Source organism: Leisingera coralii, from assembly GCF_049056525.1.
Classification (GTDB): Bacteria; Pseudomonadota; Alphaproteobacteria; order Rhodobacterales; family Rhodobacteraceae; genus Leisingera; species Leisingera coralii.
Genome location: NZ_JBHUPT010000006.1, coordinates 1 through 53642, shown reverse-complemented (window position 1 = coordinate 53642; position 53642 = coordinate 1). Strand labels below are relative to the sequence as shown.

Genomic DNA, 53642 nt, shown 5'->3' with positions numbered 1-53642 from the left:
CTCGACCCCGCCGGAGCGGATCAGGCATTCGACCTCAGGATCGCTGTAGATCGCCTCGGTACGGAAGTCGCCGCCGAACTGGGTCTCCGGGTAGAACTTGAACACAGGCGTGTAGAGCTCGCCGCGGTAGCTCACCAGGATCGGCTTGTCGTTGGCGATGAACTCGGCAAACAGCGACAGCGTGAACAGCACGGTAAAGATGATCAGCGACCAGAAGGCGCGCTTGTTCTTGCGGAAATTGTTCCAGCGGCGCTGGTTCAGGGGGGAGAGTGCCATGGCTCAGCCCTCCCGCTTTTCAAAGTCGATGCGCGGATCGACCAACACGTACATCAGGTCGGAAATGATGCCGACCACCAGGCTCATCAGGCCGAAGATGAACAGTGTGCCGAAGATCACCGGGTAATCGCGCGCCACCGCCGCCTCGAACCCCAGCCGGCCGAGGCCGTCGAGCGAGAAGATTGTCTCGATGATCAGCGAGCCGGAAAAGAAGATGCCGATGAAGACCGACGGGAAGCCCGCGATCACGATCAGCATCGCGTTGCGGAACACATGGCCATAGAGCACCCGGTTCTCGCTGAGGCCCTTGGCGCGGGCGGTCATCACGTAATGCTTCTTGATCTCGTCCAGGAAGGAGTTCTTGGTCAGCAGCGTCAGCGTCGCAAAGGCGCCAATGGTCGAGGCCAGCACCGGCAGCGCGATGTGCCAGAAGTAATCGCCGATCTTGCCCAAAAGGCTCAGCTGTTCCCAATTGTCCGAGGTCAGCCCGCGCAGCGGGAAGATCTGCCAGTAGGAGCCGCCGGCAAACAGCACCAGCAGCATGATGGCAAACAGGAAGGACGGGATCGCATAGGCCGCGATGATCACGCCGCTGGTCCAGGTATCGAACCGCGACCCATCCCCCAGCGCCTTGCGGATGCCCATCGGGATCGAGATCAGATAGGCGATCACCGTCGACCACAGGCCCAGCGAGATCGACACCGGCATCTTCTCCAGCACCAGGTCGGTCACCTCGATCTTGCGGAAATAGCTCTCACCGAAATCGAATTGCACATAGTTCCACAGCATCGTCAGGAACCGCTCCAAGGGCGGCTTGTCGAGGCCGAACTGCTGTTCCAGCTCCTTGATCAGCTCCGGCGGCAGGCCCTGGCGGCCGGCATAGTTCTCATTGGCGCTGATCGCCTCGGTGCCGGTGTCGCCGCCGCCGCCGGCAAAGCCCTCGAACACGTCGCCGCCGCCTTCCAGCTGGGCAATGATCTGTTCCACGGGGCCGCCCGGCACAAACTGCACCAGGGCAAAGTTCACCAGCAGGATCCCGAACAGCGTCGGGATCACCAGAAGCAGGCGTCGGAGGATATAGGCTGCCATGTGCTTGTCTTACCGCAGTGCGCCGGCCGATTTGAGCTCTGCCTCGCGGGCGGCATCGATCCACCACAGATCCAGCATCCCCGTGTTATACGGCGGCAGGTTTTCCGGATGGCGGTACATGTCCCAATAGGCAATCCAGTTCACGTCCAGATACCAGGTCGGCACCATGAAGCGCTTGGCGCGCAGCACCCGGTCCAGCGCGCGGGCATTGGCCCGCAGCTCTTCCTGGGTCTTGGCGTTGACGATATTGCCGATCAGCGCATCCACCGCCGGATCGGCCAGGCCTGCCGGATTGAACACGGAATACTCATGCGCCTCGGAGCCGAAATACTGGTAGAGGCCGGTCGAAGGCTCCAGCGACATCGGATAGGCGGAGGAGATCATGTCGAACTCCTTTTCCCGGCGGCGGCTGGTGTACTGGGCGTAATCGACCCGGTTCAGCACCGCATCCACACCCATGGTGCGCAGGTTGCTGATATAGGGCTGCACGATGCGCTCGATGGTCGGGCTGTCGGCGAGGAACTCCACCTTCAGCACCTTGCCTTCGGCATTGCGGCGCACCCCGTCATCGCCGACGGTCCAGCCCGCCTCTTCCAGCAGCTTCATCGCCCGGCGCAGGTTCTTGCGGTCGCCCGGCCGCGACGCCTTGGAGCTGTGCGCCATCACCGGTTCCGAGGTCAGGATTGACGGGTCGATCTGATCGCCGAGCGCCTCCAGCACCTCCTTCTCGCGGCCCTCCGGCAGGCCCTTCGCCGCAAGCGGAGAATCCTGCCAGAAGGACGAGCGGTGGCGGAACAGCCCGTATTGCAGGCTTTCGTTCGTCCATTCGAAATTGAACGCCAGCTGCAGCGCCTCCCGCACACGGATGTCCTGGAACTTGGGCTTCAAGAGGTTCATCACAAAACCATTCGCGGCGGGCACATTGCCGTCCGGGATCTCGCCCTTGATCACCTGGCCCTTTTCCACCGCTGCAAAGTCATAGGCCGTGGCCCAGCTCTTGGAGTTGTTCTCGGGCCGCAGGGTATAGACGCCCGCCTTGAAGCCTTCCATCGCGGCTATTGCATCGCCGAAATACTCGACCCGGATGCGGTCATAGTTGTGGCGGCCGGCGTTCACGTTCAGGTCTGCGCCCCAATAGTTGGGGTTCAGCTTGTAGGTGATGCGCTGGTTCACCTCGGCGCTTTCCAGCATGTAGGGGCCGGAGCCGATGCCGGGATCCAGCCGCGGCTCATCAATACGGCGGTTCTCCGGGTCGGCCTCGAACCAGGCCTTGGAGAACACCGGCGTGCCGCCCACTTGGGTGATCATCGCCCGGCGCGGGAAGTCCGGGCTGAAATGGAACTTCACCCGGTGCAGGCCCAGCGCCTCAGCCTTGGGGATGCGTTTGCGCACCGCCTCGGCATAGGATTTCAGGCCCTGGTCCAGCAGGATGTTGTGGGAGAACACGACATCGTCCGCGGTGACCGGGCTACCGTCGGAAAACGTCGCCTCCGGCCGCAGGTTGAAGATCACCCAGTCCTGGCTTTCGGGGTATTCCAGGCTCTCGGCGATCAGCCCGTAGTAGGAGCCGGGCTCGTCATAGGATTCCACCAGCAGGCTTTCGAAATGATCCGAGGACAGCGCCCCTGCCCGCCCCTTGCGGGTGAAGGGGTTCATGCTGTCGAAGGTGCCGACAGCAGAGATCGACAGTTCGCCGCCCTTGGGCGCGTCAGGATTAACGTAATCGAAATGGGCAAAGCCCTCCGGGTATTTCAGCTCGCCGAACTCGGCAAAGCCGTGGCTCTTGAGGATGGTCTCTTCCGCCCTGGCCAGAGTGGCCGCCGCCAGTGCCAGGATCAGCCCCAGAGCCAGCATCGGGGCCAGCGCCGCCGCGGCCTGCAGCGGGTTCACCCTGTCTTTCGCGCGCACGCGTGCCGCAGCTCGAGCGGTATTCATCTGCCATGACCTCCTTTGCCCGGAACTTCGGCCCGGATTTCCGCTCTCAAGCTAATGTCCGGGGGTGGTAACATTCAAGTTGAGATTGGGTGATCGGGCGCCTGTTCTGGGCATAAAGCAGCCGAAACAATAGCCTGCGCGCAGCTGCGCTTGCGCGAAATAAAATTACCTGCCAGCCTCACAACATAATTGCGTTAAAAAATGAGGGAGTCTGCCGATGCTGAAGTCAATGAAATTCGCCGCTCTTGCGGTTGCCGGGGCCGCCGCGCTCAGCGCCTGTGCCCAGCAGGAAGAGGAAGTGGTCTACAGCAGCCCCGAAGAGGCGTATTGCGTGCAGACCGGCGGCCAGTACGTGCTGCGCAGCGGCAAGGCCGGCACCATCGGCGTCTGCATCCTGCCGGACGGCCAGGAGCGCGACGCGCTGGCCTATTACCGGGAAAACAACCCGGCCTGAGCAGGCCCGCTCACCCATACGCGAAAAAAGCCGCTGCGGATCCGCAGCGGCTTCTTTCTTTGGATAGCTGAGACAGCGGTCCGGATCAGTCGTCCAGGCTGTCCAGATAGGCGATGAGGTTCACCCGGTCGCTCTGCTTTTTCAGGCCGGAGAACGACATGGTGGTGCCGGAGGCATAGGCCGAGGGCTTCGCCAGGAAGGCGTCCAGCTCTTCCGGGGTCCAGGCCTTGCCGGCCAGGCCGGTCAGCGCACCGGAATAGCCAAAGCCCGAAGCGGCGGCGATGTCGCGGCCGACAACACCGTACAGGTACGGGCCGGTGGCATTGGCGCCATCTTCCAGCTTGTGGCAGGCGGAGCATTTCTTGAACACCTTGGCGCCCTTGGCGGCGTCGGCGGAGGCCATCAGCTCTTCGAAGCTGACTTCCGGCTCATCGCTGCCGGCATCTTCGTCGGTGGCAACTTCGATCACATAGGAAGCCTCACCGTGGCTGTCCATGTGATACAGTACTTCTGCGCCCCATTTGCCCAGAAGGAATACCAGGAACGCGCCGCAAACGCCTGCGGTCGCTTTGGTGAGGGTCATCGTGTCAAACATGATCGCGAGTCCATTTAGCTGTCTGACGGGGTGTCTAAGGCTTCCCCTCCCAAGTGGCAAGGTATAGACAGCGCGACGAAACGCCCAAATATTGAAGTTTTGCACGGGGAACACACCCATGAGCCGCAAAATCGCCATTCAGGGGGAGCTTGGCTCCTACAGCCACGAGGCCTGCCGCATCGCCCGCCCCGGCATGGAGGTGCTGCCCTGCCGCACGTTCGAGGACATTCTGGAGGCGGTGCGCACCGGCGAGGCGGAGCAGGCGATGCTGCCGGTGGAGAACTCTACCTACGGGCGGGTGGCCGACAGCCACCGGCTCTTGCCGCACAGCGGGCTGCACATCGTCGACGAAGCCTTTGTGCGGGTGCATATCAACCTGCTGGCGGTGCCGGGAGCAAAACTGGAAGACATCCGCGAGGCGCATTCGCATCTGGTGCTGCTGCCGCAGTGCGGGACCTTCCTGCGCGAGCACGGCATCCGCGGCCGGGTCAGCCCCGACAATGCCCGCGCCGCCCGCGATGTGGCCGAAGCCGGCGACATTCACTCCGCCGCGCTGGCCAGCGAACTGGCAGGCGAGATCTACGGGCTGGAGGTGCTGGCCCGCCATATCGAGGACAACGGCGACAACACCACCCGCTTCCTGATCATGGCGCAAGAGCCGGATTACACCCGCCGCGGCGCTCACAACATGATCACCAGCTTCGTGTTCCAGGTGCGCAACATCCCGGCGGCGCTCTACAAGGCGATGGGCGGCTTTGCCACCAATGGCATCAACATGACCAAGCTGGAAAGCTACATGGTGGACGGCTCCTTCACCGCCACCCAGTTCTATGCCGATATCGAGGGCCACCCCGACGACCCGCACGTGCAGCTGGCGATGGACGAGCTGAACTATTTCACCACCAATGTGGAAATCCTCGGCGTTTATCCGGCGGACAACGGCCGGTTCTAGGCCAGCCGGAATCCGGCGCGAATTCCGGCCAGGAAAAATCGATTTTTCCTGGCCGTTTTCATCGCATGAAAACGGCACCCTGCATCAAGCTGTTCGGGGAAAAGTGAGAGGCTGGACATCGACCCAAGCGGGGCTCGTTGTGGCTGCTTCCTTCCGGACCTGACCAGGTTGGCGAGGCGCTTGCCCGCGCCAACCTCTCGAATCCCGATATAAGCGCCGCTGCCGGGATTGGCAAGGGCCGCTCCCGGCCTGCTTTCAGAGGTTCACAGCTGCAGCTCGAGCTGCCAGAACCCGCTGCTGGTGAACCCGCAAGGTGTCACCAGCCCGGCGGGCAGCTCGTCCAGATAGGCGGCCGCCCCCGGCCCGGTCACAGCCACCGCGCTGGAGCCGGGCATCGGCGCCAGCTGCCAGGGGTACGGCGCCGCCGCCAGCGGGTCCGCAGGCAGCTGCCCGGCGATATAATCGCGCACCGCCTGGCGGATCCGCATCGGCGCCAGCGGCAGCTCCTCGGCCTCGCGCAGCATCCTGAAGCTGCCGCCGCCGCTGACCCGGTAGCTGTTGGCGGCAACCGCAAAGCGCTGCTCCGGCACCACCGTGCGGCCGTTCCAGCACAGATCCAGGATCCGGCGCGCCGACGGGTTGATGCACGTTCCGGCGGCGGAATAGCGCGGCGGCTGCGACAGATCGATCTGATAGCTCAGCCCGAAAATCACGTCGAAATGATGCCCCGCCCGCTGCGGGTCGGCCAGCCGGGTGCCGGAACTGCCCGGCTCGACCCGGTTGAACAGCCCGGCCGACATCTCCAGCCACTCCCGCAGCTGCGCGCCGGTGACCGTGACCACCCGCAGCTCATTGGCAAAGACCTGCAGATCGGCGATATTGCGGGCGCACAGCTCCCCGGCCGGGATGTCGGTAAAGGAATGCGGGCCGGAGCGGCCGCCGAATTTGCACGGTGCCGCCGCGGACAGCAGCGGCAGGCCTTCCGCGGAGGTGCCTTGCAGCAGCGGCCGCACCGCAGCCGCCTGGGCGCAGGCAACCAGCGCCAGCCCCCGGTCGGGCGCAAAGAAGGTGAAATAGGAATGCATCGCCACTGGGCTGTAGCCCGCAGGCTGCCGCATCCGCTCCAGGGTGCGGGCGTGATCAGCGGCCAGCGCCCGGGTGAAGCCGGCCTCCTCCTCCACCAGCGGCACAGCTTCGCCGGAGTGCCCCGGCTGTGCTACCGGCTGCAGGCTGGCAGTGCCGCCGGCGGGCTGCCAGCCCGCGCTGGTATGCTCCAGCTCCAGGCTGATCACCCCCAGATGCGAGCCATGCGCCCCCGGCATCACCACCGGCTTGGCAAAAGGATAGTCCGGGTCAGGCAGCGTCAGATGGGTGTGGCCGCCCACCACCGCGTCAATCCCGGGCAGCGCCGCCAGCTGCTCCAGCGCGTTCTCGCTGCTGTCCGAACCGGTTCTGGCAGCGATCCCGGTGTGCGCCAGCGCCAGCACCACATCGCAGCCCTGTTCCCTCAGCCTCCGGGCCTGGGCTTCGGCAGTTTCCACGATGCCCCCGGCCTCCAGCTCCACCTCCAGCGCGTGGCCGCACCAGATCAGCGTTTGCGGCGGCAGTACCGACAGCAGGCCGATCCGCACCGGCGGCAGGCCGGGGCAGCCCGGAATCTGCCGCTCCAGCACCGCGGTTCCCGCAAAAGGCAGGTCAATCTCCGGCTCTGCAGCGGTCAGGCTGGAGCACAGCACCGGGCACGGCACGTCCCTGAGCACCCCTGCCAGCGCCGCAAGGCCAAAGTCGAAATCGTGATTGCCCAGGCCAACCGCATCATATTCCAGCACCTGAAAGGCACGCGCCAGCGGATGCGGCCCCTCAGCGCCGGGCACGATATCGCCCAGCGGCGAGCCCTGAAAGCCATCGCCGTTATCGACCAGAATGCAGGCCGCGCCTTGCTCCGCCGCAGCAGCACGCTCCCGGCCGATCAGGCTGGCCACCCGCGACAGGCCGATGGCCGGAACCGGACGGTCGGCATAGTAATCATGGCTCAGCAGGTTGCAGTGCAGGTCCGTAGTGGCCAGCACGCGCAGCACCCCGGCGGGCCGGGCCTCCGGAGCCCCCGCCCCGCCTGTCATGTCCGAATTTCTGCTGACACCGCCTGCCCGCCGCTCCTCTCGCACCATTCGGCGCCATTCTTGATTTGCGGCTATTTGAGTCAGCGTATTAACGATTTGCAATAACTCGTTTCCGCGGCCCGTTAACTTTTTCCTGCCGCCCCATCCGCTCCGGCATGGTTGCGTCATGTTCCGTTGCAAAATACCCCTGCGGCTGCAGGGCAGGTGTGGCGGCGCAGCGACAGGCAAGCGCAGATCGCAGCGGAATGCTGGCAACCCCTGCGGCACACTGTCATGGATTGCCGCAGTCCGTCCGGCAAGCCCGGCAAACCGCCGCCAGTCAAAGGAGAGCCGCCATGAAACGCGCAGAACATGTGACTTTCGGCGGCGGCGGACTGGAACGCGCCGCGCATCTGCGCACCGACGCGTCAGCGCTGGACGCGGCCTGGAACAACCCGCAGGCCCAGGTGCTGCTGATGTGGCGCGGCAAGCCGCTGACCCGGCGCGAAGCTGAAGGCGGCCTGCCCTGCGGCCTGGCCTGGACCGCACCTGACCACCCGCTGGCCGCCAGCCGCCGGGACACGGCGCTGTTCCTTGGGCTGGAGCCTGGCAGCGCGCCCTGCTTTGCCTGCGATATCAGCGATTGGCAGCCCGAAAGCCTGGACCAGGAGGCTCTGAGCAGCTTTGCCGATGCCAGCGAGCAGCGGCACCCGGACCTGCCGGATAGCCATGTCTTTGCCGAGCTGCGCCGGGTGATGACCCGCCTTACGCCGCTGGAGGCCGAGCTGGCCACCACCGCCAAGGCGATGCTGGCCTGGCACCGCAGCCACCGGTTCTGCGCCTGCTGCGGCGCGCCCAGCGACATGGCGCAGGCGGGCTGGCAGCGGATCTGCCCGGCCTGCAAGGCGCCGCATTTCCCGCGCACCGACCCGGTCGTGATCATGCTGATCACCCACGGCGATTCGGTTCTGATGGGCCGCTCGCCCGGCTGGCCCGAGGGGATGTATTCGCTGCTTGCAGGGTTTGTCGAACCCGGCGAGACGCTTGAGGCCGCAGTGCGCCGGGAGGTGCTGGAGGAAACCGGCGTCAGGGTCGGCCCTGTCAGCTACCTCTCCTCGCAGCCCTGGGCCTTTCCGATGTCGCTGATGTTCGGCTGCGCAGGCGAGGCGCTGAGCCGCGAGATCACCATCGACCCGAATGAGATCGAAGACGCGCTGTGGGTCAGCCGCCAGGAGATGATGACTGTCTTTGCAGGCGATCACCCGGTGCTGAAGCCCTCGCGGGAGGGGGCAATCGCCCATTTCCTGCTTAAAAACTGGCTTGCGGACACGCTGGACTAAATCGCATATTGCCGCAAACCGAACCGCAGCCAGGCGGCGCAGCTGAGGCAGGCAGACATGAAGATTCAAAGCAAAGAAGATATCGAAGCCCCGATTGCCGAGGTGTTCGGCGTCATCTCCGATTTTGAGCTGCTGGAGCGCTCCGCCCTGCGCCGCGGCGTCGAGCTGCAGCGGACCGGCAACCTCACCGATCCGGAGAGCGGCCTGGCCTGGGATCTGAAGTTCAGCTTCCGCGGCAAGCCGCGCGACATCCGGCTGACGCTGGCGTCTTATACCCCGGTGACCGGGCTGGCGCTGACCGGCAGCGGCAGCGGCATTGACGGCCGGATGGAGGTGGAGCTGCTGGCGCTGTCGCCGCAGCGGACCCGGATGTCTGTAGAGCTGAAGCTGACGCCCTCCAGCCTGACCGGTCGTCTGCTGGTGCAATCCCTGAAACTGGCACGCAGCAACCTGACCCGCCGCTTCAAGCTCCGCCTGGCCGAATTCGCCAAGAACACCGAAGACCGGCTGAAACGCCCCGCCTGAGCCGCTGCCGCCGCCCGGACTGAAGGCCTAGGCCTGCGGCAGCAGATGCGGCCACAGGGCGGCATTGCTGCGGGCAAACGCCCCCAGGTGGCCGACAGACTTGAGCCCCAGCTCCCGCGGCGCCAGAACTGTCCGGCGCTGCTCTGCGCCGCCAAAGACCTCGCCCAGCCGCCAGACGGCCGGCGGCGGCACAACGTCATCATCCGCCAGCGCAAACAGATCCACCGGGATGCCGGTCTCTGCCCAGCGCGGCTGCGGCAGGCCCTGCCCTGTCTCCGGCAGATAGCTGCCCCGGGTGGTGCACCAGCGCCGCCATTGCCAGTAGACCCCTGCCGGCAAATCGGCCCCGAACCCCACCGCACGCCCGGGCAGATAGCCCAGAACACGGGCCGCCAGCGGCACATGGCCGAACCAGAAAGCCAGCGCCAGCGCGCGGTAGGGCCAGGGATGATCGTGGTGATGCACCAAGCCGCCCGCAACCACGATCATGCGGGCGACGTCCTCAAGATCGTCCTGCAGGGGCATCAGCATCGCACCCAGCGAATGGCCGATCACCCACAACGGCACGCCCGCATAGTGCCGCCGCATTTCGGCCCGGGCAGCGGGCTGATCCGCCAGCGCCCAATCGGCCATCGTCACCTTGGACCGGCGCGGATGCTCCCGCGCCGAGTCTCCGAAATCCGTGTAGTCATAGGTCAGGCAGGCGATCTGCTGCTCCGCCGCCAGCCAGCGCGCGAAATGCCGGTAAAAACGCTGCGGCACCCCGGTTGCGCCGTTCAGCACCACCGCCGCCCGGGCAGGCCCGTCCGGGTGGTACAGCCGCCCTGCCAGCTCCCCCGTCCCGGAAACAAAGCACAGCTCCTGTTCCCGGAAACCGGCGGTATGTTCTGCGTGTCTGTCCAGCATGACTGCCTCCTAGACCAATCGGTCCAATTCATGACTGGACCATTTGGTCTAATGCTGTCAAGCTGCCGCCATGAATGACGTGACGACAGCCAGCCCGCCTCCCGGCAGCCCGGCCCCGACCCGGGAGCGGCTGATCCGCGCTGCCGCCGGCCTGTTCCGGGACAAGGGCTACGCCGGCACCGGCCTGGCAGAGCTGCTGGCCGCCGCCGAAGCGCCGAAAGGATCGCTCTACCACCATTTTCCCAACGGCAAATCCGACCTCGCGCTGGCGGCGGCCACCTGGGCCTCGGACCAGATGCTGGCGCTGATCGACGCCGCCTTCGACCCGGCCCCCAGCTTCCAGGCCGGCGCCAAGACGGTCTGCTACAAGCTCGCGAAACTCTTCGACAAGCAAGGCAAGTGGAGCGGCTGCCCGGTCTCTGCAACCCTGTTTGCCGGGCCGGAAAACGACGCCTTCCGCCAGCACGCCGCGGATCTGTTCGAAAGCTGGATCGCGGCCACCGCCCGCCACGCCCGGCGCCTGGGCCTGCCAAAGGACGAGGCCCGCGCGGCCGCGGAGAACTTCTATATCCTGCTGCAGGGCGGCTGGCAGCTGGCGCGGGTGCGGCGCGACTCCGACGTGATCCGCGCCCTGCACACCCAGATGCAGCTGCAGAAAACCGATTGACGACTCAGGGAACCAACCGCTACCGCTTGTGGTGATGGTTCCCGCGCCACAGAATCTTGTGTCCGGGATGAAAAGGGAACACGGTGCGGCCCCGCCCCAGGCAAGGCCAAGTCCGCGACTGCCCCCGCAACTGTAAGCGGCGAGCGACCCCGATAGAGCCACTGGCCCCCTAAGAGGCCGGGAAGGATCGGGAAAGCATCGACCCGCAAGTCAGGAGACCTGCCATCGAACGTGTAACTCGAACCCGGGCGGGGTGTCCGGACAGGGTCTGATGGCTGCGGCGGAGGCACTCCGTCTTTCATCCGGTCTCTTGTCCCCCAAACCCCCGCACCACGCGCGGAGGGCGCAGACATGATGTGGACAGACCAGACGCATTTCTATGCGGCAACGGATTGCAAATACCTGGGCAAACCCTGCCCGGCGGCGGAGCGGATGATCGCCAAGCTGGCCGAGGCAATGACCAAGGCCAAACCGCTCACTCAGGACGATTTCGAAATCACCGGCACCACCGCGCTGGACGGCTGCCCGCGCAACTGCCCGGCGCAGTTCGTGGCCAGCCACGACCGGATCCGGCTGTTCTGCGGTGTCGCCGGGGACGCCCCGCGCGAGGGCCTGGACCGCTTTGCCGACGCGATCCTCAGCCGCGACGGCACCGGCTTTGCCGCCTCCCGCCTGGACGCCCGCCCCTGCGCGCTGATGGAGGCGCTGCCGAAAACGGAAAAGGCGCGGCAGGCAGAACAGATGATGGCGCTGTGAACTGAGTTTTCAGGCTCTCCTTTCGGACACAGAGGGCAGCGCCCGCCCCGGTGGGGGCGGGACGGGCGCTGCCCGGCCTTCCGGCCGGGCGTAAGATTGAATAAGAATAAGGCCTAACCTGCCGCCAGCCCCGCGCAGGCCCAATGCATCTGCGCTTCGGTCTCCACTGCGCAGGGCCGCACCGCGCGCAGCCGCGCCAGCGCCTGCGCCGGTTCCTCGCCGCATTCGATCATCAGCCGCAGCACCGCCATGCCGGAGCGCCCGCAGCCGCCCCGGCAATGCACCAGCACCCGGCCGCCGCCTGCCAGCGCCTGCCGCGCCGACCGGCTGGCCGCGGCCCATTTCGCCGCCACCCCGGGCTGCGGCGTGCTGAAATCCGGCACCGGCAGATGCAGCCAGCGGCTCGCCATGCTTTGAATGTCGATCCCCAGCCGCGGCACCCCGGCCGCGGCATGCTCCGCCTCCGTGGTCATCGAGATCACCAGCCCCGGTTTCCACTGATAGATCTGGATCAGGTCGCTGCGGTAATCGCCTTCGCCGCCGGGCAGCCGGCACAGCGCCAGAATGCCGCCGCCCGCAGACAGCGCGTGGATGGTCAGCCCAGCCTGCGCCGCCTTGTCCTGCGCCGCTGGTTCAGAGGTTTCATCAGATCGCATACCGCCTCCCTAGCCGTTGCGTTCCTGCGTTTCCCCCGCACGTCCCCTTGCCCGCAGCCTAGCCGCTAACCGCACAATGCCAAAGCGCTTTTGCAGCCCCGCGAATGCTGCCTTCTGCGGTGGACGAACGGGCTGCGCTTCAATACCCTGCGCGCAACGCGGGCGCCCCGCACACCGAATCCGGCACGAGACACCATGAACGACATCCCCAGCGGCACCACCGGCGGCACCGGCCAATCCCAATACCAGGTTCTGGCCCGCAAATACCGGCCCGAAACCTTTGCCGATCTGGTGGGCCAGGACGCGATGGTGCGGACGCTGAAAAACGCCTTTGCCGCCGACCGCATCGCCCAGGCCTTCATCATGACCGGCATCCGCGGCACCGGCAAAACCACCACCGCCCGGATCATCGCCAAGGGCATGAACTGCATCGGCGAGGACGGCCAGGGCGGCCCCACCACCGATCCCTGCGGCAAATGCGAGCATTGCGTGGCGATCATGGAAGGCCGCCATGTCGACGTGATGGAGATGGACGCCGCCTCGCGCACGGGCGTCAACGACATCCGCGAGATCATCGACTCGGTCCAGTACCGCGCCGCCTCGGCGCGCTACAAGATCTACATCATCGACGAGGTCCACATGCTGTCGACCTCCGCCTTCAACGCGCTGCTGAAGACGCTGGAGGAACCGCCCGCGCATGTGAAGTTCATCTTCGCCACCACCGAGATCCGCAAGGTGCCGGTGACGGTTCTGTCCCGCTGCCAGCGCTTCGACCTGCGCCGGATCGAGCCGGAGGTGATGATCGCCCTCTTGCGCAAGATCGCCACCGCCGAAGGCGCAGAGATTGCAGACGACGCGCTGGCCCTCATTACCCGCGCGGCTGAGGGCTCTGCCCGGGATGCGACTTCGCTCTTGGACCAGGCAATCTCCCACGGCGCCGGAGAGACCACCGCCGATCAGGTTCGCGCCATGCTGGGCCTCGCCGACCGCGGCCGGGTTCTGGACCTGATGGACATGATCCTGCGCGGCGATGCGGCGGCAGCCCTTACCGAACTCAGCGCACAATATGCCGAGGGCGCCGACCCGCTGGCAGTGCTGCGCGACCTTGCGGAGATCACCCACTGGGTCTCAGTGGTGAAGATCACCCCCGACGCGGCCGAAGACCCCACCGTCAGCCCGGATGAACGCGCCCGCGGCCAGCAGATGGCGGAAAACCTGCCGATGCGGGTCCTCACCCGGATGTGGCAGATGCTGCTGAAGGCGCTGGAGGAAGTCGCCGCCGCCCCGAACGCGATGATGGCCGCCGAAATGGCGGTGATCCGCATCACCCATGTGGCCGACCTGCCCTCGCCCGAGGAACTGATCCGCAAGCTGCAGGACACCCCGCCCCCGCCGCCTCCGGGTCCTGGCAGCGGCGTGCCGATGCAGGGCCTGGGCGCCCCGGCCCTCGGCGGGTCTGGCGGCGGCAATGGCCAAGGTGGCTATGGCGGCCCAGACGGCCCCGCCGGCGGCGCGCCGGTGGCCCATGGCGGCAACGGCACCGTGACGGCTCTGGCGCCGCAGGTCAGCTCCGCGCTGGCCCGCTACCCGACGTTCGAGCATGTGGTCGAACTGATCCGCACCAACCGCGACGTGAAACTTCTGGTCGAGGTTGAAACCGGCGTGCGCCTGGTCTCCTACCAGCCAGGCCGGATCGAGTTCACCCCCGCCGCCCAGGCACCCAAGGATCTCGCCGCCCGGCTCGGCTCGGCGCTGCAGACCTGGACTGGCGCCCGCTGGGTGGTCTCCATCGCACCGGATGGCGACGCGCCCACCATTGCCGAGGTCCGCGACGCCGCCGAAAACGCCCTGCGCGAGAAGGCCACCGCGCATCCGCTGGTGCAGGCGGTGCTGGAAAAATTCCCCAAGGCCAGGATCAAGCGCATCCGCACACCCGAGGAACTGGCCGCCGAAGTCGCCGCCGAGGCTCTGCCCGAGGTGGAAGACGAATGGGATCCGTTCGAGGACGGGTGACGAATTCACGCAGGGCAGCGCGTGACCTTGGGTGGGCGCGATAGCGCCTTCCCAGGGGGAAGGTCAGGCGCTGCCTGGCCTATCAGCCGGGCGAAAGGGCGCTAAAGTCCAGCAGCAAGGCAAACCTCCCCCTTGTTTCACGCCCCCGCGGCCCGTATCTGTGGCCCAAACCGGAATCTCAGGAGAACACAGATGCTCAAAGGCCTCGGCGGTCTTGGCGACATGGCCAAGATGATGAAATCGGCACAGGAACTGCAGACCAAGATGGCGCAGATGCAGGAAGACCTGCACAACGTCATGGTGACGGGTGAGGCCGGCGCCGGCCTGGTCAAGGCGACCGCCTCGGCCAAGGGCGACCTCAAGGCCCTGGACATCGACCCGTCGATCTTCAACGGCGACGACAAGGAAGTGGTCGAGGACCTGATCCTGGCCGCGATCAAGGACGCCCAGGCCAAGGCCGCGGAAAAGGCGCAGGAAGAGATGACCAAGCTGACCGAAAGCATGGGCCTGCCCAAGGACATCAAGCTGCCGTTCTAAGCGGCTGCACGCTCCAATCCTTGAAAGGCGGCCCGTTTGGAGCCGCCTTTTTCCTTGCCCGCCTCAGCCCGTCTCCAGCCGGAATTTCAGGAAACGCCGCCCCTCGTATTGCACCTCACCAGTCTGAACCGCTCCCAGGCGCGTCAACGGACGCAGATGGCAGCGCGTCGGCGGCAGCAGAAAGGTGACAAAGGGGATGCGCGCATCCCGCCGGGCAAAATCCAGCGCCTTGCGGGCAATGACGGGGCCAAAGCCAAAACACTCCGGCCGCAGCACCAGCCCGAAATCCCATTCGCTGCCCTCTTTCTGGAACCCGCCCCAGCCGAGGTAGGTGCCGCCGCGCAGAAACGCCCAATGGCCCAGCCCGTCGCGCTGCCAGCAGGCCTCCTTGGCCGCCACAAAATCCTTGGCCGCCGTCTCATCCCAAGCCCCTGTCAGCAGCGGCATATGCTCTGCCATCCGCGGATCACACATGTGGCGGGCAATCTCCTGCGGCGCAACCTCCGTCAGCCGGCCAAACCGCAGCTGCCGGGAACCGTCTTCCTTCTGCTCTGCGGCACGTCTCATTCCAAATCCTCCGCCGGCCCTGTCAAGGCATACCCCCGGGGCAGCGGCAAAACAAACCCTGAACATTTTACCGCCCCGCCCTTGCGCTCCCCTGCCCCGATCAGCCTATATGGCTGCGAAGAAAAGGGCCCAAGGCATGATCAAGAACTCCACCAGCGACATCGAAGACCTGATTGCCCTGATGGCCAAGCTGCCCGGACTGGGCCCGCGCTCGGCACGGCGCGCGGTGCTGCACTTGATCCGCAAGCGGGCGCTGTTGCTGACCCCCTTGGCCGATGTGATGAGCGAAGTGGCGGCCACCGCCCGCGAATGCCTCAACTGCGGCAACGTCGGCACCAGCGAGATCTGCCCGATCTGCACCGATGAGGAACGCGCCAACGGCGAACTCTGCGTGGTCGAGGATGTGGCCGACCTCTGGGCGATGGAACGCGCAGGCGTGTTCAAGGGCCGCTACCACGTGCTGGGCGGCACCTTGTCGGCGCTGGATGCGGTGGGCCCGGAGGATCTGCGTATTCCCCGGCTGGTGGACCGGGTGGCGACCGAAGGCATCAGCGAGGTGATCCTTGCGCTGAACGCCACCATCGACGGCCAGACCACCGCCCATTACATCGCCGACCAGCTGCAGGGCCAGGTCAAGATCACCTCTCTGGCCCAGGGCGTGCCGATCGGCGGCGAGCTGGATTACCTGGACGACGGCACCATTTCCGCAGCCCTCAAGGCGCGCAAGGAAATCTGACGGCGCGGCTGGGCGCAGAAAATTTTTGAGGAAAAATTTTGGCCGGAAAATTTGAAATTTTCCGGGGCCGCGCCTGCCAAAGGCGGGCGCGGCCTCCCTCAGCCTGTCAGCCGTAGAACTTCCGCAGCGCCTGCACCGCCCGCGCCAGCGCAGCGTCATCCGCATCCTTGTGCAGCACCATGCGGATCGCACCGGCACTGCCGCCGCCAATCACCACGCCCTCAGCCGCCAGATGCGCCCGCAGCGCATCGTTGCGCCCGTCATCCGGCGTGAAGAACACCATGTTGGTGGCTTGTGCCACCTCTCCCGCGCCCAAGCCCCGAAGCACACGAGCCAGCTCTTCGGCCCGACCATGATCCGCCGCCAGCCGCCCCGCGTTATGCTCCAGCGCATAAAGCCCGGCCGCCGCCAGCACGCCCGCCTGGCGCATGCCGCCGCCCAGCATCTTGCGCCAGCGCCGCGCCCGCGCGATCACATCCGCAGCCCCAACCAGGACCGAGCCCGCAGGCGTGCCCAGCCCCTTGGACAGGCAGACCGAGACCGTATCCACCAGCCCAGCCAGGTCTGTCTCGGAGCACCTCAGCGCGGTGACCGCATTGAAGAACCGCGCCCCGTCCAGATGCACGGACAGCCCCGCCTTGCGCCCGGCCTCCGCCGCAGCCGCCATATCTGCCAGGGGCACCGCCAGCCCGTTATGGGTGTTCTCCAGCGACAGCAGGCGGCTGATGGCCAGATGGCTGTCATCCGCCTTGACCGCCCCGGCAACCGCGCCCGGATCCAGCGCCCCGTCCGCACGCACCTCCACCGGGCACAGCGCAATCCCGCCCAGGACCGAGGCGCCGGCGGCCTCATAGGCCTGCACGTGATACCCCGCGCCCGTGATGATCTCTTCGCCGCGCTGGCAATGGGCCAAGAGGCCGGCAAGGTTGCTCATGGTGCCGGTGGGCAGGAACAGCGCCGCATCCTTGCCCAGACGTTCGGCCAGCACCGCCTCCAGCCGGTTCACGGACGGGTCCTCGCCATAGACATCATCACCCAGCCCTGCCGCAGCCATCGCCTGCATCATACCCGCATCGGGGCGCGTCACCGTATCGCTGCGCAGATCGCAGAGGACAGCACTGCCCCCTGCTCCCGCAAGCCCTGCATATTGGCTCATTCCGTCACCTGGTCATAGGCCAGCGCCGCCACGATATGGACGCGCCGGGTTTCACCGCCGTTCAAAGCGGTGTGGTAGCCGCGGGTGTCAGTGAAATACACCGACCCGTCCGCTGGCAAGTGGGTGACGTGATGGTTCACGATGAACAGCGAGCCGGGATTGGAGAGAACCGGGATATGCAGCCGCGGCTCGGGGTCGCGGTGCCAGGAATTGCAATTGTACAGCCCCTTGGACAGCACCCGCGTCCGCCCGATCGGGAAACGCTTGGCCAGTTCGCTGTGCACATGCTCGAAATAGGTGCCCGCAAATTTCGGATTGAACTCGGAAAACTCCACCTCCGGCACCAGATCCTCGCGCGGCTCCTCGACATAACGGCCGTCGGCGCGCAGCCAGTAGCGGCCCGACAGGTCGTTGGCGGTCCATTCGGTTTGCCCCGGCCTCTGCGTCAGCGGCAGCGCGGCAAACCCCTGGTCCTGCATGCCGCCCATGAACTCTTCGCGCCGCAGGCATTCCTCCAGTGCCTCCTGCAGCAGCTGGATGTCAAACGTCAGCTCCAGCCGCTGGATGCCGGGCCCAGGCACAAACTCCGCCACCGAGGCGGAATCGGGCATGGTCTTCATGGCTTGGGTGACAGCCTGCACATCGGCGTCGTTGATTTGCGGTTCAAAACTCATATCGCGCGCTCCCATATGTCGTGCTGATCGCGTGGTGTGATGCATTCGGCGCCAGTGTGTCAGCCCCGGCGCCGCAAAAACAGCCGGTCTTCCGCACACTCTCTTGCAAAAATTGCAACACATGGCAGGGTGACCGCATGCGCCGCAAGATCCCGCCCACCGCTGCCCTCCTCTGTTTCGAGGCCGCCGCCCGCGCCGGCAGCTTTGCCCAGGGCGCCCGCGCCATGAACCTGTCGCAAAGCGCCTTCAGCCGCCAGATCCAGGGACTGGAAACCCAGACCGGCCAGACCCTGTTCAAACGCGAGCGCCAGCGGGTTCAGCTCACTGGTGCCGGCCGCATGCTGCTGCAGGAGCTGTCGCCGCAGCTGGAGGCGCTGGAGGCCACCTTCTACCGCCTGCGCACCCGGGATAACCCCTATGGCGCGCTCAATATCGGCACCTATCCGACGCTCGGCAGCCGCTGGCTGATGCCGCATCTGGCCCAGCTCGCCCGGGAACAGCCGCGGCTGACGGTCAACACCATCACCTATCTGGACAATGCTCAGGTCGATGCCAGCTTGGTCGATCTCGCCATCGTGCAAGGCGACCCGCCCTGGCCGGGCTTCCGCGCCGACCTCTTGATGCCGGAGACGCTGATCGCCGTTGCCGCCCCCGGCCTGCCCGGCAGCCCGGTGCAGGCGGCAAGCGCTCTGCTGGACCACCCCGCCCTGCAGCACACCACCCGGCCGCTCAGCTGGCAGATCTGGTTCGGCGATCTGGGTGAAACGCTGCCCGCGCAGCCCACCGGCCCGCTGTTCAGCCAGTTCGAGATGCTGATCGACGCGGTGAAATACGGCCACGGCGTGGCGATCCTGCCGGAGCTGCTGGTGCGCCGCGAACTGGACGAGGGCACCCTGATCCAGGCCCATCCGCACCGCTGCACCCCTGCCAGCGCCTATTACCTGCTGACCCCGCAGGCCAAGGCCGGCACCAGCCGGATCGAACGGGTCCGCAGCTGGCTGCTGGACCACGCCGCCGCCGGTTAGGCGCTGCCGCGCCGCGCGCCAGCGCGGCGCCGGGCCCCAGGCTGCCAGGCGGCCCCGCCAGGGGCAGCTGCAGGCGCGGGAGCCCCGCCGCCGGTCTGCACCGCCTTAGCGGAACAGCGCCTTGTACAGCTTTTCCCTGGTAAAGGGCTTGTCCAGCACCTGCACGTCCGCCAGCTCCGGAAAGCCCGCCTCTCCGGCAGGGATGGCGAAACCGCTCATCATCACCGCATTCAGGCCCGGCTGCGCCGCCCGCAAGCCGGCCAGGGTCTCCCAGCCGCCGCGCCCCGGCATGCTCATGTCGATCACCGCGCCGTCAAACGGCCCCTCCGCCTCCAGCAGGGCCAGCGCCGCGTCATGGCAATCCGCCTGCGCCACTTCGCAGCCGCGCAGCTGCAGCAGGCCGGCCACTGCCCGGCGCACGGTGTCCTCGTCATCCACCACCAGGATCCGCCACACCCCGGCGCTGCGCGCTGCGGCGGGCGGCTGTGCGGCTGCCGCCGCAGCAGCGCAGGCGGGAAAATAGCAGCGGATAACACTGCCCGCGCCCTCGCGGCTCTCCACCGCCAGCCCGCCCCGGTGGCGGCTGATGATCCCCAGCGCCACCGCCATGCCCAGGCCGCGGCCGCCGGGCTTGGTGGTGAAGAACGGGTCAAAGATCCGGGTCACCGTTTCCTGCCCCATGCCGCCGCCGGTGTCGCAGACCTCCAGCAGCAGGCACTCGTCCGCGGCCATGTTGCGCCCCTTGAGCAGCTGGCGCCGCTCCGCGGCGTCCAGACGGGTGCGCCGGGTTCTCACCGTGATGGTGCCAGCGCCCGGGCCGATCGCCTCCGCGGCGTTCAGCACCAGGTTCAGCAGCAGCTGCCGCACCTCCTCCGGATCCAGATGCGCCGCCTGCACGCCTTCGGCCAGATCCAGCACCACCGCCTTGCCCCTGCGGCACGCCACCGGCACCAGCGCCATCGCCTCCTGCACGATGGCGTTGAGGTCGCAGGGCGCGGGCGCCTGGCCGCCGCCGCCCCTGGCAAAGCCCGTCAGCTGCCGCACCAGCCCGGCCGAGGCCTGCAGCCCCTGTTCCACCGCCTGCACATGCTGCTGCGACGGATGCCCCGCCTCCAGATGCGCCAGCGCCAGCTCGGCCCTGCCCTGCATCGAGGCCAGCAGATTGTTGTACTCATGCGCAATGGCACCCGCCAGCCGCCCCAGGCTCTCGGCCTTGTGCCGGACCAGCTGCGCCGCCTCTGCCTGCTGGCGGCGCTGATCCGCGGCGCGGCGGCGCAGTTCCAGACCGGCGCGGGCCGCAACCAGCGCCACCAGATCCGCCTCCAGCCTGCCCGCCCCGATCTCCCGGTCATGCAGCAGCACGAGGCATCCGGTCACCGCACCGCCCGCGTTGCGCAGCGGATAGCCAAGGCAAACCTGCGGATCCTGCGCCAGCGCCGGAAAGACCTGCCGCAGCCCCTCCGGCAGCTGGAAGGCTTCCCAGCCATCCGGCAAACCGGCGGCAGCGCCGTCGCTGCGCACACCCTGGCCTTCCGCCGCGTCCACCGGCTGCCCGTCAAGGCAGCAGGCCAGAACCCGGCCGCAGTCCGGCCTGCCCCCGGCGCATTCGGCAATGAGGGCCCCGCGCACCCCAAGCGCGCCCTGCAGTTCCTGTGCCAGCTGCCGGAACGCCGCCTCCGGAGAGACGCTGCCCGGCCCCTCTGCCAGCGCCGCCAGGGCTGCCAGCCGCCGCCGGCCGGCGATCTCCGCGCCGAGGCGCGGCGCAAAACGCTCCATCAGCGCCACTGCCTGCAGCCCCGTCCCGTTCCCGATGTCCCGGCGCCAGGCTGCCTGCACCAGGCCCGCCGCCGCGCCGCCCGCATCTTTCAGGGCAACGCCTGCATAGCTCTGGATGTCTTCTTCGATGAACATCCCGTCCTCGGGATAAAGCGCCTGCACGCCGCAAGGAACGACCTGCGGCTCACCGCTCAGCACCACATCAAGGCATGGCGCCCCGCGCGCGTCATATTCGAAATCCCCCAGCGGCAGCCCGTCGAAACTGCTGGCCAGCACCCTGATGCGCCCGGCCTCTCCGGCCGCCAGCTCACCGACGGTGACCAGATCCGCGCCTGTGCAATGTGAAAGCTGTTGTGCAAATTCCTGGCAGAACTCCAGCCCGTGCAAGCCTGCCAGCGCCCCCAGATCCAGGCCGCAGCTGTCCCACAGCCCCGGCGTTCCCGATGCGTCCATGTCTTGTACTCCTGCCATCCCTGCGCAGACCGGCTTCCTGCACCGGCCCGCTGGCAACACTCATTAACTTTGTCCCTAACACAGCGGGAAACCGCCCCTCTTGGCGGAGGCCTTTCCCATACCCCAATAACCGCAGGCAGCCTGGAACAAAATTGCCCGCAACATCATGCTGCGCAAATCATTGGAGCGTAGTCAACATCTTGTAAACTTGAGACTCAATTCTAACAGAAAAAGCCGCAAATCCGGAGCACCGGATCTGCGGCTTTTTAATGATTATCCCAAACCGGGCCGCGCGGGCCCCGAAAGATCAGTAACGGGGATCCTCGTCGTCGTCCTCGTCGTCACCGCCCGAGGGCAGGTTAAAGAAGCTGTCGGCGTCGAGGATTTCCTCTTCCTTCTTCTCCTCCTCATCGGCGCTGGAGCCGCCGCCCAGGGTAAAGGTTTCCAGGCCTTCGATGGCGCTCGGGATCTTCGGCTCCGCTTCCATCTCCAGCGACTGCTCGGTGGACACCAGCTTGCGGCGCTCGTCGTCGCTCATCACGCCGCCTTCGGCCGCCTTCTTGGCCGCCGCCTTCTGCACCGCGGCGTCGAGCTCGGACTGTTTGCACAGGCCCAGCGCCACCGGGTCGATCGGCTGCATGTTGGCAATGTTCCAGTGGGTGCGCTCGCGGATCGACTGGATGGTCGGCTTGGTGGTGCCCACCAGCTTGGCGATCTGGCCGTCGCTCAGTTCCGGGTGGAACTTGACCAGCCACAGGATCGAGTTCGGGCGGTCCTGGCGCTTGGACAGCGGGGTATAGCGCGGGCCGCGGCGCTTTTCCTCGCCGGCCGCAGCCGGGTTGAACTTGAGCTTCAGCTTGTGCAGCGGATTGGCCTGCGCCTTGTCGATCTCGTCCTGGGTCAGCTGGTTGTTGGCCACCGGGTCGAAGCCCTTGACGCCCACCGCCACTTCACCATCGGCGATGCCCTGGATTTCCAGCTCGTGCATGCCCACGAAATCGGCGATCTGCTTGAAGCTGATCGTGGTATTGTCCACCAGCCACACGGCGGTTGCCTTGGCCATCAACGGTTTTGCCATGTGCTCATCTCCTTAAAACACCTTGATCCCCGGATACATCTCTCCCGCCGCCTGAAAGGGCGTCCCCGGCGTGCGGGGCAGGTTTCCGTTGTCGGGGAACTTCTGCCCTATATAGTCAGCTTGATTTCATAAGGAAAGAGGCCAATGCGCAAGTTATTGCTGGGTTTGGCGGCTGTTTTGACGGGTTTTGCCACGCTTGCCGCAGCAGAGGGCGAGCCGGCCGGAGAGTTCGACTACTACGTGCTGGCGCTCAGCTGGTCGCCGAACTGGTGCGCGCAGGAGGGTGACGCCCGCGATGCGGACCAATGCGATGCCCGCCATGACTATGGCTGGACCCTGCACGGGCTCTGGCCGCAGTACCATCGCGGCTGGCCCAGCTACTGCCGCAGCGCCGAGGCGCCGCCGAGCCGGGCGATGAGCCGCGAGATGGCGGACATCATGGGCAGCGCGGGCCTCGCCTGGCACCAGTGGAAGAAACACGGCACCTGCTCCGGTCTGACAGCCCGCCAGTATTACACCCAGATGCGCGAGGCCTACACCCGCGTCACCCGCCCCGCCATCTTCCGCAAGCTGGACAAGCCCGTCACCCTGCCCGCATCGGTGGTGGAGGAGGCGTTTCTCAAGGAAAATCCCTCCCTGACGCGCGACAGCCTGACCATCACCTGCCGGGCCGGCGCCATCCAGGAGGCCCGCATTTGCCTGACCAAGTCACTGGACCCGGTGCCCTGCGGACGCGATGCGATCAAGGACTGCACATTGAAGGACGCCCGCTTCGCGCCGGTGCGCTGACCCTGCGCCGGCCGGACAGGGGCGCTGCCCCTCTTGGCCTTTCGGCCAATTCACCCCGGAGTTTTTCGGGAAAGATGAAGCTGCCGCCACACGCTTTCCAGGCGGCACGGCCTAAGCCGCCGCCTCTTCATCTTTCTGCAAATACTCCCGCCGGAGGCCGGCGCCGCGAGGCGCCGCTCTCCTCGCGCAGCAATAAATGGCCTGTGAAGCAGACTTTGCCGTGTTTCGTGCTACAATAGGGACACGTGCCGCGCCCGGCCCTGCCTGAACGGCACTTCCGTTTTGGTCAGCGAGGAGGAGGAAGCGCATGGCAAAAACAATCGGTAACCCGCTCAGCTGGCTTCTGCAGGGTGCAGAAACCACCGGGCACCATATCAGTGAAACCGTCGGCGAAATGGGCAGCGACGGCGTCAAGGAGCTGCCCAAGGCACGCGACCTGAGCATGGATGACATCATCCATTCTTTGGCCGCAGGTCTGGAGGATTTTGCCGCCTGCCGCAGCGACGCGATGTTCCTGGTGCTGTTCTATCCGCTCATCGGCATCGCGCTGATCGTGATGAGCCTGTCGATGAACCTCCTGCCGCTGATCGTGCCGATGATCATGGGCTTTGCGATCCTCGGGCCGGTCGCAGCGGTCGGGCTTTATGAAATGTCCAAGCGCCGCGAAGAAGGCTTCGAGCCGCGCTGGGTCGATGCCTTCGGCGTCATCCGCTCGCCGGCCTTTGGCGCCATCCTGGTGCTGGGTCTGTATCTGGCGGCGCTGTTCATCATCTGGCTGGTGGCAGCCGACATGATCTACAGCCGCACCCTGGGGCCGGAGCCGCCGGCCTCGATCGCAAGCTTCGCCAGCGATGTGCTCACCACCCGCGCAGGCTGGACCATGGCGATTGCCGGCGGTGCGGTAGGCGCAGTGTTTGCCTTTGCCGCGCTGGCGATGAGCCTGGTGTCCTTCCCGCTGCTGCTGGACCGCCATACCGGCCTGCCGGTGGCGGTGGCCACTTCGATCAAGGTGCTGCGCAAGAACCCGGTGGTCTGCATGACCTGGGGCGTGCTTGTCGGCTCCGCGCTGGTGATCGGCGCGATCCCGTTCCTGGCCGGGCTGATCATCGTGGTGCCGGTGCTGGGGCATGCCACCTGGCACCTGTACCGGCGCGCCGTGCAGTAGCATCCGCGCAAACAATGAGGGCCGGCTGATCCGCCGGCCCTTTTGCGTGAAACCCCTAAGGCATCACCCGACCTTCAGGACGATCTTGCCGATATGGCCGGAGCTTTCCATCCGGGCGTGCGCCGCGGCCGCTTCCTCCAGCGCGAACTCGCTGTCCATCACCGGCCTGACCTTGCCCGCCGCGATCAAGGGCCAGACCGCCTCGCGCAGATCCTGGGCGATCTGCGCCTTGGCCAGGTCGCTTTGCGGGCGCAGGGTCGAGCCGGTGAGCGTCAGCCGCTTCACCATCATCAGGGCAAAGTTCAGCTCCACCTTCGGCCCTTGCAGAAAGGCGATCTGCACCAGGCGGCCGTCCTCGGCCATCGCCTTGACGTTGCGCGGGATATAATCGCCGCCGACCATATCCAGCACCAGATCGGCGCCGCCCTGCTCCCGCATCACCTTGACGAAATCCTCGTCGCGGTAGTTGATTGCCCGCTCCGCGCCCAGGTCCAGGCAGGCCTGGCACTTCTCGTCCGAGCCTGCGGTGGCAAACACCCGTGCCCCGAATTCCCGGGCCAGCTGGATCGCGGTTGTGCCGATCCCGGACGAGCCGCCATGCACCAGGAACCGCTCGCCCGCTTTCAGCCCGCCGCGGGTGAACACGTTGGACCAGACAGTAAAGAAAGTCTCCGGCAGGCAGGCCGCCTGCTTCAGATCCAGCCCTTCCGGCACCGGCAGGCAGTGTGCCGCAGGCGTCGCCACATATTCCGCATAGCCGCCGCCGGGCAGCAGCGCGCAGACCTGATCGCCCGCCGCAATGCCGCTGACACCTGCGCCCACGGCGACCACCTCGCCCGAGGCCTCCAGCCCCGGCAGGTCGCTGGCACCTTTGGGCGGGTCATAGGCTCCGGCGCGCTGCAGCGCATCAGGGCGGTTCACCCCGGCATAAGCCACCTTGATCACCACCTCGCCATGCCCCGGCTGCGGCACCGGGCGCTCACACAAGCGAAGCACCTCCGGCCCGCCGGGTTTGCTGATCTCCACCGCGCGCATCATCTCTGTCATCGGAATATGTCCTCCTGATCCTTGCCCCTGCCTAGCATCCGGCAAGGGGGGCGCAAACAGCAAAGGCGCCGCAGTTCGGGCGCTTTGCGGACAGCCCGTGCGGGCGGCAAGGCAAAACCGCCTGCCCGGAAACAGGCTGCTTTCATTGAACCTGATTGCGTGCTGGTCTAGCCTCACCCGGCAAAACCGCTGCAAGAGCCAGAGCTGCAAAGGACACCGCCCGGCATGATAGCGTATGTCACAGTTGGCGCAGATGACATCGCACGCGCGAAACGCTTCTATTCCGCGTTCCTGCCAGCCCTTGGTTACGAACTGGAGGAAGGGCCGGCGGGGCTGAGTTACGCACTGCCCGCCAAGCCGGGCCAGTCTCCCGTTCCGCCTGATTTCTACGTCAAACCCGCCTTTGACGGGCGCCCGGCCTCCGCTGGCAACGGTTCCATGACCGCGTTCCAGGCGCGCAATCAACAGCAGGTTCGCGACCTTCACGCCGCCGCGCTGGCTGCAGGAGGTTCCGACGAGGGGCAGCCGGGCTTTCGCGTCGCTTACGGGCCTCGATTCTATGTTGGCTACCTGCGCGATCCGCAGGGCAACAAGATCGCAGTGTTTTCCAGCAACCCGGACGAACCGGGACGCGACGGATAGCGCAGGCTGCACGGGCCGCAAAAGCCACTCGCAGCGGGCTGATTAGACGGTGATAGACTTCCACGCCGCTCCGCCAAGCAGGGGGCTGTACCGCCGCCGGCGCAATCTCAGCGGCGCGGGTTCAGCGAGCCCGGCAAGTCATCGCGCGCCTTGGGCGGTTTGATCTGCTCGGCCAGCCAGTTCGGCCCCACCAGGAACGGTTTCAGGAACGGGTTCTTCTGCAGGCCTGCCTTCAGCTTCTCGAAGTCCATCACGTTGTCGATCCGCCGCTCCAGGAAATCCCAGGTCGCCTGGTGGTCCAGGCTATCGTCGCCCAGCCAGTACAGCACGGTGGCGGAATAGACCCCGGCCAGCGAGGCGCGCTTGGTATACCAGTTCAGATCGTCGGAGCCGTCGCCCAGCGCCTCCCAGATCAGGTCGCAGGTGCCCCAGATCGCCTTGACCCCGTCGCCCGCATACTGCGGCAGCGTCAAGAGCGTGGTGCCGCGGCGCACCGCCTCCTTGTCATCGACCGCCTCCAGCCGGAACCGCACCGCCGCCGCCACCTTGTCGCGGAACCGCATCCCCGACAGATCCTCGGCCGCCAGCCGCTCCAGCATCCGCGAATCGCCGCGGGCGTGATAGGCCAGCGCCAGATCCACCCCGCCGCGCGGGCAGACCGCATGGGCCAGCACCTCCGGCACATCCGCATCGTGGCAGGCAGCGCGGAATGTCACCTCCGACCAGCCGTCGAACGGCACGTGCACCAGCGCCGCATCCAGCAGTTTTTCCCTGATATCGTCCTGCGCGTGATCCTGGTCTTCGGTCATCTCACCCTCCAGCTGGCAGTGTCCTGACACCCTACTAGACAAATTAGCGGCGCTTTGCTATACGGCCACTTCCTGCAATCTTCCTTGCAACTCAAAACTTAGAAAGGTGGTGAATACCACATGCAGGTTAGTGTTCGCGACAACAACGTCGATCAGGCGCTCCGTGCCCTGAAGAAGAAGCTGCAGCGCGAGGGCGTTTTCCGTGAAATGAAGCTGAAGCAGCATTTCGAGAAGCCGTCCGAGAAAAAAGCGCGCGAGAAAGCTGAAGCGATCCGCCGTGCCCGTAAACTGGCACGCAAGAAAGCCCAGCGCGAAGGTCTGCTGTAAGCAAACCTTGCTCTCCAGCTTTGGACAGCACTAAGGCAGATCTTCGGATCCGCCGGAACATAAGTTCAGACGACCCCCGCGGCCCCGCCCGGGGGTTTGTCATTTGAACGGGCCGCAAACACCGGCCGGCCGTTTTGCAGCACACGCAAAAATCGTGAAGTATTTTAAATTACACCTTTAGGGTGTATTTCTGCAATCCGTTCTGCTATACAGGGTTCACGGCAGGGCAAATCTGATGCGTTTCCCTAACCTTGCCCCGCCGTCCGGGCCTGGAACACCCGGAATATCGAAACCCGGGGCGGGCTGCGCCCCCCCCATTTAATTCCGGCGCCCGTCTTGGTCCCTGCAAACAAGGCACGCCTCTCCCGGGTTTCCAATATTACCGGACGCCGCCAATCCCCCCCCGGCGGCGTCCGGACCGTTTCCAGACATCATATCCTGTCCTCGCCGCGCTGCCTGCGGCCAGCGCGCCGGAGCGAATCCCCTGACCGCGTCAAGGGGCCGGCAAGGCGGCGGACAATTGCCGCCGCCGTCCGTGGCCGCGCCGCAACGCTCCAAACCGGCAAAACGCGCAGAAATCCGCGTACCATCCGCCGCTCAACGGGCAGAGCTCCGCCGCAAAACCGCAAATCCGCCCCCCCGGACTTCCGGCCCAAACAATTTCCTTTAACCGGATGGCGCACCGCCGGAGGTCCGGCACACTCATGGAGCAGTTAACGATGTCACAGGCAAGCGTACTCGAGCGGCAGATGCTCGAGTTGATCAACGCCGAGCGCACTTCGCGCGGTCTCAACCCGGTACAGCTGGAATTGCGGCTCAACGATTCTTCCGAAGACCACAGCGGGTGGATGCTGAACAACAATGTGTTCTCCCACACCGGTGTCGGCGGTTCCAGCGCCGGCGACCGGATGGCCGATGCTGGTTTTGTGTTCTCCGGCAGCTATACCTGGGCCGAAAACATCGCCTGGCAGAGCGAACGCGGCGCCCCCGGCCTCGCAGATGATGTTATCGACCTGCACAATTCGCTGATGAACAGCCCCGGCCACCGCGCCAACATCCTCAGCGCCAATGTCGAAGTGATCGGCATCGGCATCGAGCAGGGCAACTTCAATGGCTGGGATGCCGTGATGGTCACCCAGAACTTCGCCCGCACCAGCGCTCCGCTGCAGCTCGACACCGGGTCCGGCGGCGGCTCGGGCGGCGGCACCGGAAACATACCCACCGCCGGCGACGATGTCCTGTCTCTGGGCAGCGCCGGTACTCTGGACGGCCTAGGCGGCAACGATTCGCTGACCGGCAGCGCTGGAAACGACAAACTCAGTGGTAGTGCCGGCCGGGACCAGTTGAGCGGCATGGACGGCCAGGACACCCTGCTAGGCGGCAGCTACGGAGACACCTTGTCCGGCGGCAACGGCGACGACAGGTTGAGGGGCTATAACGGCGCCGACCGCCTGTTTGGGAATAACGGTAAAGATAAACTGTGGGGTGGTGGCGGCGCCGACACCCTGGATGGCGGCGCAGGCAATGACTGGATGGCCGGCCGGGGCGGCGGCGATCTGTTTGTCTTCAGCAGCGGTAAAGACACCGTAGCCGACTTCGATCCGCTGGCCAGCGGCGAACGTATTGACCTGCGTGCTGCGGGCGGCATCACCAGCTTCGGCGACCTGATGAACAACCACACCAGCCAGACCGCAAGAGGCTTGCTGATCACCGACAATGACGGCGACAGCATGCTGCTCCGCGACATCACCGCGCAGGATCTCAGCTCCGGCGATTTCCTGTTCTGATCCCCACCGGGCAAACCAGGAAAGGGCGCGCTGCGGCGCGCCCTTTTGCATGTTCAGGCCCCTGCTCCAGGGGCCTCAAACCTCAATAGATCTTCGGCACATACAGCTCATCCGGCAGCACCTGGCGCTCATAGTCCGGATTGTACTTGCGGTCCGGCAGCTCGACCTTCTCGTGCTGCACCTCTTCATAAGGTATCTTGGTCAGCAGGTGCTCGATGCAGTTCAGCCGCTCGCGCTTCTTGTCGTTGCCCTCGACAATGTACCAGGGCGCCTCGGGGATGTTGGTGCGCTTGAACATCGCCTCCTTGGCCTTGGTGTACTGCTCCCAGCGGATCCGGCTCTCCAGGTCCATCGGCGACAGCTTCCACTGTTTCATCGGGTCATGGATACGCATCATGAACCGCAGCTGCTGCTCCTCGTCGGTGATCGAGAACCAGTATTTCAGCAGGATGATTCCCGACCGCACCAGCATCCGCTCGAATTCCGGAACGTCCTGAAAGAACTGCTCGACCTGGTCGTCGCTGGCAAAGCCCATCACCCGCTCGACGCCGGCCCGGTTGTACCAGGAGCGGTCGAACAGCACGATCTCGCCGCCCGCCGGCAGATGCGGCACATAGCGCTGGAAGAACCACTGGCTCTGCTCGCGGCGGTTCGGCGCCGGCAGCGCCACCACCCGCGCCACCCGCGGGTCCAGCCGCTGGGTGATCCGCTTGATCACCCCGCCCTTGCCCGCCGCGTCGCGGCCTTCGAACAGGATGCAGACCTTGGCGCCGCTATGCTGCACCCAGTCCTGCACCTTGATCAGCTCCGCCTGCAGCCGCAACAGGTTGCGGAAATAGACCTGCCGGTCCAGCATCTCCGGGTGCTGCTCGCGGTAGATCTTGCGGATCTCCTGGCTCAGCATCGGCTCTGAGAACTCGATCTCGATATCCTCGTCCAGCGTGTCCTGCAGCTCCGCTTCCAGCCAGTCCAGGGATGCGGTCTCATATTCGCGGGTCACGGGCAGGGTTCCTTCCTTGTCAGGTGGTGAAAACGCCGCCTTTTACCGGCAGCATGTGAATGTTTGATGTCGCCCCGTTGGGACAGCCGCGGAAATCATCGCTGCGCGCAACGGGAAACCATCTGCCGGCAAGGCCTCGCAACAGGAAACCGCCGGCCAGAAGCTTCCTCTAAGGCAACCGGAAAACCCGCCCGGGTTCAAGCGCAAAAGCCGTGGCGCACCCGCGCAGCCGGCTGGAAAACCGGCAGTTGACCGGATTAAGTGCGGGCCATGAGCTTTCTTGTGACAACCCTGCCCCAAACCTGGCCCTGGCTGATCCTGATGGCCGCGCTGGCCGCGGGCTGGAGCAGGCGGCGCGGGCTGGCCTTTGCCCTGCTCGCGTTTTTTGCTGCGGCCGCTGTTGCTGCCGGCCATCTGACGCCGCCCGCGCTGATGGCGATGGCCACCGGCCTGCTGTTCGCAGCCTTCATCCCCCGCACCCGCGGCCCGGTCCGCTTGACCGGCCATGCGCTGCTGACCCTCTGGTCCCTGGCGCTTGGCGCGCATCTCTTTCCGGGAGTGCAGAACCTGCTGATCCTCGACCAGGCGCAGACCGGCCCCGATAGCGCGCCGTATTCCCTGCACCTGAATTTGGACAAACCGCTGGTGTTCTTCGCCCTGCTGCTGGCCTGGCCTGCCCTGTTGCAGCGCAATGATCCGGCAGGCAAACCCGCCTTCCTCTCCGGCCTGCTCCTGCTCGCCACCCTGTTCCCGCTGGCCATGGCAGCCGGCGCGCTGCAATGGGACCCCAGCCTCCCCGCCTGGACCCTTCTCTGGATGCTCTCGAATCTGCTGCTCACCTGCCTGGCAGAGGAAGCCTTCTTCCGCGGCTACCTGCAGCAGGGCCTCAGCCGCCGCTTCGGGCCTGCCGCCGGGATCGCCTCGGCGAGCCTGCTGTTCGGTCTTGTCCACCTGGGTGCAGGCCCGGCGGTCGCCGGTTTCGCCACGCTGCTGGGTTTGGCCTGCGGGCTCGGCTACTGGGGAAGCGGCAGGTTCCGGGTGCCGGTGGCAATGCATTTCGCCTTCAACCTCACCCACCTCCTGCTGTTCACCTATCCGGGCCCGGCCTGAATTTCCGCCGCGCCGGTGCACAGGGGGTGCACAGGGGGTGCACGCATGTCACCCCCTCCGATGGCTCAAACCGGCAGCGCCGTCGTCTTGAACACGGTGCGCAGCGCAAAGCTCGACTGCATCTGCGCCACCCCCGGCAGCCGCGCCAGATACTGGCGGTGGATGCGGGCAAAATCCTCGGTGTTCTCCGCCACCACCTTGAGGATGTAATCCGCCGTCCCCGCCATCAGATGGCACTCCAGCACGTCCGGGATCCGCGACACCGCCTTCTCGAAGGCGTCCAGCACCTCATCCGCCTGGCCGGACAGGGTGATCTCCACAAACACCGTGGTCGGCACGTTCATCTTGCGCGCGTCCAGAAGCGCGACATAATCGCGGATATAGCCCTCCGCCTCCAGCCTCTGCACACGCCGGTGGCAGGCCGAAGCGGATAGGTTCACCCGCTCCGACAGGTCGGCGTTGGAGATGCGCCCCTGCTTTTGAAGCACCGAGAGGATGCGACGATCTGTTTCGTCCAAAGACATTTTGCGAAGATCCTTGCTTGCTTTTGCCTGTATAGACGAAGATTCTTCGAAAGGCATGTTTTTATTCTGCCCAAAAAAGCAGCACCTTTTCCGCCGCCTGCGGCAAAATGACCGCAGATTGATTTGGAGGAGAGACTCACATGAAAATCGGCTGCCCCACCGAGATCAAACCGCAGGAATTCCGCGTCGGCATGACCCCCGACGCCGCCCGCGAGGCCGTCATCCGCGGCCATGAGGTTGTCATTCAGAAAGGCGCCGGCATGGGCGCCGGCTTCACCGACGAAGACTATGCCGCCGCCGGTGCGGTGATCCTCGACACCGCCGAGGAAATCTTTGCCACCGCCGACATGATCGTCAAGGTAAAGGAACCCCAGGCGGTTGAGCGCAAGATGCTGCGCGAAGGCCAGCTGCTGTTCACCTACCTGCACCTGGCACCCGATCCGGAGCAGACCAAGGACCTGCTGGAATCCGGTTGTACCGCAATCGCTTACGAGACCGTCACCGACGACCGCGGCGGCCTGCCGCTGCTGGCGCCGATGTCGGAAGTGGCCGGCCGCCTGGCACCCCAGGTCGGCAGCTGGACCCTGCAGAAGGCCAACGGCGGCCGCGGCGTGCTGATGGGCGGCGTGCCCGGCGTGGCCCCGGCCAAGGTTGTGGTGATCGGCGGCGGCGTCGTCGGTACCCACGCAGCCAAGATCGCGGCCGGCATGGGCGCGGATGTCACCATCCTCGACCGCTCGCTGACCCGCCTGAAGTACCTGGACGACGTCTTCGGCCGCACCTTCAAAAACCAGTACTCCACCGCCGGCGCCACCGCTGAGCTGGTGCGCGAGGCCGACATGGTGATCGGCGCGGTTCTGGTCCCCGGTGCAGCAGCGCCGAAACTGGTGTCCCGCGCGCAGCTCTCGGAGATGAAGCCGGGTGCAGTGCTAGTGGACGTTGCCATCGACCAGGGCGGCTGCTTCGAGACCTCCAAGGCGACCACCCACGCCGACCCGATCTATGAGGTCGACGGCATCATGCACTACTGCGTGGCCAACATGCCGGGCGCCGTGGCGCGCACCTCGACCCAGGCCCTGGGCAACGCCACCATGCCCTTCATGCTGAACCTGGCCAACAAGGGCTGGCGCCAGGCCTGCGAGGACGACCCGCACCTGCTGAACGGCCTGAACGTGCACGCCGGCCAGCTGACCTACTACGCGGTCGGCGAGGCCCTGGGCATCGACGTTCTGTCGCCGAAACTGGCGCTGAAGCAGTAAGCGCTTCGGATAGATTGAATTGGGAAAGCCCCGCCGTTCCGGCGGGGCTTTTCTGTTGCGGCCACGGCAAAGCTTCGAGCGCTGCCGCTGCAAATCCAGCCGGCGCGCTTGCGGCCCGGAGCGGACGCTATATTCGGTCTTTGACTATCACGGTTGCCAATGCAGGGAGGGGAATCTGCACTTCAGCGTCGGTAGCCACGGTGAAAGTTCAGTGCGGCCGTTCTGATGATATCAAGCCCGCCAGGGAAACCAGTTAATAACGTCCTTGCCTCATACGCTCCAATTCTTCTTCCACAAGCGCCTGCGACAGAGGAAAGAAATTGAACACCTCGTAAAGAGGAGTAAGTAGGCCATGAATCACCTCGACCATATTGTCGCGAAGCTGAGCAAGACTGGCGGTGGTTTCCAAAAGCACCTCGTCAGTTTGACTGATCCGATAGTCCATCATCATTCGCAGTCCTGTCACACTCGTAAGAGTTCGCTCATTCAAACCTGTGAAGCGAACACGAATGGCTATCGTCTCGACACCTTCAAACTGTTCGGCATACCTCAGTGCAAAGTACGTCGCTTCACCAACACGCCAGACCGGCAATGTCACATCAATGACTCGACCGGCTGGTGTGTCTTTGAGTCCGTCTTCGGAATACCCGCGAATTGAGTAGAGCTTTCCTGATCGGTCAACGCGCCAGAAGTCGGCATGTGCGGGTTCTTCCGCCAATAGCCGTTCTTCAACCGGTCGACCCACCCATGCTTCAACCATGCCGTCATGGGGGTATGGTCGCCATTCCTGCCGGTTCAAATCCAAAAAAGGACCCCAACCCGTCATCCGAACCTGCCGTGCTTTCTGCAGGCGATCTTGGATTTCTGCAAGGTTTTGTGCGGGATCGTTCCCTATTAGCGCAAACCCCATCTCGAAAAAACCATCTGGGAACCGTGACGGGGAGTTTTCTGGCAGTGCTGCAGAAAGCTCTTGCCATCGACCATTTGCCGCTGTGCAGAATTGGGTTAGCTCCGCCTGTATGTTGGGTGGAGGTTCAATGGCGTCAACTCGCCCAGAGACTATCGAACGAATGGCTTCAAGCATATCTTCGCGGCTCGCCCGGACGCACCGATTTATCAGCGTACGCCATTCTTCGCTAGTTTGTGGCTCTTCGCTACGGGGGCCTGGCTTTCGTATATAGCACCGATTACGCGAGATCACGCCGTTGCAATCCCGTTTACTCATCACCGGTTCCGTTTGATCGCCCGGTACGCAGACAACTGGATGTTCGGCTCCACTGGCTGCGCTTTTGATCAAGTGGACTTCGCAGTGAAACTCGGGGGTCGCAAAGCGGCGAATTGCTGCGTTTACGACATCTTGAGTAACTTCAGGAATCTCTTCTGGTTTTTGTGCGGAGATGAGGTTTTCGCCCTGTTCATCAAAGCCCAAAACCAGAAAGCCTCCGCCATGATTGGCAAGGGCAATGGCTGCTTTCGCCACTGTTGCCCGACCATCATTCTGTGAAAGGTCGAGCCACGTCTTATACTCCGCTCCCAAGTCCTCTCTTGGAGCGTCTACCAGTGGCTTTAGATCAGCGGCATTCGTCAAAATTGTTACCCTTTATTGCATCTTGAAGCTGTTTCCTTTTCGCCTAGAAGGATAACGATCTGCTATCTGCATAGCGAGCGCATAAATCACTTTCTGCTCGGATCACCAAGGCCTGGTTCGACGGGCCGCGCCGAAGCGTCACTAGGTGTAAGTGTAACGCCACTATGGACCTGCCTGTCTAATCCAAAGCGCCTTGCGGCCCGCACTTTGCAAATTCCGCAACCTGCGCAAAGCTGCCCTTACCACCAGCTATTGCCGCATAAGCAGCGCAAACGCAGCACCGCCCCGCACGCCAGAGCAGCCGCAGGTTGAGCCCTCCCCGCCGAATCTTTCCCCGCTGCGCGCTCTTGCCACAGCCTGCCGCTTCCACGACAGTCCGGCGCAGAAAAAGAACGCGCGAAGGGACAGCGGACATGGAACAGATGATGGAGCAGGCCGGGGCCTACTGGCCTCTGGCGGTGAGCGGCGCCAAGGCGCTGGTGGTGCTGATCCTCGGCTGGATCGCCACCGGCTGGATCAGCAGCGCGGTGCGGCGGCGGATCAACAGCACGCCGCGAATCGACCCGACGCTGGGCAACTTCGCCGCCAGCGCGGTGCGCTGGGTGCTGCTCCTGGTGGTGCTGGTCGCCATCCTCAACATCTTCGGCATCGAGGCCACCAGCCTGGTCGCCATGCTGGGCGCCGCCACCCTGGCCACCGGCCTGGCGCTGCAGGGCACGCTCAGCGACCTGGCCGCGGGTTTCATGCTGATCCTGTTCCGCCCCTACAAGATCGGCCAGTATGTCGATATCGGCGGCACCGCGGGCACCGTGAAGGACCTGAACCTGTTCGTGACCGAGCTGGCCACGCCGGACAACGTGCAGATCATCATTCCCAACGGCCAGGCCTGGGGCGCGATCATCACCAACTTCTCGCATCACCCCACCCGCCGCGCCGACCTGGTCTTCGGCATCGACTACGGCGACAGTGCCGAGGAGGCCAAGGCGGTCATCCTGGAGCTGGCAACCGCCGACACCCGGGTGCTGCAGGACCCCGCTCCCTGGGTCCGGGTCACCAATCTGGGCGACAGCTCAGTCGATCTGACCGCAAGGGTCTGGTGCAAGGCCGAGGATTACTGGGAGCTGAAGTTTGCCCTGATGCAGGGCGTGAAGGAGGCCTTTGACGCCAAGGGCATCTCGATCCCCTACCCGCATACGGTGGAAGTCAGAAAGGAAGCTTGAGGCGCTCCCGCCCGTCTTCGGCCCTGACGGGCCTCATCCCGTTGGGCCCGGCGCCCCGCCTGCGGCGGGGTGTTCTGCGTTGCTGCGCCTGCTGGATCAGCGCGCCCGGGCGGCCTGGGCGGCACAGGCCGCGGCCTGGCGGGCGCGCGCCGCACGGGCGCGCTCCAGCATCCTGTCCTGCGGCTCCTCGGGCGGCCAGCCGCAGACGACGGTGCTGCCGTCCAGATCGGTAAAGGCCCATTGCGCGGCCAGCAGCTGGTAGCTCTTCACCTCCCAGCCGGAGGCATCCGGCTCAAACCGCAAGCGCCAGGCACCGCGCACCTGAACCGGCAGCCGCAGCCGCCGGATCTGCAGCATTGCCTCGTGCCCGTTCTCCGCCGACCGCACCCCCTGTGCCCGCAGTTTCTTCATCCGCTCCACCAGAGGCCCCGCCTCGCGCATCCGGCGCCCGGCGAAAACAACCTCGATTTCGGTATCCGGCCTGACGATCCCCTTGACCACCAGATCGCGGCGGTTGTTGCGGCTGAACACCGGCACCAGCTCCACCGGCACGTCGCGCACCTCGCGCTTGAACAGGCCCGCGTCCTCGATCTGCGGGGTGATTTGCGAAGCAGGTCTGCGACGGTTCTTCATGGCAATTCCCGGCACCGCCCGCATAAGAGGGCAGCTGCCTTGTCAGCTGTTTCGTGTCTTCAGCCCCAGCCTAGGCTGCTGCGCTTAACGAAGCGTTGAACGATCGCAAAAATGCAAAGTCGGCATAAGTTCCAGGCGCCGCGGGACGGACCGTGCCGCCGCCGCGCACCGCGCGGCGCCACGCCCAACGCTGCAATGCGATTCCCCTGGAAGCGCCTTCAGGGGGGGAGCGCCCCGGCTCAGCCCCGGAACACCGGCCGTTTCATGACCAGCGTTGGATTGCCCTTGTATAGCGCTTCGCCTGCGGGCGCATAGCCCAGCTTGCGCGCCACCTTCTGCGACACCGTGTGAGAAGGATCAAAGATGCAAGCGGTTTCCGCCCAGTCCGTCGCCTCCGCCGCCCATTGATGAATGCGGCCCACCGCTTCGGTTGCGAGCCCCTGTCCATGCACCTCCGGTGCCAGCACCCAGCCCGCTTCCGGAACACCGTCCAGCGGCGGCTGCATCTCGCGCCGGTAGTCGGCAAAGCCCACTTCGCCGATAAACCGTCCGCTGCCGCGCAGGGTCACCGCCCAATAGCCAAAGCCCAGCGCCTGCCAGTGACCGATGCAGCGCAACAGCCGCGTCCAGCTTTCCTCCGGCGTGGAGGGCTTGCCGGAGATACAGCGCACCACCTCCGGCTCCGCCCACAGCGCCGCCACTGCGGCAAAATCCTGCACCCCATGCGGGCGCAGGACCAGCCGTTCCGTCTCCAGAACCGGAAACGTCATCCAGGCAGCTTGCCGGTCAGCACATAGCGCAGGATTTCGACCACCTGGCGCGGCTCCTCTGCCACCGCCAGCGCCGCCGCATGGACCTCCTTCAGGGCGTGCTGATGCTCCGGCGGGCTCAGCACGATGAGTGATTTGCCAAGGGCAGCGGCATAGCCCGCGTCAAAGGCCGCATTCCACTGCTTGTACTTGTCGCCAAAGCGCACGACGACCACATCGGCGTCCGCGATCCCCTTGCGGGTGCGGATCGCATTCACCATCGCGCCCTTGTGGTCGTGCCAGTACTTGTTTTCCTCAGTGCCGAGAATGGCCACGCCGCAATCGTCGCTGGCGTCGTGATCGGTGACCGGTGCGTTGAAACTCACCTCCAGCCCCTGTGCGCCGTCGATGATCTGTTCCCGCCAGTCGGTGTGAATCTCACCCGAGAGGTAAACCTTCAATGCCACTTAGTGTCCTTTCCTGCGCCAGCCTGCGGGGCCGCGGCCAGGGCGGCCGTGACCTCGTCATCGCTGGTTTGCGTAAAATCCCTGTAATGCGCGCCGACCGCCCAGAAGTCCCTGGGGCTCAGCAGGCAGATCACAGTATCCACCAGCGGGCGCAGTTCGTCCACCGCTTCCGGCGGCGCCACCGGCACCGCCAGGATCACCTCTGCAGGCTTACGTTCCTTGAGCCAGAAATGCGCTGCCATGAAGGTGGCACCGGTGGCGATACCGTCATCCACCACAATCACTGTGCGCCCTTCCAGCTCCACCGGGTCGCGGCCCTGCAAATAGCTGGCGCGGCGGGCGGCGTTTTCCTCCCGCGCCTGGGCAACCTGAGACGCGAAATCCTCCGGCTTCATGCCTGAGGCCTGCAGCAGGGCACCGTTGAATATGGGATTGCTGCCCTCAGCCAGGGCACCCGCGGCCAGCTCCGGGTTGGAGGGCATGCCGATCTTGCGGATCAGGATCAGGTCCAGCGGAGCGTGCAGTTTCTGCGCTATGGGCAGCGCCACAGGGACACCGCCCCGCGGCAGCGCCAGCACCACGGGATCCTTCATCGGCAGTTCAGCCAGTTTCTCGGCCAGCTGAAGCCCGGCGGATATCCGGTCCTCAAACATTCGGGGCCTCCACCCCGTAACCTAGCGCGCCGCGGCGAAAGGCAAAGCCTCAGCTGCGCCGGGCCACCAGATAGCGCCCGGGCGTATCCGCCGGGTAATTGCCGGTTTCGATGATTTCAAAGCCTGCGCGCTGCACCGCGGCCTCAAGCTTGCGGATATCCATGAAGTCCACATAGCTGGGCGCCTTGCCCGCCAGCCGCAGCAGCGGGATGGCCACGGTGTACATCCAGTATTTCCAGGATCCCCGCGCCTCGCCCAGGCAGGGGGTCTTGGAGATGAACAGCCCGCCTTTGGGCAGCTTGGCCGCGATCGAGGCCAGCGCCGCCTCCAGATCCGGCAGCAGATGCAGCAGGTTGAAGGCCATCACCGCATCAAACGGCCCCGCCGGCGCCTCCAGCACGCCGCAGCACTGGAAGTCGACGTTGGAAGCTGCCGCGTTCCAGGCCCGCTCCTGCCCCACTTTCAGCATTCCTTCCGACAGGTCGGTGGCAGTGATCTGCGCCGCATTGCGCGCCAGCGCGATGGCGGTGGAGCCGGTGCCGCAGCCCAGCTCCAGCACCCTGTCGCTGTCTCTAAGGTAAGACCGGGTGCGCTCCAGCGTGTAGCGGTAGGCGTCCATGTCCCGGATCGGGGACTCGGCGTATTTCGGGGCAATCCTGTCCCAGAAACGGGCATCGGCTGTCATGGTGGCTCTCCTTGCTTGCGTTGAGCCTACCCATGCAGGAACCACAGATGAATTGCCGAAATCCGCAAGGCCGTTATACATATTTGCATGGAAAACCCCGACTGGAACCATATCCGCGCCTTTCTGGCCACGGCCGAGACCGGCTCGCTGTCGGCCGCCGCCCGCCGTCTGGGCCTGACCCAGCCGACGCTGTCGCGCCAAGTGGCGGCGCTGGAAGCGGAACTGGGCGTGCTGCTGTTTGAACGCCTTGGCCGCGCCCTGGCGCTGACAGGTGCGGGACATGAGCTGCTGTCCCACAGCCGCAGGATGGGGGAGGCCGCAAACGGGCTTGCCCTGGCCGCCACCGGCCAGGCTCAGTCCATCGAGGGCACGGTACGGATCACCGCCTCGGATGTGATGTCGGCGCATGTGCTGCCGCCGGTGCTGCAGCAGCTGCGCCAGCGGGCGCCGAAGCTCACCATCGACGTGGTGGCCGCGAACGATATCCGTGACCTGATGCGGCGCGAGGCGGACATTGCCATCCGCCACGTCCGCCCCGATCAGCCAGAGCTGATCGCCCGGCTGGTGCAGGAAGCCACAGGGCATTTCTATGCTGCCAAAAGCTATCTGAACCGGCGCGGCCGGCCAGCGTCCTTCGCGGAACTGGCGGCCCATGATTTCGTCGGTTTCGGCGATACGGAGCGCATGATCGGCTATCTCAATCCGATGGGAATCCCCGTCACCGCGGAGAATTTCCGCATCGGCTCCAACAGCGGCCTGGTGGCCTGGGAGCTGGTCCGGCAGGGGTTCGGCATCTCCCCGATGTCGGACGAAGTTGCCGCCGCCGCGCCGGAGGTGGAGCGCTTGCTGCCCGGCAGCGATGCGATCACCTTCCCGGTCTGGCTCACCACCCACCGGGAGCTGCACACCAGCCGCCGGATCCGGCTGGTGTTCGACCTGCTGGCAGAGTTCTTCGCCGCCAGGTGAAACGGAAAAGGCAGCGCCCCGGCGGGTGCGCTGCCCAAAAGTTTTCCGAAAACTTTTGCCAAGACTTTTCAAAAAAGTCTTGGGCCCGGCGTTATCCCCGCAGGGTGCCGCCGGTGGCCTTGGTCACCTTGGCGATGATCTTGTCGCTCACCGCCTCGATGTCCTTTTCCTTCAGCGTCTTGTCCGTTGGCTGCAGCCGCACGGTGATCGCCAGCGACTTCTTGCCTTCACCCAGGGAGCCGCCGATGAACTCGTCGAAGACGCGCACATCCTCGATCAGCGCCTTGTCGGCGCCGGCAGCGGCGTTGACCAGCGTCAGCGCCTCGACATCCGCATCGACCACAAAGGCAAAGTCCCGCTCCACCGCCTGCAGGTCGCTGATTGCCAGCGCCGGGCGGGTCGCCGAGGATTTGCGCGGCAGCGGAATTTCCTCCGGCCAGAGAGTAAAGGCGACTGCGGCGCCCTTGATGCCCATCTGCTTCAGCACCTTCGGATGCAGCTCGCCAAAGACGCCTAGGGTCTTTTTCGGGCCCAAGCAAATGCGGCCATGGCGGCCCGGGTGCCACCAGGCATCGCCGCCGCGCAGGATCTGCACCTTGGCCGGCGCGCCGATGGCAGCCAGCACCGCCTCGGCATCGGCCTTGGCGTCATACAGATCCACCGCGCGCGAGGCGCCATGCACGTCCTTGGGCCCGGTACGGCCCACCAGGAGGCCCGCGATCTGGGTGACCTGCTCGCCCGGCTCGCCGCCGGTGAAGGCAGGGCCTGCCTCGAACAGCGCCAGATCCATGTAGCCGCGCGCCTGGTTGCGGGCCGCGGCCTGCAGCAGGCCCGCCAGCAGGTCCGGGCGCATGTGCGACATCTCGGAGGAGATCGGGTTGGCCAGCATGGTGGCATCATCGCCGCCGCCGAACAGCGCAGCCGAGGCCTTGTCGATGAAGCTGTAGCTGACGATTTCATTGTAGCCGAGGCTGGCGCAGGTGCGGCGCGCCATCTGCTGGCGGCGCTGCTGCGGCGTCATCACCGGCTTCGGGATGCCGTCGGTCAGCCGCGGCAGCGGCTTGCCCTGCAGCTTGGTCAGCGAGGCGATACGGGCGACCTCTTCCACCAAGTCGGCCTCGCCCTGCACATCCGGGCGCCAGCTGGGCACATGCGCCATGTTGCCCTCCAGGCGGAAGCCGAGGCGGGTCAGGGTCTGGCGCTGATCGCTTTCGGGGATCTCCATCCCCACCAGCGACTGCACCCGGTTGGAGTCCAGCTTGTAGGCGCGCGAGTGATCCGGCACATCGCCCGCAATCACCACCTCTGACGGCTCGCCGCCGCAGATATCCAGGATCATCTGGGTGGCACGGTGCAGCCCCTCGATGGTGTATTCCGGATCCACGCCGCGCTCAAAGCGGTAGCGCGCGTCGGAGTTGATCTTGAGCGCCCGGCCAGCCATCGCGATCTGTACGTGATCCCAGAAGGCGCTCTCTAGGAACACGTCCACGGTTTCCTCGGTGCAACCGGTTTCCTCACCGCCCATGATGCCGCCGATGCTCTCCACACCCTTCTCGTCGGAGATCACCATGTGGCCTGCGCCAAGGGTGTATTCCTTCTCATCCAGCGCCACCAGCGTCTCGCCGCCCTGGGCACGGTGCACCCGCAGGCTGCCCTGCACCTTGGCCGCGTCGAACACATGCAGCGGCCGGTTCTGGTCGAAGGTGAAGAAGTTGGTCACATCCACGAGGGCGGAGATCGGGCGCAGGCCAATGGCCTTCAGCCGGTCCTGTAGCCACTGCGGGCTGGGTCCGTTCTTGACGCCCTTGATCAGGCGGCCGGCAAACAGCGGGCAGCCGTCCAGGGTGTCCTCGTCGATGGTGACCTTGATCGGGCTGTCGAAATCGCCCGGGATCGCCTCGAACGCGCGGGTTTTCAGGGTGCCCAGGCCGCGCGCCGCCAGATCGCGGGCAATGCCATAGACGCCCAGCGCGTCGGGGCGGTTCGGAGTGATGGCAACCTCGATCACCGGATCGACCTTGGCCGGATCGTTTTCCGCCAGCCAGTCCACAAACTTGTCGCCGACCTCGCCGGAGGGCAGCTCGATGATGCCGTCATGCTCCTCCGACAGCTCCAGCTCGCGCTCGGAGGCCATCATGCCGAAGCTCTCGACGCCGCGGATCTTGCCGACGCCGATGGTGATGTCGAGGCCGGGGATATACATGCCCGGCTTGCAGACCACCACGGTGATGCCTTCGCGCGCGTTCGGCGCGCCGCAGATGATCTGCAGCTCACCCTCGTCGGTGTCCACCTTGCAGACCCGCAGCTTGTCGGCGTCGGGGTGCTTCTCGGCGTGTTTCACATAGCCGAGGGTAAAGTCCTTCAGCGCATCGGCCGGGTTGCTGACCCCTTCGACTTCAAGGCCCAGATCGGTCAGGGCATCGGTGATCTCCTCCACCGAAGCGTCGGTGTCGAGGTGGTCTTTCAGCCAGGAAAGCGTGAATTTCATCGGTCGGGGACCCCTTGGCAGACATGCGTGTTGGCCACAGGCAATGGCAAAGATTGCGCCAAGGTTCAAGGGTCCGGGCGCCCTGCCCTCAAGGATAGCTGGGAGTGAGGTTCAAAAGCTCATCCAATTGCCGCCCGATCCAGCCATGCGGGATGAAATGGCCGCCGGGATGGGTGTCCAGCACCACCCGGCCCTCGGCGCAGCCCGCCCAGACAGTGCGCTCAAGTTGCAGGAACTCCACCACCTGCCATTGCCCCAGCGCCCGCGCCGCGCCGCAGCCCAGCCGCGCCCGCCACAGTGCCACCGGATAGGTCCGCTCGCCGCCGGGGCCATAGGGGAAATCCATCACCGTGTCCTTCAGCCCATGCACATGGCGCACCTCGCGCGGCGCTTCCGGGCAGTCCTCGCTCTGCTGAATGGTGCCCGCCACCGCCAGGAGCGCCGCCACATCATTGCCGCTGTGGCAGACATAGCGCCAGGCCATCGCCGAGCCATAGGAGTAGCCGGATACATAGATCCGTTCCCCGTCAACGGGATAGCGCCTGGCAACATCCGCCAGCACCGCATCGGCAAAGGCCACGTCCTCTGTCTCCGCCGACCAGAAATCCCAGGTCTTGCGGCGTCCGTTCGGCGTCACCAGCAGCACGCCGCGGCGCTTGGCCGAGGCCCCTACCCGGTTGCTCCTCTGCGCATGCCGCCCGGTGCGGGACCAGCCGTGGAAATGCAGCAGCACCGGCAAGGGCGAAACCCCGTCCCAGCCCTCCGGCTCCATCACATGATAGGAGCGGTCCCCCAGTTCGCAGGGTGTTGCACCAATGCATCCAGCGGGTTTCGGCGGCCCCATGGCAGAGGCGGCTGAGGCCCACAGCAGGGCGGCGGCAGCGGAAAGAACGGCTCGGATCATTCGCCCTAGGGTAGCCACCGCGCGGCAGCTGTCACGTCACAAGTTTGTGGGCGGCAGCGACTAAGCCGCGTCATCGCCCGCACGGGCAGGCGATTGCAAGCAATCGCCGTGAGGCAAGCGATGGCGCGGCGGCCTGCGGCCTTGATCCCGCACTGAGAACCCGCTCCTCCCCCAAGGTTTTGAATTTTCCGCAACCTGGCGCATACTGATCTCCTCATCGCCAGGGAGACACCGATGACGGCTCAGCATTCCGGGGTTCAGAAGGCCTTCTTCGTCATTGCCGACCTGTCCGGCTATACCAAATTCATGGCCGGCACCCCGCTGGAGCATTCCAAGGGCATCCTGGATACGCTCTTCGGCAGCCTCATCCCCGCCATCCGGGCGCCGCTCCAGGTCTCCGGCCTGCAGGGCGATGCGGTCTTTGCCTATGCCTATGAAAGCGAGGTGATGACCAAGCAGTTCATCCTCGACTTTGCCGAAAGCCTCTACTGCATCTTTGCCCGCGAGAAGGAGAAGATGATCCTCAACACCGGCTGCACCTGCGACGCCTGCAGCAAGATCGGCGACCTGGAGCTGAAACTGGTGGTGCATTACGGCGAATGCATCGAGCAGGACACCCAAGGCAGGCATGAACTGGCCGGCCCGGACGTGATCACCGCTTTCAGGCTCTTGAAGAACTCGGTTACCGAGCGCACCGGCCTCACCGCCTATACGCTGATCTCCTGCGATGCGCTGCGGGCGATGGACCTGGTCGATTTCTTCGATGAAAGCGAGTTCCACAGCGAGGACATCGAACATATCGGACAGGTCGAATACGTGGTCCGCGACATGCGCGTTGCCTGGCAGCGCCGCCGCTCCAGCGAGCGCAGCTTTGTCGGCGCAGGGGATGATCTTCTGCTGGACGAGTGGATCATCCCGCTGCCTGTTTCACCCGAGATCGCCTTCACCATCTGCACCCGGCCGGACCTGCGGACGGAATGGCTCGGCGCCGACAGGATGGACCTGCTGCATACCAACAAGGGCAAGATCGAGCCCGGCACGTTCTATCACTGCTACCACGGCGACGCGCTGTTCCCCTATGAGGTGGTGGACTGGAACCCCGGCGAATATGTCACCGGCCGCTACAATCTGTCGATGGGGCTGATGATGTATGAAACCATCGAGATGGAGGAGGTCGGCGGCGGCACCCTGGTCAAGCTGCGCTATGCCAAAACACGGTCGCCCAAACTGCTGGGCAAGCTGATGTCCGGCCTGGTCAACAGAAAGATCCGCGGCTTTATCATCCCGGACAAGGAAAACCGGATCTCCAAGATCAAGGCACTGGGGGAACGGCTGGGCGGCGCAGCAGCAGCGGCTTAACGGTAAATCACTCCAGCGTGTGCTCATCAGCCGCCGAGGGCAGCGCCCGTCCCGGCGGGGTGGGAAGCGAAGCGCCCGCCCCGTGGGGACGGGCGCTGCCCGGCCTGCCGGCCGGACGGAAGGTCTGAAACTATGGAGGGTTTACCGGCTCAAACCGCCATGCAGCGCCGGCATGTCGAGGCTCTGGAAGCCGTAGTGGCGCAGCCAGCGCAGGTCGCTGTCGAAGAACGCGCGCAGGTCGGGGATGCCGTATTTCAGCATCGCCAGGCGGTCGATGCCGATGCCGAAGGCAAAGCCCTGGTAGATCTCCGGGTCGATGCCGCCCGCGGCGATCACCTTGGGGTGCACCATGCCGGAGCCGAGGATTTCCATCCAGTCGTCGCCCTCGCCGATCTTCAGCGCACCGCCCTCCCAGGAGCAGCGGATGTCGACCTCAGCCGACGGCTCGGTGAAGGGGAAGTGCGAGGCGCGGAAGCGCAGCTCGACGTCGTCCACCTCGAAGAAGGATTTCACGAACTCCTCCAGCACCCACTTCAGGTTCGCCATCGAGATGTCCTTGTCCAGCGCCAGGCCTTCGACCTGGTGGAACATCGGCGTGTGGGTCTGGTCATAGTCGGCACGGTAAACGCCGCCCGGGCAGATGATGCGCAGCGGCGCGCCCATCTTCTCCATCGAGCGGATCTGCACCGGCGAGGTATGGGTGCGCAGCACATGCGGCGGGCGGTCGTCGCCCTCGGCCCGGTTCATGTAAAAGGTGTCCATCTCGGCGCGAGCCGGGTGGTGGCCGGGGATGTTCAGCGCATCGAAGTTGTACCAGTCGGTGTCGATCCGCGGCCCTTCGGCGACGGAGAAGCCCAGCTCGGCAAAGATCGCGGTGATCTCTTCGCTGACCTGGCTGATCGGATGCAGGCTGCCCTGGCGCGCCGGGCGCGACGGCAAGGTCACGTCCAGCCACTCGGTGCGCAGGCGCTCGTCAAGTGCAGCGTCTTCCAGACCTGCCTTCTTGGCCACCAGAGCCGAGTTGATCTCATCCTTCAGCGCGTTCAGCGCCGGGCCCGCCACCTGGCGCTCCTCCGGGGTCATCTTGCCCAGCTCGCGCATCTTCAGCGCCACTTCGCCCTTCTTGCCCACGGCGGCAACGCGGATCGCCTCCAGCGCCGCCTCATCCGCGGCATCGGCAATCTGACCCAGGTATTTGGCTTTAAGATCGTCCATCACGGCCCCTCGAATTCTGCTTGTGCCCTGCTATCACAAGGGCCGCTGAAAGCAAGAGGTCCAGGGCCAATGCCCTGCCGGTGTGTCACCACGGCGCGCTGCGGCGGGCCGGAGCCGGCTGCCCTCAGCACCGCCAGGCCTCCTGCGGCAGTTTCAACAGATGCTGCTGGAGCCATTGCCCGGCCTGCCCCAGCACCCGCTGCGTGGTCCAAACCACGTCCACGCCCGCCAGCGCATCGCTCTGCTGGAAACCGTAGCGCAGCCGCACCAGGGCGCCGCTGTCCAGATGCGGCTGCACCGCGGGCAGCGGCAGTTCGGCCCAGCCCAGCCCCTGCCGCAGCAGTTCAACAATCATCCCCGGGTTTTCCGCACACCAGACCGAGGCGCTGTGTGTTTCGCCGATCCGCCACTTCGCCTCCTGCATGCGGCTGCGCAGCACCAGCTGCCGGTGCGCTCGCAGGTCGCGGTGGGCCAGCGGGCCAAGCGCCGCCAGCGGATGATCCCGCCCGCAGACCGGCACCAGCACCGTGTGGCCGACGCCACGGAACTGGAAGCCCTCCGGGTAGCTCTCCTGCTCGGTCATCAGACCGAGATCGGCACGGCCCTCCTTCAGCAGCGCCGCGGTGTCATTGGGGCCGGCCGACAGGATCTCCAGCCCTACCTGCGGAAAGGCCCCGGCAAATCCGCGCAAAGCCTCCAGCAGCGGCCCCAGGTTCAGCCCCTGCTCCACCGCCAGGCACAGGCTGTCCTCCACCCCTTCCGCCATCGACGCCGCCTTGGCGGCAAACTCGCGGTGGCCCAGCAGAATGCCGCGGGCGTGCGGCAGCAACTCCTGCCCGGCCCGGGTCAGCACCGGCGAGCGGCCGCTGCGGTCGAACAGCTGCAGCCCGCAGTCGATCTCCAGATTTGCAATCGCGGTGGAGACCGCCGACTGCGCCTTGCCCATCCGCCGGGCCGCGGCAGAGAAGGAGCCAAGTTCGGCGGCCAGCACAAAGGCCTGCAGGTGCTCCGGAGACATCATCGCTCACCTATCAAATATCCAGATACATACTGACTGGAACCAACATGAAATACGGATAGAACAAAGGCAACAACCAAGCCAGCAAGAGGAGGCCCAAGGTGGCAGGCAAAGTTGCAATGCGGACAGCCCGCGACCGGCTGCGCTACACGATCAGCTTCGAGCTGCTCCTGATGGCAGTGCTGGTGCCCGTTGGCGCGGCTTTCTTTGACAAGCCGCTCAGCGATATCGGCCTGCTGGGCGCCTTCCTGTCGGTCAAGGCGATGCTTCTGAACCTCGCTTACAACTGGATCTTCGACAAGGCCGACGCCAGGGCGGGCCGGATCTCCAGCGAGCGGTCGCCCCTCGGCCGCCTGCTGCACGCGACGGGGTTTGAGGCGACGCTGCTGATCACCTCGCTGCCGGTCTATGTCTGGTGGCTGAACCTCGGCCTGCTGCAGGCGCTGGCCACCGACCTGACGGTCACCTCCTTCGTGGTGGTCTATACCTACGGCTTTACCCTGGCCTACGACCGCCTGTTCCCGGTCACCGCAAAAGCGGCCAGCGGGTCCTAGCCTGCCACCAGGCCAGGGCACCGGTTTTATGCTATACTTGCGGCCGCGCGGCATTGCGCATCCCAGCAGCAGCAAAACCGGAGGAGACAGCCATGGCACATGTGGATTGGTATATCGAAGGCCGCAGCTTCGGGAACTGCAACTGCAACTATGGCTGCCCCTGCCAGTTCGAGGATCTGCCGACCCACGGCAATTGCACCGGGTTCGAGGTGCTCCATATCGACAAAGGGCATTTCGGCGAGACCGACCTGACCGGCACCCGCTGCGCGATGCTTTATGCCTGGCCCGGCCCGATCTTCGAAGGCAAGGGCGCACTGCAGGCGATCATCGACGACCGCGCCTCTGATGCCCAGCGCGCGGCACTGGAAACCGTGCTCCTGGGCGGCGAGACGGATGAGGAAGCCACTCATTGGTGGGTATTTCACGCCATGTGCGACACCGTGCACGAGACGCTGGTCAAGCGGATCGACTACGAGGTCGACATCGAAAACCGCACTGCCAAGCTGGATATCGAAGGGCTGCTCACCTCCTCCGGCCGCCCGATCCAGGCCCCGCATGGCGGCGGCGAGCACCGGGTGCAAATCGGCCTCCCCGGCGGCATCGAATTCACGCTCGCGGAAATCGGCAGCGCCTCCACCAAATCCACCGCGGCGATCAAGCTGGACCTGGATGACAGCTATGGCCAATGGGCCATCATCCGCCACGGCCCGCATGGCGTGGCCGCCTGAGGCTGCAGCCCAGCGGCACCTGGCTGCTGCCGCCCGTGCAGGCGCATTTCAGTTCCTGCTTGCCGGCATAGGCCGCCTTGAATACCGGCACCGCGCCCACGGTGCCGATCATCAGCCCAGCAAGGCCTTGGACTTGTGCCCCCAGGGGGACAGGTGGTCCGGCATGTCCATCCGGTACAGTTTGGCAGTTCCGCTTTTCATCTTTGCCTGCACGGCGCCAGCGGCGGTCATCGCGCCCTGCTGTTCCGGCCTTTAATCAAAAACTCGACCAGCCCGCACCCTTGAAAGTTCCGGCCTGAGCGGAGCAGCGCCGCCCCCTGTTCCGTCGCGCCGGTCGCGCGCCTCAGGAGCAGCAAGGCTTTAGAATTGGCATTTCGCTGCTTGCCAGACCGCCGACTTCGTGTGCACGTTTAACGGCAGCTTCCAAATCCGGATGTATCCTCATGCCCACGCACATGGACCGCACAAGCCTGACCTGGAAAGTCACCCCCGACCTGCTTGGCGTCGTTGATGCTTCCGGCATCTTCACCGACACCAACCCCGCCTGGTTCAAGACACTGGGGCTGCTGCCGGAGGAGATCGAAAGCCGCCAGTTTTTCGACTTCCTGCACCCGGACGACATGTCCCGCACAGAGGCAGCGTTTGAACGGGTCAAGCAGGGCAACCCGGTTCTGCAGTTCGAGAACCGCTACCGCCACAAGGACGGCTCCTACCGCTGGCTGTCCTGGAACGCGGTGCCGGAAGGGGACCGGTTCATCTGCAGCGCCCGCGATGTCACCCTAGCCAAGGAGCAGGAAGCCCACCTCGCCAGCAACAAGCAGGAGGCCCGCTTCCGCGAACAATTCATTGCGGTGCTGGGCCACGACCTGCGCAACCCGCTGTCGGCGGTCGGCGCCACCTTGCGTCTCCTGGAGAACGAGCCGCAATCCGCCAAGGCGCTGGAGATCTTGGCGCTGGGGCGGCAGTCAGTCAGCCGCATGTCGGTGCTGATCAACGACATTCTCGACTTCGCCCGCGCCCGCCTGGGCAACGGCATCGAGATCAACCGCTCTCAGACGGCAGCGCTGCGGCCAGTGCTGAGCCAGGCGGTGGAGGAGATCCGGCTGGCCAATCCGGACACGCCGCTGCACGAGGAATACAGCTTTCGCGACCCGCTCGATTGCGACCCGGAGCGCATCGCCCAGCTGGTCTCGAACCTGCTGTCAAATGCCGTGACCCACGGCACCCCGGGCAAACCGGTCACGGTGACCGCCCGCGACGACGGCGATGCGTTTACCCTCTCCATCGCCAACGCGGGGAACCCGATCCCGCAGCAGACCATGGAGCTTCTGTTCGAACCCTTCACCCGCGCCGAAACACGGGAGTCGCAGAACGGGCTGGGCCTGGGGCTGTTCATCGCCCAGCAGATCGCCAAGGGCCACGGCGGCCTGCTGACGGCGCAATCGGACGAACAGCAAACCGTGTTCACCCTGCGGATGCCACGGCGGGGCTGAATCCCGTCAGCACCGCCCCGCTGCCCAGACAAAAAAGGCCGCTCCAAACTGGAGCGGCCTTTCCTGAATTCAGATCCGTCTGGCGGCTCAGGCTGCCAGCGCGTCCTGTGCCTGGCGCACGATGGCACCGAAGGCTTCGGGCTCGTGCACGGCCAGGTCGGCCAGAACCTTACGGTCCACTTCGATGCCAGCAAGGTTCAGGCCGTTGATGAAGCGGGAATAGGTCAGCGCTTCGTCGTGCGAACGGACAGCAGCGTTGATCCGCTGGATCCACAGCGCGCGGAAGTTGCGCTTGCGGTTCTTACGGTCGCGGGTTGCATACTGGTTCGCCTTGTCGACGGCCTGACGGGCAACCTTGAAGGTGTTCTTGCGGCGGCCGTAGTAACCTTTGGCTGCCTTGATGACCTTCTTGTGACGGGCGTGAGTCGTGGTACCACCTTTTACGCGGGACATCTCTCAAATCTCCTCTTAGCGGTCGTAGGGCATGAAGCCCTTGACGATCTTTGCGTCCGGTGCGGACAGGGTGGTGGTGCCGCGAGCGTCGCGGATGAATTTCTTGTGGCGTTTGATCATGCCGTGGCGCTTGCCGGCCTGACCTGCGATGACCTTGCCAGTTGCGGTCACCTTGAAGCGCTTCTTGGCGCTCGACTTCGTCTTCATCTTGGGCATTTCCGTCTCCTTCAATGCAGGTTCGCTAGACGCGCGACTCGGCATGCCTCGACGGCCGGCCGCGCGGAACAGAGCTGCCGTTTAAGCAAAGCCCGCCCGGGGGGCAAGCGGAATCTCTACAGAAGGCGCCCGAGAACCCGGAAAAACGCATCCGGAATCTCATCAATCGCATAACCGCCGGGTTTCATCATCACCGCATAGGTGATCAGGCCAATGGCGATCAGGATGGTCACCAACGAGGACCGCGGCGGCCGCCGCTCGCTGATGGCCGACAGGACCGGGGGCACCGAAAACCCGGCAATCACCAGCCCCGCAATCAGCGGAAGGTCGGTTTCCATGCTACTCTTACCTTACTCGAGGGCCCGCCGGCAGCCGCGCGGCAGGCCCGTAACCGAGGTCAGTTTATTCCGGGTCAGTGCTGTAAATCAATCGCTCGTCACAGGGCGCAATGCGCAGGATGTTGGTGGTGCCCGGCACGTTGAAGGGCACGCCCGCGGTCACCACGATCTGGTCGCCCTCACTGGCATAGCCGCCGGCCCGCGCTGCCCGCGCGGCGCTGACAACCGCGCCCTTGAACCGGTCCAGCTCCGGCGTCATCACGCATTTGCAGCCCCAGCTGAGGCACAGGCGGCGGGCGGTGGCGCTGACCGGGGTCATCGCGATGATCGGCACGCCCGGACGTTCACGCGCGGTCAGCAGCGCTGTGGTGCCGGACTGGGTAAAGCAGCAGATCGCCTTGATCTCTGTCTTTTCCGCAATCTCCCGCGCCGCCGCCACGATCCCGTCGGCCACCGTGGTGCCCTTGGCCGACCGCGAAGACGCGATGATCTGGGTATAGGTCGGGTCCGCCTCGACCTCGACCGCCACCTTGTCCATGGTCTGCACCGCCTGCACCGGATACTGGCCGGCCGCGCTCTCGGCGCTCAGCATCACCGCGTCGGCGCCCTCATAGATGGCGGTTGCCACGTCAGAGACCTCTGCCCGGGTCGGCATCGGGCTTTCGATCATGCTCTCCAGCATCTGGGTTGCCACGATCACCGGCTTGGCCGCGGCGCGGCACTTGCGCACCAGCCGTTTCTGGATCGGCGGCACCGCCGCCACCGGCAGCTCGACGCCGAGATCGCCGCGCGCCACCATGATGCCGTCGGAGGCGTCCAGAATGGCCTCGAAGTCCTCCACCGCCTGCGGCTTCTCGATCTTCGACAGCACCGCGGCGCGGCCATCGGCCAGCGTGCGCGCCTCATAGACGTCCTTGGCCCGCTGCACAAAGGACAGGGCCAGCCAGTCCACCCCCAGGGAGCAGACAAATTCCAGATCCGCCCGGTCCTTCTCCGACAGCGCCGCCAGCGGCAGCACCACGTCCGGCACGTTCACCCCCTTGCGGTTGGAAATCGTTCCGCCGGTTTCCACAGTACAATCTGCAAAATCAGGCCCGCAGTCATCCACCACCAGGCGGATCTTGCCGTCGTTGACCAGGAGGTGCGCGCCCGGCTCCAGCGCCTGGAAAATCTCCGGATGCGGCAGGCACACCCGGGACACATCGCCCTCAGCCTCGTCCAGGTCGAGGCGGAACTTGGCGCCCTCTTCCAGTTCTTCGGCGCCGTTGGCAAACACACCCACCCGCAGCTTCGGCCCCTGCAGGTCGGCCAGAATCGCAATCGGGCTGTCCAGATCCTGCTCCACCTGGCGGATGATCTTGTGTTTCTCGGCAATTTCCGGGTGGCTGCCGTGCGACATGTTCAGCCGGAACACATCAGCCCCCGCCTCATGCAGCGCGCGGATGGTGTCATAGGTCTCCGAGGCCGGCCCCAAGGTGGCGACAATCTTCACATTGCGCGAACGTTTCATAGGGGTCTTCTCCTCCGGACCTGAAATATGTTACCGCAAACAGCGTTGAGGTGCTTATCCCCCAATTCCCATTTCCGTGCAACTCTTCTAAAGAGCTTGCGGCAATTGATGACAGGCTCATGACATACACACCTTTTTTCGTGCACGGCGCCGACCGCCCCGCCCGCTGGCTGATCACCTGCGATCACGCGACCAATGTTGTGCCGCCCTTTGCCGGCGGCGGCGACCTGGGCCTCCCGCGCGAGGACATGGAGCGCCACATCGCCTACGACGTCGGCGCCTATGAGGTGTCCAAGCTCCTGGGCGAGATGCTGGACGCGCCGGTGGTGGCGTCGAACTTCTCCCGCCTGGTGATCGACCCCAACCGCGGCGAGGACGACCCGACCCTGCTGATGAAGCTTTATGACGGCACCATCATCCCCGCCAACCGCCACGCGGGCGAGGCCGAGCTGAAGGAGCGGCTGGAGAAGTGCTACCGCCCCTACCACCGGGCGCTGGCACAGCTGGCAGAGCGGCCCCGCACCGTGATCGTCTCGGTGCACAGCTTCACCCGCCAGCTGCGCGGCCGCCCGCCCCGGCCCTGGGAGATCGGCATCCTGTTCCCGGAGGGCGAGCGGTTTTCACCCTTCGTGGTGGATGAACTGACCCGCGAGGCCGGCCTCTGCGTCGGCGTCAACGAGCCTTACACTGGCCACCTGCCCGGCGACGCGATCGAGACCCACGCCACCAGGCCCGGCCGCCCCAACACGCTGATCGAGCTCAGGAATGATCTGATTGCCGAACACAAGGGCCAGCACGCCTGGGCCGAACGGCTGGCCCGCATCCTGCCCCAGGCGCTCGACGCTTCCGGTCTCTGACCCGGAATCCGGCGCGAATTCCGGCCAGGAAAAATCGATTTTTCCTGGCCGCTTTCATCGCATGAAAATGGCTCCCCGCGTTGCGGACCCGGCGGTTCATTCCCATATCCGTAACGGAAACGCGGGATTTTCCGGGAAAGGAGCAGTCATGACCCAGGAAACCCTCTCTGCCTTTTTCGGCTGGCTGACCGTTCTGCACATCGGCCTGTTCACCCTTTCCGCCGTCCTTCTGATGCTGATGCGGGACTGGGTGGCCGGCCTGCATGGCCGCATGTTCGGGCTGGCGCCTGCGGATGTCAGCCTGACCGTCTACCGCTGGCTCGGCACCTACAAGATCGTGATCTTCGCTACCGCACTTGGGCCGTGGCTGGCGCTGCAGCTGATCTGACCCCGCCGCACCCCGCCATTGCCCGCCCTTGCCCCGGCTGCTAGGCCTGCAGGGACGCAAGAAACACCGGAGCCACCGCCATGGACAAACAAACCGAAATCGAGATCCAGGCCGCCGCCTTCCGCCGCCTGCAGAAGCACCTGATGGAAGACCGCACCGACGTGCAGAACATCGACCTGATGAACATGGCGGGCTTCTGCCGCAACTGCCTGGCCCGCTGGTACCAGGAAGCCGCCAACGAGCGCGGCATCGAGATGGACAAGACCGAAGCGCGCGAGATCTACTACGGCATGACGATGGCGGAGTGGAAAGCCAACTACCAGACCGAGGCCAGCCCCGAGAAACAGGCGGCCTTTGAGGTCGCGTTCAAGGAAAACGTCACCGACAAGCAGTAGGCATTTTCAGTGGCCCGCGGGCGGATGAGCTCTGAGCCCCC

The 53642-nt window shown here is 65.3% G+C and carries 56 protein-coding genes, 1 other RNA gene and 1 riboswitch (1 of these 58 running past the window's edge); of the genes, 26 read left to right on the top strand and 31 right to left on the bottom strand.

Features of this window, described 5'->3' with window-relative positions; translation table 11 throughout:
- The 3 genes in view from ACFMBG_RS02930 to ACFMBG_RS02920 are tightly spaced (at most 9 nt apart) and all read right to left on the bottom strand, a layout consistent with a single transcriptional unit that may run on beyond the window.
- Positions 1 to 276, bottom strand: the 5' end (the start) of a protein-coding gene (locus ACFMBG_RS02930; RefSeq protein ID WP_421053234.1) for an ABC transporter permease. 831 nt of this gene lie to the left of the window's left edge; the window shows 276 of its 1107 coding nt (coding positions 1-276); it begins with the start codon at positions 274 to 276; its stop codon lies beyond the left edge, outside the window.
- A 3-nt stretch (positions 277 to 279) separates the two neighbouring features.
- Positions 280 to 1365, bottom strand: coding sequence for a microcin C ABC transporter permease YejB (locus tag ACFMBG_RS02925; RefSeq protein WP_421053233.1), 1086 nt, complete (start codon positions 1363 to 1365; stop codon positions 280 to 282).
- Between the two features lie 9 nt (positions 1366 to 1374).
- Positions 1375 to 3300, bottom strand: coding sequence for an extracellular solute-binding protein (locus ACFMBG_RS02920; RefSeq protein ID WP_421053232.1), 1926 nt, complete (start codon positions 3298 to 3300; stop codon positions 1375 to 1377).
- 217 nt (positions 3301 to 3517) lie between these two features.
- On the opposite strand from ACFMBG_RS02920, the gene ACFMBG_RS02915 reads away from it, so the two are divergent.
- The gene (locus ACFMBG_RS02915; RefSeq protein WP_421053231.1) at positions 3518 to 3754 is read left to right on the top strand and encodes a putative hemolysin; all 237 of its coding nucleotides are present in this window, start codon (positions 3518 to 3520) and stop codon (positions 3752 to 3754) included.
- A gap of 85 nt (positions 3755 to 3839) precedes the next feature.
- On the opposite strand, the gene ACFMBG_RS02910 is transcribed toward ACFMBG_RS02915, so the two are convergent.
- Positions 3840 to 4349, bottom strand: coding sequence for a c-type cytochrome (locus ACFMBG_RS02910; RefSeq protein WP_421053230.1), 510 nt, complete (start codon positions 4347 to 4349; stop codon positions 3840 to 3842).
- 118 nt (positions 4350 to 4467) lie between these two features.
- Between ACFMBG_RS02910 and ACFMBG_RS02905 the strand changes: the two genes are divergently transcribed.
- On the top strand, positions 4468 to 5301 hold the full coding sequence (locus ACFMBG_RS02905) for a prephenate dehydratase (protein ID WP_421053229.1): 834 nt from the start codon (positions 4468 to 4470) through the stop codon (positions 5299 to 5301).
- A 101-nt stretch (positions 5302 to 5402) separates the two neighbouring features.
- On the opposite strand, the gene ffs is transcribed toward ACFMBG_RS02905, so the two are convergent.
- Positions 5403 to 5501, bottom strand: an RNA gene (gene ffs, locus ACFMBG_RS02900) — signal recognition particle sRNA small type.
- 63 nt (positions 5502 to 5564) lie between these two features.
- Positions 5565 to 7421, bottom strand: a complete 1857-nt coding sequence (locus ACFMBG_RS02895; RefSeq protein ID WP_421053228.1) for a 5'-nucleotidase C-terminal domain-containing protein — start codon at positions 7419 to 7421, stop codon at positions 5565 to 5567.
- A gap of 335 nt (positions 7422 to 7756) precedes the next feature.
- On the opposite strand from ACFMBG_RS02895, the gene nudC reads away from it, so the two are divergent.
- Together nudC and ACFMBG_RS02885 are read left to right on the top strand one after the other, a co-directional pair.
- The gene (gene nudC, locus ACFMBG_RS02890; RefSeq protein ID WP_421053227.1) at positions 7757 to 8740 is read left to right on the top strand and encodes an NAD(+) diphosphatase; all 984 of its coding nucleotides are present in this window, start codon (positions 7757 to 7759) and stop codon (positions 8738 to 8740) included.
- Positions 8741 to 8797: 57 nt separating this feature from the next.
- On the top strand, positions 8798 to 9265 hold the full coding sequence (locus ACFMBG_RS02885) for an SRPBCC family protein (RefSeq protein WP_421053226.1): 468 nt from the start codon (positions 8798 to 8800) through the stop codon (positions 9263 to 9265).
- Between the two features lie 27 nt (positions 9266 to 9292).
- On the opposite strand, the gene ACFMBG_RS02880 is transcribed toward ACFMBG_RS02885, so the two are convergent.
- Positions 9293 to 10171, bottom strand: coding sequence for an alpha/beta hydrolase family protein (locus ACFMBG_RS02880; RefSeq protein WP_421053225.1), 879 nt, complete (start codon positions 10169 to 10171; stop codon positions 9293 to 9295).
- A gap of 70 nt (positions 10172 to 10241) precedes the next feature.
- On the opposite strand from ACFMBG_RS02880, the gene ACFMBG_RS02875 reads away from it, so the two are divergent.
- On the top strand, positions 10242 to 10838 hold the full coding sequence (locus tag ACFMBG_RS02875; RefSeq protein WP_421053224.1) for a TetR/AcrR family transcriptional regulator: 597 nt from the start codon (positions 10242 to 10244) through the stop codon (positions 10836 to 10838).
- Positions 10839 to 10856: 18 nt separating this feature from the next.
- Positions 10857 to 11079: riboswitch (cobalamin riboswitch) on the top strand.
- Positions 11080 to 11189: 110 nt separating this feature from the next.
- Positions 11190 to 11594, top strand: coding sequence for a hypothetical protein (locus tag ACFMBG_RS02870; RefSeq protein ID WP_421053223.1), 405 nt, complete (start codon positions 11190 to 11192; stop codon positions 11592 to 11594).
- 113 nt (positions 11595 to 11707) lie between these two features.
- On the opposite strand, the gene ACFMBG_RS02865 is transcribed toward ACFMBG_RS02870, so the two are convergent.
- Positions 11708 to 12250 (bottom strand): protein-tyrosine phosphatase family protein, encoded by a 543-nt coding sequence (locus tag ACFMBG_RS02865; RefSeq protein ID WP_421053222.1) that lies wholly within the window; start codon positions 12248 to 12250, stop codon positions 11708 to 11710.
- Positions 12251 to 12445: 195 nt separating this feature from the next.
- On the opposite strand from ACFMBG_RS02865, the gene ACFMBG_RS02860 reads away from it, so the two are divergent.
- Both ACFMBG_RS02860 and ACFMBG_RS02855 read left to right on the top strand, forming a co-directional pair.
- On the top strand, positions 12446 to 14263 hold the full coding sequence (locus ACFMBG_RS02860; protein ID WP_421053221.1) for a DNA polymerase III subunit gamma/tau: 1818 nt from the start codon (positions 12446 to 12448) through the stop codon (positions 14261 to 14263).
- 192 nt (positions 14264 to 14455) lie between these two features.
- Complete coding sequence (locus ACFMBG_RS02855) at positions 14456 to 14800, top strand: YbaB/EbfC family nucleoid-associated protein (RefSeq protein WP_421053220.1); 345 nt, start codon at positions 14456 to 14458, stop codon at positions 14798 to 14800.
- 63 nt (positions 14801 to 14863) lie between these two features.
- Here the strand turns inward: ACFMBG_RS02855 and ACFMBG_RS02850 are convergent, their stop codons facing one another.
- Entirely contained in the window at positions 14864 to 15367 is a 504-nt protein-coding gene (locus ACFMBG_RS02850; protein ID WP_421053219.1) for a GNAT family N-acetyltransferase, read from the bottom strand.
- A 136-nt stretch (positions 15368 to 15503) separates the two neighbouring features.
- Here ACFMBG_RS02850 and recR point away from each other — a divergent pair, with 136 nt between their 5' ends.
- Positions 15504 to 16103, top strand: coding sequence for a recombination mediator RecR (gene recR, locus ACFMBG_RS02845; protein ID WP_421053218.1), 600 nt, complete (start codon positions 15504 to 15506; stop codon positions 16101 to 16103).
- A gap of 106 nt (positions 16104 to 16209) precedes the next feature.
- Here the strand turns inward: recR and ltaE are convergent, their stop codons facing one another.
- Complete coding sequence (ltaE, locus tag ACFMBG_RS02840) at positions 16210 to 17259, bottom strand: low-specificity L-threonine aldolase (RefSeq protein WP_421053217.1); 1050 nt, start codon at positions 17257 to 17259, stop codon at positions 16210 to 16212.
- Positions 17256 to 17933: a hypothetical protein gene (locus ACFMBG_RS02835; protein WP_421053216.1), complete on the bottom strand. Its 678-nt coding sequence runs from the start codon at positions 17931 to 17933 to the stop codon at positions 17256 to 17258. The genes ltaE and ACFMBG_RS02835 overlap by 4 nt, the downstream gene beginning before the upstream one ends.
- Positions 17934 to 18070: 137 nt before the next feature.
- Between ACFMBG_RS02835 and ACFMBG_RS02830 the strand changes: the two genes are divergently transcribed.
- The gene (locus tag ACFMBG_RS02830; RefSeq protein ID WP_421053215.1) at positions 18071 to 18958 is read left to right on the top strand and encodes a LysR substrate-binding domain-containing protein; all 888 of its coding nucleotides are present in this window, start codon (positions 18071 to 18073) and stop codon (positions 18956 to 18958) included.
- 105 nt (positions 18959 to 19063) lie between these two features.
- On the opposite strand, the gene ACFMBG_RS02825 is transcribed toward ACFMBG_RS02830, so the two are convergent.
- Both ACFMBG_RS02825 and ACFMBG_RS02820 read right to left on the bottom strand, forming a co-directional pair.
- Complete coding sequence (locus ACFMBG_RS02825; protein ID WP_421053214.1) at positions 19064 to 21187, bottom strand: hybrid sensor histidine kinase/response regulator; 2124 nt, start codon at positions 21185 to 21187, stop codon at positions 19064 to 19066.
- A 307-nt stretch (positions 21188 to 21494) separates the two neighbouring features.
- Complete coding sequence (locus tag ACFMBG_RS02820) at positions 21495 to 22265, bottom strand: DUF1013 domain-containing protein (protein WP_421053213.1); 771 nt, start codon at positions 22263 to 22265, stop codon at positions 21495 to 21497.
- 144 nt (positions 22266 to 22409) lie between these two features.
- Here ACFMBG_RS02820 and ACFMBG_RS02815 point away from each other — a divergent pair, with 144 nt between their 5' ends.
- A complete protein-coding gene (locus ACFMBG_RS02815; RefSeq protein WP_421053212.1) occupies positions 22410 to 23054 on the top strand; it encodes a ribonuclease T2 family protein in 645 nt (214 codons plus the stop codon).
- Positions 23055 to 23361: 307 nt separating this feature from the next.
- Entirely contained in the window at positions 23362 to 24219 is an 858-nt protein-coding gene (locus tag ACFMBG_RS02810) for a DUF2189 domain-containing protein (RefSeq protein ID WP_421053211.1), read from the top strand.
- 63 nt (positions 24220 to 24282) lie between these two features.
- On the opposite strand, the gene ACFMBG_RS02805 is transcribed toward ACFMBG_RS02810, so the two are convergent.
- Entirely contained in the window at positions 24283 to 25266 is a 984-nt protein-coding gene (locus ACFMBG_RS02805; protein ID WP_421053210.1) for an NAD(P)H-quinone oxidoreductase, read from the bottom strand.
- 225 nt (positions 25267 to 25491) lie between these two features.
- On the opposite strand from ACFMBG_RS02805, the gene ACFMBG_RS02800 reads away from it, so the two are divergent.
- Positions 25492 to 25908 carry a VOC family protein gene (locus tag ACFMBG_RS02800; protein ID WP_421053209.1) on the top strand — a complete coding sequence of 139 codons (417 nt, stop codon included), beginning with the start codon at positions 25492 to 25494 and terminating at the stop codon, positions 25906 to 25908.
- 107 nt (positions 25909 to 26015) lie between these two features.
- Here ACFMBG_RS02800 and ACFMBG_RS02795 read toward each other — a convergent pair whose 3' ends face one another.
- A complete protein-coding gene (locus ACFMBG_RS02795; RefSeq protein WP_421053208.1) occupies positions 26016 to 26717 on the bottom strand; it encodes a COQ9 family protein in 702 nt (233 codons plus the stop codon).
- 120 nt (positions 26718 to 26837) lie between these two features.
- On the opposite strand from ACFMBG_RS02795, the gene rpsU reads away from it, so the two are divergent.
- Both rpsU and ACFMBG_RS02785 read left to right on the top strand, forming a co-directional pair.
- Positions 26838 to 27044, top strand: coding sequence for a 30S ribosomal protein S21 (gene rpsU / locus ACFMBG_RS02790; protein WP_005614280.1), 207 nt, complete (start codon positions 26838 to 26840; stop codon positions 27042 to 27044).
- 719 nt (positions 27045 to 27763) lie between these two features.
- The gene (locus tag ACFMBG_RS02785; protein WP_421053207.1) at positions 27764 to 28831 is read left to right on the top strand and encodes a CAP domain-containing protein; all 1068 of its coding nucleotides are present in this window, start codon (positions 27764 to 27766) and stop codon (positions 28829 to 28831) included.
- Between the two features lie 82 nt (positions 28832 to 28913).
- Here the strand turns inward: ACFMBG_RS02785 and ppk2 are convergent, their stop codons facing one another.
- On the bottom strand, positions 28914 to 29831 hold the full coding sequence (gene ppk2 / locus ACFMBG_RS02780) for a polyphosphate kinase 2 (protein WP_421053206.1): 918 nt from the start codon (positions 29829 to 29831) through the stop codon (positions 28914 to 28916).
- Positions 29832 to 30101: 270 nt separating this feature from the next.
- Between ppk2 and ACFMBG_RS02775 the strand changes: the two genes are divergently transcribed.
- On the top strand, positions 30102 to 30941 hold the full coding sequence (locus ACFMBG_RS02775; protein WP_421053205.1) for a CPBP family intramembrane glutamic endopeptidase: 840 nt from the start codon (positions 30102 to 30104) through the stop codon (positions 30939 to 30941).
- Between the two features lie 65 nt (positions 30942 to 31006).
- On the opposite strand, the gene ACFMBG_RS02770 is transcribed toward ACFMBG_RS02775, so the two are convergent.
- Positions 31007 to 31465: an Lrp/AsnC family transcriptional regulator gene (locus ACFMBG_RS02770; protein ID WP_421053204.1), complete on the bottom strand. Its 459-nt coding sequence runs from the start codon at positions 31463 to 31465 to the stop codon at positions 31007 to 31009.
- 140 nt (positions 31466 to 31605) lie between these two features.
- Between ACFMBG_RS02770 and ald the strand changes: the two genes are divergently transcribed.
- Complete coding sequence (gene ald / locus ACFMBG_RS02765; RefSeq protein ID WP_421053203.1) at positions 31606 to 32724, top strand: alanine dehydrogenase; 1119 nt, start codon at positions 31606 to 31608, stop codon at positions 32722 to 32724.
- Positions 32725 to 32977: 253 nt separating this feature from the next.
- Here the strand turns inward: ald and ACFMBG_RS02760 are convergent, their stop codons facing one another.
- A complete protein-coding gene (locus ACFMBG_RS02760; protein WP_421053252.1) occupies positions 32978 to 34261 on the bottom strand; it encodes an AlbA family DNA-binding domain-containing protein in 1284 nt (427 codons plus the stop codon).
- A 464-nt stretch (positions 34262 to 34725) separates the two neighbouring features.
- Between ACFMBG_RS02760 and ACFMBG_RS02755 the strand changes: the two genes are divergently transcribed.
- Entirely contained in the window at positions 34726 to 35532 is an 807-nt protein-coding gene (locus ACFMBG_RS02755; protein ID WP_421053202.1) for a mechanosensitive ion channel family protein, read from the top strand.
- A gap of 96 nt (positions 35533 to 35628) precedes the next feature.
- On the opposite strand, the gene ACFMBG_RS02750 is transcribed toward ACFMBG_RS02755, so the two are convergent.
- From ACFMBG_RS02750 to ACFMBG_RS02730, 5 genes are all read right to left on the bottom strand, one after another.
- On the bottom strand, positions 35629 to 36165 hold the full coding sequence (locus ACFMBG_RS02750; RefSeq protein WP_421053201.1) for a hypothetical protein: 537 nt from the start codon (positions 36163 to 36165) through the stop codon (positions 35629 to 35631).
- Positions 36166 to 36404: 239 nt separating this feature from the next.
- Positions 36405 to 36935 (bottom strand): GNAT family N-acetyltransferase, encoded by a 531-nt coding sequence (locus tag ACFMBG_RS02745; RefSeq protein ID WP_421053200.1) that lies wholly within the window; start codon positions 36933 to 36935, stop codon positions 36405 to 36407.
- Positions 36932 to 37381, bottom strand: coding sequence for a YtoQ family protein (locus ACFMBG_RS02740; protein ID WP_421053199.1), 450 nt, complete (start codon positions 37379 to 37381; stop codon positions 36932 to 36934). The genes ACFMBG_RS02745 and ACFMBG_RS02740 overlap by 4 nt, the downstream gene beginning before the upstream one ends.
- Entirely contained in the window at positions 37372 to 38034 is a 663-nt protein-coding gene (locus tag ACFMBG_RS02735) for a phosphoribosyltransferase (RefSeq protein ID WP_421053198.1), read from the bottom strand. The genes ACFMBG_RS02740 and ACFMBG_RS02735 overlap by 10 nt, the downstream gene beginning before the upstream one ends.
- 49 nt (positions 38035 to 38083) lie before the next feature.
- On the bottom strand, positions 38084 to 38719 hold the full coding sequence (locus ACFMBG_RS02730; protein WP_421053197.1) for a class I SAM-dependent methyltransferase: 636 nt from the start codon (positions 38717 to 38719) through the stop codon (positions 38084 to 38086).
- 87 nt (positions 38720 to 38806) lie between these two features.
- Here ACFMBG_RS02730 and ACFMBG_RS02725 point away from each other — a divergent pair, with 87 nt between their 5' ends.
- Positions 38807 to 39685: a LysR family transcriptional regulator gene (locus ACFMBG_RS02725; RefSeq protein ID WP_421053196.1), complete on the top strand. Its 879-nt coding sequence runs from the start codon at positions 38807 to 38809 to the stop codon at positions 39683 to 39685.
- Between the two features lie 91 nt (positions 39686 to 39776).
- On the opposite strand, the gene pheT is transcribed toward ACFMBG_RS02725, so the two are convergent.
- Together pheT and ACFMBG_RS02715 are read right to left on the bottom strand one after the other, a co-directional pair.
- Positions 39777 to 42173, bottom strand: coding sequence for a phenylalanine--tRNA ligase subunit beta (pheT, locus tag ACFMBG_RS02720; RefSeq protein ID WP_421053195.1), 2397 nt, complete (start codon positions 42171 to 42173; stop codon positions 39777 to 39779).
- An 88-nt stretch (positions 42174 to 42261) separates the two neighbouring features.
- Positions 42262 to 43077, bottom strand: coding sequence for a CE1 family esterase (locus tag ACFMBG_RS02715; RefSeq protein ID WP_421053194.1), 816 nt, complete (start codon positions 43075 to 43077; stop codon positions 42262 to 42264).
- A gap of 234 nt (positions 43078 to 43311) precedes the next feature.
- On the opposite strand from ACFMBG_RS02715, the gene ACFMBG_RS02710 reads away from it, so the two are divergent.
- Positions 43312 to 44436 carry a DUF2652 domain-containing protein gene (locus ACFMBG_RS02710; RefSeq protein WP_421053193.1) on the top strand — a complete coding sequence of 375 codons (1125 nt, stop codon included), beginning with the start codon at positions 43312 to 43314 and terminating at the stop codon, positions 44434 to 44436.
- A gap of 141 nt (positions 44437 to 44577) precedes the next feature.
- Here ACFMBG_RS02710 and pheS read toward each other — a convergent pair whose 3' ends face one another.
- Positions 44578 to 45651 carry a phenylalanine--tRNA ligase subunit alpha gene (gene pheS / locus ACFMBG_RS02705; RefSeq protein WP_421053192.1) on the bottom strand — a complete coding sequence of 358 codons (1074 nt, stop codon included), beginning with the start codon at positions 45649 to 45651 and terminating at the stop codon, positions 44578 to 44580.
- A 124-nt stretch (positions 45652 to 45775) separates the two neighbouring features.
- Positions 45776 to 46669, bottom strand: a complete 894-nt coding sequence (locus ACFMBG_RS02700) for a LysR family transcriptional regulator (RefSeq protein WP_421053191.1) — start codon at positions 46667 to 46669, stop codon at positions 45776 to 45778.
- Between the two features lie 101 nt (positions 46670 to 46770).
- Here ACFMBG_RS02700 and ACFMBG_RS02695 point away from each other — a divergent pair, with 101 nt between their 5' ends.
- The 3 genes from ACFMBG_RS02695 (at position 46771) to ACFMBG_RS02685 (ending at position 49444) form a co-directional block, all read left to right on the top strand.
- On the top strand, positions 46771 to 47223 hold the full coding sequence (locus tag ACFMBG_RS02695) for a PACE efflux transporter (protein WP_421053190.1): 453 nt from the start codon (positions 46771 to 46773) through the stop codon (positions 47221 to 47223).
- 92 nt (positions 47224 to 47315) lie between these two features.
- Complete coding sequence (locus ACFMBG_RS02690) at positions 47316 to 47951, top strand: DUF1326 domain-containing protein (protein ID WP_421053189.1); 636 nt, start codon at positions 47316 to 47318, stop codon at positions 47949 to 47951.
- Between the two features lie 455 nt (positions 47952 to 48406).
- Positions 48407 to 49444 carry a PAS domain-containing sensor histidine kinase gene (locus tag ACFMBG_RS02685; RefSeq protein WP_421053188.1) on the top strand — a complete coding sequence of 346 codons (1038 nt, stop codon included), beginning with the start codon at positions 48407 to 48409 and terminating at the stop codon, positions 49442 to 49444.
- A gap of 87 nt (positions 49445 to 49531) precedes the next feature.
- On the opposite strand, the gene rplT is transcribed toward ACFMBG_RS02685, so the two are convergent.
- The 4 genes from rplT to pyk form a co-directional block, all read right to left on the bottom strand.
- Positions 49532 to 49897 (bottom strand): 50S ribosomal protein L20, encoded by a 366-nt coding sequence (gene rplT, locus ACFMBG_RS02680; RefSeq protein ID WP_008206278.1) that lies wholly within the window; start codon positions 49895 to 49897, stop codon positions 49532 to 49534.
- A 15-nt stretch (positions 49898 to 49912) separates the two neighbouring features.
- A complete protein-coding gene (gene rpmI, locus ACFMBG_RS02675; RefSeq protein ID WP_039124893.1) occupies positions 49913 to 50113 on the bottom strand; it encodes a 50S ribosomal protein L35 in 201 nt (66 codons plus the stop codon).
- 116 nt (positions 50114 to 50229) lie between these two features.
- Positions 50230 to 50451, bottom strand: coding sequence for a hypothetical protein (locus ACFMBG_RS02670; protein WP_421053187.1), 222 nt, complete (start codon positions 50449 to 50451; stop codon positions 50230 to 50232).
- A 64-nt stretch (positions 50452 to 50515) separates the two neighbouring features.
- Positions 50516 to 51961: a pyruvate kinase gene (gene pyk, locus ACFMBG_RS02665; RefSeq protein ID WP_421053186.1), complete on the bottom strand. Its 1446-nt coding sequence runs from the start codon at positions 51959 to 51961 to the stop codon at positions 50516 to 50518.
- Between the two features lie 119 nt (positions 51962 to 52080).
- Here pyk and ACFMBG_RS02660 point away from each other — a divergent pair, with 119 nt between their 5' ends.
- From ACFMBG_RS02660 to ACFMBG_RS02650, 3 genes are all read left to right on the top strand, one after another.
- A complete protein-coding gene (locus ACFMBG_RS02660; protein ID WP_421053185.1) occupies positions 52081 to 52818 on the top strand; it encodes an N-formylglutamate amidohydrolase in 738 nt (245 codons plus the stop codon).
- A gap of 148 nt (positions 52819 to 52966) precedes the next feature.
- Positions 52967 to 53206, top strand: a complete 240-nt coding sequence (locus ACFMBG_RS02655) for a DUF6868 family protein (RefSeq protein WP_421053184.1) — start codon at positions 52967 to 52969, stop codon at positions 53204 to 53206.
- Positions 53207 to 53286: 80 nt separating this feature from the next.
- Positions 53287 to 53601 (top strand): DUF1244 domain-containing protein, encoded by a 315-nt coding sequence (locus ACFMBG_RS02650; protein ID WP_421053183.1) that lies wholly within the window; start codon positions 53287 to 53289, stop codon positions 53599 to 53601.
- Positions 53602 to 53642 lie beyond the last annotated feature (41 nt).

Bases quoted from the DNA above. Each gene is read 5' to 3' on its own strand.
- ACFMBG_RS02715 (WP_421053194.1), bottom strand. From the start codon at position 43,077: ATGATCCGAGCCGTTCTTTCCGCTGCCGCCGCCCTGCTGTGGGCCTCA.
- ACFMBG_RS02830 (WP_421053215.1), top strand. From the start codon at position 18,071: ATGCGCCGCAAGATCCCGCCCACCGCTGCCCTCCTCTGTTTCGAGGCC.
- ACFMBG_RS02850 (WP_421053219.1), bottom strand. From the start codon at position 15,367: ATGAGACGTGCCGCAGAGCAGAAGGAAGACGGTTCCCGGCAGCTGCGG.
- ACFMBG_RS02685 (WP_421053188.1), top strand. From the start codon at position 48,407: ATGGACCGCACAAGCCTGACCTGGAAAGTCACCCCCGACCTGCTTGGC.
- ACFMBG_RS02725 (WP_421053196.1), top strand. From the start codon at position 38,807: ATGGAAAACCCCGACTGGAACCATATCCGCGCCTTTCTGGCCACGGCC.
- ACFMBG_RS02750 (WP_421053201.1), bottom strand. From the start codon at position 36,165: ATGAAGAACCGTCGCAGACCTGCTTCGCAAATCACCCCGCAGATCGAG.
- ACFMBG_RS02870 (WP_421053223.1), top strand. From the start codon at position 11,190: ATGATGTGGACAGACCAGACGCATTTCTATGCGGCAACGGATTGCAAA.
- rpmI (WP_039124893.1), bottom strand. From the start codon at position 50,113: ATGCCCAAGATGAAGACGAAGTCGAGCGCCAAGAAGCGCTTCAAGGTG.
- ACFMBG_RS02650 (WP_421053183.1), top strand. From the start codon at position 53,287: ATGGACAAACAAACCGAAATCGAGATCCAGGCCGCCGCCTTCCGCCGC.
- recR (WP_421053218.1), top strand. From the start codon at position 15,504: ATGATCAAGAACTCCACCAGCGACATCGAAGACCTGATTGCCCTGATG.
- ACFMBG_RS02825 (WP_421053214.1), bottom strand. From the start codon at position 21,187: ATGGACGCATCGGGAACGCCGGGGCTGTGGGACAGCTGCGGCCTGGAT.
- ACFMBG_RS02885 (WP_421053226.1), top strand. From the start codon at position 8,798: ATGAAGATTCAAAGCAAAGAAGATATCGAAGCCCCGATTGCCGAGGTG.
- ACFMBG_RS02745 (WP_421053200.1), bottom strand. From the start codon at position 36,935: ATGACGTTTCCGGTTCTGGAGACGGAACGGCTGGTCCTGCGCCCGCAT.
- ACFMBG_RS02910 (WP_421053230.1), bottom strand. From the start codon at position 4,349: ATGTTTGACACGATGACCCTCACCAAAGCGACCGCAGGCGTTTGCGGC.
- ACFMBG_RS02700 (WP_421053191.1), bottom strand. From the start codon at position 46,669: ATGTCTCCGGAGCACCTGCAGGCCTTTGTGCTGGCCGCCGAACTTGGC.
- ACFMBG_RS02730 (WP_421053197.1), bottom strand. From the start codon at position 38,719: ATGACAGCCGATGCCCGTTTCTGGGACAGGATTGCCCCGAAATACGCC.
- ACFMBG_RS02880 (WP_421053225.1), bottom strand. From the start codon at position 10,171: ATGCTGGACAGACACGCAGAACATACCGCCGGTTTCCGGGAACAGGAG.
- rplT (WP_008206278.1), bottom strand. From the start codon at position 49,897: ATGTCCCGCGTAAAAGGTGGTACCACGACTCACGCCCGTCACAAGAAG.
- ACFMBG_RS02815 (WP_421053212.1), top strand. From the start codon at position 22,410: ATGCGCAAGTTATTGCTGGGTTTGGCGGCTGTTTTGACGGGTTTTGCC.
- ACFMBG_RS02805 (WP_421053210.1), bottom strand. From the start codon at position 25,266: ATGACAGAGATGATGCGCGCGGTGGAGATCAGCAAACCCGGCGGGCCG.
- ACFMBG_RS02810 (WP_421053211.1), top strand. From the start codon at position 23,362: ATGGCAAAAACAATCGGTAACCCGCTCAGCTGGCTTCTGCAGGGTGCA.
- ACFMBG_RS02795 (WP_421053208.1), bottom strand. From the start codon at position 26,717: ATGACCGAAGACCAGGATCACGCGCAGGACGATATCAGGGAAAAACTG.
- ACFMBG_RS02820 (WP_421053213.1), bottom strand. From the start codon at position 22,265: ATGGCAAAACCGTTGATGGCCAAGGCAACCGCCGTGTGGCTGGTGGAC.
- pheT (WP_421053195.1), bottom strand. From the start codon at position 42,173: ATGAAATTCACGCTTTCCTGGCTGAAAGACCACCTCGACACCGACGCT.
- ACFMBG_RS02925 (WP_421053233.1), bottom strand. From the start codon at position 1,365: ATGGCAGCCTATATCCTCCGACGCCTGCTTCTGGTGATCCCGACGCTG.
- ACFMBG_RS02905 (WP_421053229.1), top strand. From the start codon at position 4,468: ATGAGCCGCAAAATCGCCATTCAGGGGGAGCTTGGCTCCTACAGCCAC.
- ACFMBG_RS02755 (WP_421053202.1), top strand. From the start codon at position 34,726: ATGGAACAGATGATGGAGCAGGCCGGGGCCTACTGGCCTCTGGCGGTG.
- ACFMBG_RS02785 (WP_421053207.1), top strand. From the start codon at position 27,764: ATGTCACAGGCAAGCGTACTCGAGCGGCAGATGCTCGAGTTGATCAAC.
- ACFMBG_RS02860 (WP_421053221.1), top strand. From the start codon at position 12,446: ATGAACGACATCCCCAGCGGCACCACCGGCGGCACCGGCCAATCCCAA.
- ACFMBG_RS02775 (WP_421053205.1), top strand. From the start codon at position 30,102: ATGAGCTTTCTTGTGACAACCCTGCCCCAAACCTGGCCCTGGCTGATC.
- ltaE (WP_421053217.1), bottom strand. From the start codon at position 17,259: ATGAGCCAATATGCAGGGCTTGCGGGAGCAGGGGGCAGTGCTGTCCTC.
- ACFMBG_RS02835 (WP_421053216.1), bottom strand. From the start codon at position 17,933: ATGAGTTTTGAACCGCAAATCAACGACGCCGATGTGCAGGCTGTCACC.
- pheS (WP_421053192.1), bottom strand. From the start codon at position 45,651: ATGGACGATCTTAAAGCCAAATACCTGGGTCAGATTGCCGATGCCGCG.
- ACFMBG_RS02735 (WP_421053198.1), bottom strand. From the start codon at position 38,034: ATGTTTGAGGACCGGATATCCGCCGGGCTTCAGCTGGCCGAGAAACTG.
- pyk (WP_421053186.1), bottom strand. From the start codon at position 51,961: ATGAAACGTTCGCGCAATGTGAAGATTGTCGCCACCTTGGGGCCGGCC.
- ACFMBG_RS02865 (WP_421053222.1), bottom strand. From the start codon at position 12,250: ATGCGATCTGATGAAACCTCTGAACCAGCGGCGCAGGACAAGGCGGCG.
- ACFMBG_RS02710 (WP_421053193.1), top strand. From the start codon at position 43,312: ATGACGGCTCAGCATTCCGGGGTTCAGAAGGCCTTCTTCGTCATTGCC.
- ACFMBG_RS02690 (WP_421053189.1), top strand. From the start codon at position 47,316: ATGGCACATGTGGATTGGTATATCGAAGGCCGCAGCTTCGGGAACTGC.
- ACFMBG_RS02895 (WP_421053228.1), bottom strand. From the start codon at position 7,421: ATGACAGGCGGGGCGGGGGCTCCGGAGGCCCGGCCCGCCGGGGTGCTG.
- ACFMBG_RS02770 (WP_421053204.1), bottom strand. From the start codon at position 31,465: ATGTCTTTGGACGAAACAGATCGTCGCATCCTCTCGGTGCTTCAAAAG.
- ACFMBG_RS02855 (WP_421053220.1), top strand. From the start codon at position 14,456: ATGCTCAAAGGCCTCGGCGGTCTTGGCGACATGGCCAAGATGATGAAA.
- ACFMBG_RS02670 (WP_421053187.1), bottom strand. From the start codon at position 50,451: ATGGAAACCGACCTTCCGCTGATTGCGGGGCTGGTGATTGCCGGGTTT.
- ald (WP_421053203.1), top strand. From the start codon at position 31,606: ATGAAAATCGGCTGCCCCACCGAGATCAAACCGCAGGAATTCCGCGTC.
- ACFMBG_RS02660 (WP_421053185.1), top strand. From the start codon at position 52,081: ATGACATACACACCTTTTTTCGTGCACGGCGCCGACCGCCCCGCCCGC.
- ACFMBG_RS02875 (WP_421053224.1), top strand. From the start codon at position 10,242: ATGAATGACGTGACGACAGCCAGCCCGCCTCCCGGCAGCCCGGCCCCG.
- ACFMBG_RS02655 (WP_421053184.1), top strand. From the start codon at position 52,967: ATGACCCAGGAAACCCTCTCTGCCTTTTTCGGCTGGCTGACCGTTCTG.
- ACFMBG_RS02920 (WP_421053232.1), bottom strand. From the start codon at position 3,300: ATGAATACCGCTCGAGCTGCGGCACGCGTGCGCGCGAAAGACAGGGTG.
- ACFMBG_RS02915 (WP_421053231.1), top strand. From the start codon at position 3,518: ATGCTGAAGTCAATGAAATTCGCCGCTCTTGCGGTTGCCGGGGCCGCC.
- rpsU (WP_005614280.1), top strand. From the start codon at position 26,838: ATGCAGGTTAGTGTTCGCGACAACAACGTCGATCAGGCGCTCCGTGCC.
- nudC (WP_421053227.1), top strand. From the start codon at position 7,757: ATGAAACGCGCAGAACATGTGACTTTCGGCGGCGGCGGACTGGAACGC.
- ACFMBG_RS02800 (WP_421053209.1), top strand. From the start codon at position 25,492: ATGATAGCGTATGTCACAGTTGGCGCAGATGACATCGCACGCGCGAAA.